This is a genomic window from Marinobacterium sp. MBR-111 (genome assembly GCF_040547585.1).
Classification (GTDB): Bacteria; Pseudomonadota; Gammaproteobacteria; order Pseudomonadales; family Balneatricaceae; genus Marinobacterium; species Marinobacterium iners.
The window spans coordinates 1-50,330 of sequence record NZ_JBEPQA010000026.1 but is presented as its reverse complement, the minus strand read 5'-3'; the positions used below and the strand labels follow the sequence as shown (position 1 = coordinate 50,330).

The 50,330-nt window shown below is 57.7% G+C and carries 47 protein-coding genes, 1 pseudogene and 1 riboswitch; of the genes and pseudogenes, 37 read left to right on the top strand and 11 right to left on the bottom strand.

What is annotated here, in order from left to right:
• Positions 1-362 precede the first annotated feature (362 nt).
• The 3 genes from cspE (at position 363) to ABIE61_RS15525 (ending at position 1,787) form a co-directional block, all read left to right on the top strand.
• The gene (cspE, locus tag ABIE61_RS15535) at positions 363-572 is read left to right on the top strand and encodes a transcription antiterminator/RNA stability regulator CspE (protein WP_091827726.1); all 210 of its coding nucleotides are present in this window, start codon (positions 363-365) and stop codon (positions 570-572) included.
• 288 nt (positions 573-860) lie between these two features.
• Positions 861-1,067 carry a cold-shock protein gene (locus tag ABIE61_RS15530; protein ID WP_091827725.1) on the top strand — a complete coding sequence of 69 codons (207 nt, stop codon included), beginning with the start codon at positions 861-863 and terminating at the stop codon, positions 1,065-1,067.
• Between the two features lie 96 nt (positions 1,068-1,163).
• Positions 1,164-1,787: a 2'-5' RNA ligase family protein gene (locus ABIE61_RS15525; RefSeq protein WP_354411132.1), complete on the top strand. Its 624-nt coding sequence runs from the start codon at positions 1,164-1,166 to the stop codon at positions 1,785-1,787.
• Positions 1,788-1,804: 17 nt separating this feature from the next.
• On the opposite strand, the gene ABIE61_RS15520 is transcribed toward ABIE61_RS15525, so the two are convergent.
• The 3 genes from ABIE61_RS15520 to ABIE61_RS15510 form a co-directional block, all read right to left on the bottom strand.
• Positions 1,805-2,458, bottom strand: coding sequence for a GGDEF domain-containing protein (locus tag ABIE61_RS15520; RefSeq protein WP_354411131.1), 654 nt, complete (start codon positions 2,456-2,458; stop codon positions 1,805-1,807).
• A 54-nt stretch (positions 2,459-2,512) separates the two neighbouring features.
• Entirely contained in the window at positions 2,513-3,991 is a 1,479-nt protein-coding gene (locus tag ABIE61_RS15515; protein WP_354411129.1) for a hypothetical protein, read from the bottom strand.
• Between the two features lie 125 nt (positions 3,992-4,116).
• On the bottom strand, positions 4,117-4,938 hold the full coding sequence (locus tag ABIE61_RS15510; RefSeq protein ID WP_354411127.1) for an NAD-dependent protein deacetylase: 822 nt from the start codon (positions 4,936-4,938) through the stop codon (positions 4,117-4,119).
• Between the two features lie 279 nt (positions 4,939-5,217).
• Here ABIE61_RS15510 and ABIE61_RS15505 point away from each other — a divergent pair, with 279 nt between their 5' ends.
• Together ABIE61_RS15505 and ABIE61_RS15500 are read left to right on the top strand one after the other, a co-directional pair.
• Positions 5,218-7,128: a TonB-dependent receptor plug domain-containing protein gene (locus ABIE61_RS15505; RefSeq protein ID WP_354411125.1), complete on the top strand. Its 1,911-nt coding sequence runs from the start codon at positions 5,218-5,220 to the stop codon at positions 7,126-7,128.
• A 65-nt stretch (positions 7,129-7,193) separates the two neighbouring features.
• Positions 7,194-8,789, top strand: coding sequence for an alpha/beta hydrolase-fold protein (locus tag ABIE61_RS15500; RefSeq protein WP_354411122.1), 1,596 nt, complete (start codon positions 7,194-7,196; stop codon positions 8,787-8,789).
• 23 nt (positions 8,790-8,812) lie between these two features.
• On the opposite strand, the gene ABIE61_RS15495 is transcribed toward ABIE61_RS15500, so the two are convergent.
• On the bottom strand, positions 8,813-9,709 hold the full coding sequence (locus tag ABIE61_RS15495; protein WP_354411119.1) for a LysR family transcriptional regulator: 897 nt from the start codon (positions 9,707-9,709) through the stop codon (positions 8,813-8,815).
• Between the two features lie 102 nt (positions 9,710-9,811).
• Between ABIE61_RS15495 and metE the strand changes: the two genes are divergently transcribed.
• Complete coding sequence (gene metE, locus ABIE61_RS15490; RefSeq protein ID WP_354411116.1) at positions 9,812-12,142, top strand: 5-methyltetrahydropteroyltriglutamate--homocysteine S-methyltransferase; 2,331 nt, start codon at positions 9,812-9,814, stop codon at positions 12,140-12,142.
• On the opposite strand, the gene ABIE61_RS15485 is transcribed toward metE, so the two are convergent.
• From ABIE61_RS15485 to ABIE61_RS15475, 3 genes are all read right to left on the bottom strand, one after another.
• Entirely contained in the window at positions 12,139-12,426 is a 288-nt protein-coding gene (locus ABIE61_RS15485; protein WP_354411113.1) for a type II toxin-antitoxin system RelE/ParE family toxin, read from the bottom strand. The genes metE and ABIE61_RS15485 overlap by 4 nt on opposite strands.
• On the bottom strand, positions 12,423-12,683 hold the full coding sequence (locus ABIE61_RS15480; RefSeq protein ID WP_354411111.1) for a type II toxin-antitoxin system prevent-host-death family antitoxin: 261 nt from the start codon (positions 12,681-12,683) through the stop codon (positions 12,423-12,425). The genes ABIE61_RS15485 and ABIE61_RS15480 overlap by 4 nt, the downstream gene beginning before the upstream one ends.
• Before the next feature lie 106 nt (positions 12,684-12,789).
• Positions 12,790-13,314, bottom strand: a complete 525-nt coding sequence (locus ABIE61_RS15475) for a lipocalin family protein (RefSeq protein WP_354411108.1) — start codon at positions 13,312-13,314, stop codon at positions 12,790-12,792.
• Between the two features lie 70 nt (positions 13,315-13,384).
• On the opposite strand from ABIE61_RS15475, the gene ABIE61_RS15470 reads away from it, so the two are divergent.
• The 9 genes from ABIE61_RS15470 (at position 13,385) to ABIE61_RS15430 (ending at position 22,876) form a co-directional block, all read left to right on the top strand.
• Positions 13,385-13,747 carry a gamma-glutamylcyclotransferase family protein gene (locus ABIE61_RS15470; RefSeq protein ID WP_354411106.1) on the top strand — a complete coding sequence of 121 codons (363 nt, stop codon included), beginning with the start codon at positions 13,385-13,387 and terminating at the stop codon, positions 13,745-13,747.
• 64 nt (positions 13,748-13,811) lie between these two features.
• A complete protein-coding gene (locus ABIE61_RS15465) occupies positions 13,812-14,213 on the top strand; it encodes a hypothetical protein (protein WP_354411104.1) in 402 nt (133 codons plus the stop codon).
• 22 nt (positions 14,214-14,235) lie between these two features.
• Positions 14,236-15,039: a DODA-type extradiol aromatic ring-opening family dioxygenase gene (locus tag ABIE61_RS15460; protein WP_354411101.1), complete on the top strand. Its 804-nt coding sequence runs from the start codon at positions 14,236-14,238 to the stop codon at positions 15,037-15,039.
• A gap of 187 nt (positions 15,040-15,226) precedes the next feature.
• Complete coding sequence (locus tag ABIE61_RS15455) at positions 15,227-17,398, top strand: TonB-dependent receptor family protein (protein ID WP_354411098.1); 2,172 nt, start codon at positions 15,227-15,229, stop codon at positions 17,396-17,398.
• A 271-nt stretch (positions 17,399-17,669) separates the two neighbouring features.
• Positions 17,670-17,900: riboswitch (cobalamin riboswitch) on the top strand.
• Positions 17,901-17,940: 40 nt separating this feature from the next.
• Complete coding sequence (locus ABIE61_RS15450) at positions 17,941-19,800, top strand: TonB-dependent receptor domain-containing protein (RefSeq protein ID WP_354411095.1); 1,860 nt, start codon at positions 17,941-17,943, stop codon at positions 19,798-19,800.
• 13 nt (positions 19,801-19,813) lie between these two features.
• Positions 19,814-20,611 carry an ABC transporter substrate-binding protein gene (locus tag ABIE61_RS15445; RefSeq protein ID WP_354411092.1) on the top strand — a complete coding sequence of 266 codons (798 nt, stop codon included), beginning with the start codon at positions 19,814-19,816 and terminating at the stop codon, positions 20,609-20,611.
• Complete coding sequence (locus tag ABIE61_RS15440) at positions 20,608-21,582, top strand: FecCD family ABC transporter permease (RefSeq protein ID WP_091827711.1); 975 nt, start codon at positions 20,608-20,610, stop codon at positions 21,580-21,582. Before ABIE61_RS15445 ends, ABIE61_RS15440 begins: the two co-directional genes overlap by 4 nt.
• The gene (locus ABIE61_RS15435; RefSeq protein WP_354411089.1) at positions 21,573-22,316 is read left to right on the top strand and encodes an ABC transporter ATP-binding protein; all 744 of its coding nucleotides are present in this window, start codon (positions 21,573-21,575) and stop codon (positions 22,314-22,316) included. The genes ABIE61_RS15440 and ABIE61_RS15435 overlap by 10 nt, the downstream gene beginning before the upstream one ends.
• A complete protein-coding gene (locus ABIE61_RS15430; protein ID WP_354411087.1) occupies positions 22,313-22,876 on the top strand; it encodes a cobalamin adenosyltransferase family protein in 564 nt (187 codons plus the stop codon). The genes ABIE61_RS15435 and ABIE61_RS15430 overlap by 4 nt, the downstream gene beginning before the upstream one ends.
• Here the strand turns inward: ABIE61_RS15430 and ABIE61_RS15425 are convergent.
• The gene (locus ABIE61_RS15425) at positions 22,868-23,413 is read right to left on the bottom strand and encodes a tetratricopeptide repeat protein (protein ID WP_354411084.1); all 546 of its coding nucleotides are present in this window, start codon (positions 23,411-23,413) and stop codon (positions 22,868-22,870) included. The two genes, ABIE61_RS15430 and ABIE61_RS15425, sit on opposite strands and share 9 nt — an antisense overlap.
• A gap of 163 nt (positions 23,414-23,576) precedes the next feature.
• Between ABIE61_RS15425 and ABIE61_RS15420 the strand changes: the two genes are divergently transcribed.
• The 7 genes from ABIE61_RS15420 to ABIE61_RS15390 are packed head-to-tail and all read left to right on the top strand — an operon-like array spanning position 23,577 to position 31,393.
• On the top strand, positions 23,577-24,563 hold the full coding sequence (locus ABIE61_RS15420; protein WP_354411081.1) for a patatin-like phospholipase family protein: 987 nt from the start codon (positions 23,577-23,579) through the stop codon (positions 24,561-24,563).
• 59 nt (positions 24,564-24,622) lie between these two features.
• On the top strand, positions 24,623-25,150 hold the full coding sequence (cobU, locus tag ABIE61_RS15415) for a bifunctional adenosylcobinamide kinase/adenosylcobinamide-phosphate guanylyltransferase (RefSeq protein WP_354411078.1): 528 nt from the start codon (positions 24,623-24,625) through the stop codon (positions 25,148-25,150).
• A complete protein-coding gene (cobT, locus tag ABIE61_RS15410; protein ID WP_354411076.1) occupies positions 25,147-26,196 on the top strand; it encodes a nicotinate-nucleotide--dimethylbenzimidazole phosphoribosyltransferase in 1,050 nt (349 codons plus the stop codon). Before cobU ends, cobT begins: the two co-directional genes overlap by 4 nt.
• Positions 26,193-26,747, top strand: coding sequence for a histidine phosphatase family protein (locus tag ABIE61_RS15405; RefSeq protein ID WP_354411073.1), 555 nt, complete (start codon positions 26,193-26,195; stop codon positions 26,745-26,747). The genes cobT and ABIE61_RS15405 overlap by 4 nt, the downstream gene beginning before the upstream one ends.
• Positions 26,744-27,493, top strand: coding sequence for an adenosylcobinamide-GDP ribazoletransferase (gene cobS / locus ABIE61_RS15400; protein ID WP_354411072.1), 750 nt, complete (start codon positions 26,744-26,746; stop codon positions 27,491-27,493). The genes ABIE61_RS15405 and cobS overlap by 4 nt, the downstream gene beginning before the upstream one ends.
• 56 nt (positions 27,494-27,549) lie before the next feature.
• The gene (locus ABIE61_RS15395) at positions 27,550-30,126 is read left to right on the top strand and encodes an EAL domain-containing protein (RefSeq protein ID WP_354411069.1); all 2,577 of its coding nucleotides are present in this window, start codon (positions 27,550-27,552) and stop codon (positions 30,124-30,126) included.
• Positions 30,113-31,393, top strand: a complete 1,281-nt coding sequence (locus ABIE61_RS15390) for a sensor domain-containing diguanylate cyclase (RefSeq protein WP_354411067.1) — start codon at positions 30,113-30,115, stop codon at positions 31,391-31,393. The genes ABIE61_RS15395 and ABIE61_RS15390 overlap by 14 nt, the downstream gene beginning before the upstream one ends.
• Positions 31,394-31,429: 36 nt before the next feature.
• Here ABIE61_RS15390 and ABIE61_RS15385 read toward each other — a convergent pair whose 3' ends face one another.
• Positions 31,430-32,023: a helix-turn-helix domain-containing protein gene (locus tag ABIE61_RS15385; protein WP_354411064.1), complete on the bottom strand. Its 594-nt coding sequence runs from the start codon at positions 32,021-32,023 to the stop codon at positions 31,430-31,432.
• 241 nt (positions 32,024-32,264) lie between these two features.
• Between ABIE61_RS15385 and purU the strand changes: the two genes are divergently transcribed.
• From purU to ABIE61_RS18865, 13 genes and pseudogenes are all read left to right on the top strand, one after another.
• Complete coding sequence (gene purU, locus ABIE61_RS15380; RefSeq protein WP_091827701.1) at positions 32,265-33,137, top strand: formyltetrahydrofolate deformylase; 873 nt, start codon at positions 32,265-32,267, stop codon at positions 33,135-33,137.
• Positions 33,138-33,146: 9 nt separating this feature from the next.
• Positions 33,147-34,388 (top strand): FAD-dependent oxidoreductase, encoded by a 1,242-nt coding sequence (locus ABIE61_RS15375; RefSeq protein WP_091827700.1) that lies wholly within the window; start codon positions 33,147-33,149, stop codon positions 34,386-34,388.
• A 10-nt stretch (positions 34,389-34,398) separates the two neighbouring features.
• The gene (locus ABIE61_RS15370; protein WP_091827699.1) at positions 34,399-34,665 is read left to right on the top strand and encodes a sarcosine oxidase subunit delta; all 267 of its coding nucleotides are present in this window, start codon (positions 34,399-34,401) and stop codon (positions 34,663-34,665) included.
• The gene (locus tag ABIE61_RS15365; protein ID WP_354411060.1) at positions 34,649-37,558 is read left to right on the top strand and encodes a 2Fe-2S iron-sulfur cluster-binding protein; all 2,910 of its coding nucleotides are present in this window, start codon (positions 34,649-34,651) and stop codon (positions 37,556-37,558) included. The genes ABIE61_RS15370 and ABIE61_RS15365 overlap by 17 nt, the downstream gene beginning before the upstream one ends.
• Positions 37,558-38,058, top strand: a complete 501-nt coding sequence (locus ABIE61_RS15360) for a hypothetical protein (RefSeq protein ID WP_354411058.1) — start codon at positions 37,558-37,560, stop codon at positions 38,056-38,058. Before ABIE61_RS15365 ends, ABIE61_RS15360 begins: the two co-directional genes overlap by 1 nt.
• Positions 38,055-39,389, top strand: coding sequence for a type III glutamate--ammonia ligase (gene glnT, locus ABIE61_RS15355; protein WP_091827696.1), 1,335 nt, complete (start codon positions 38,055-38,057; stop codon positions 39,387-39,389). The genes ABIE61_RS15360 and glnT overlap by 4 nt, the downstream gene beginning before the upstream one ends.
• Positions 39,390-39,416: 27 nt before the next feature.
• Positions 39,417-40,316 (top strand): class II glutamine amidotransferase, encoded by a 900-nt coding sequence (locus tag ABIE61_RS15350; protein ID WP_354411055.1) that lies wholly within the window; start codon positions 39,417-39,419, stop codon positions 40,314-40,316.
• Between the two features lie 24 nt (positions 40,317-40,340).
• A complete protein-coding gene (locus ABIE61_RS15345) occupies positions 40,341-41,024 on the top strand; it encodes a GXGXG domain-containing protein (RefSeq protein ID WP_354411052.1) in 684 nt (227 codons plus the stop codon).
• 63 nt (positions 41,025-41,087) lie between these two features.
• Complete coding sequence (locus ABIE61_RS15340; protein WP_354411049.1) at positions 41,088-42,416, top strand: FMN-binding glutamate synthase family protein; 1,329 nt, start codon at positions 41,088-41,090, stop codon at positions 42,414-42,416.
• 114 nt (positions 42,417-42,530) lie between these two features.
• On the top strand, positions 42,531-43,391 hold the full coding sequence (gene folD / locus ABIE61_RS15335) for a bifunctional methylenetetrahydrofolate dehydrogenase/methenyltetrahydrofolate cyclohydrolase FolD (protein ID WP_354411046.1): 861 nt from the start codon (positions 42,531-42,533) through the stop codon (positions 43,389-43,391).
• 124 nt (positions 43,392-43,515) lie between these two features.
• Positions 43,516-45,102, top strand: coding sequence for a sensor domain-containing diguanylate cyclase (locus tag ABIE61_RS15330; RefSeq protein WP_354411043.1), 1,587 nt, complete (start codon positions 43,516-43,518; stop codon positions 45,100-45,102).
• 27 nt (positions 45,103-45,129) lie between these two features.
• A pseudogene (locus ABIE61_RS15325) lies at positions 45,130-45,282 on the top strand (IS1380 family transposase); the annotation flags it as partial.
• 41 nt (positions 45,283-45,323) lie between these two features.
• The gene (locus tag ABIE61_RS18865; RefSeq protein ID WP_502915063.1) at positions 45,324-45,440 is read left to right on the top strand and encodes a hypothetical protein; all 117 of its coding nucleotides are present in this window, start codon (positions 45,324-45,326) and stop codon (positions 45,438-45,440) included.
• Between the two features lie 269 nt (positions 45,441-45,709).
• Here the strand turns inward: ABIE61_RS18865 and ABIE61_RS15315 are convergent, their stop codons facing one another.
• Positions 45,710-46,624 carry a LysR family transcriptional regulator gene (locus ABIE61_RS15315; protein WP_354411041.1) on the bottom strand — a complete coding sequence of 305 codons (915 nt, stop codon included), beginning with the start codon at positions 46,622-46,624 and terminating at the stop codon, positions 45,710-45,712.
• A 143-nt stretch (positions 46,625-46,767) separates the two neighbouring features.
• Here ABIE61_RS15315 and ABIE61_RS15310 point away from each other — a divergent pair, with 143 nt between their 5' ends.
• The gene (locus ABIE61_RS15310; RefSeq protein ID WP_354411038.1) at positions 46,768-47,511 is read left to right on the top strand and encodes an SDR family oxidoreductase; all 744 of its coding nucleotides are present in this window, start codon (positions 46,768-46,770) and stop codon (positions 47,509-47,511) included.
• A gap of 137 nt (positions 47,512-47,648) precedes the next feature.
• Entirely contained in the window at positions 47,649-48,638 is a 990-nt protein-coding gene (locus ABIE61_RS15305; protein WP_354411037.1) for a zinc-dependent alcohol dehydrogenase family protein, read from the top strand.
• A gap of 873 nt (positions 48,639-49,511) precedes the next feature.
• Here ABIE61_RS15305 and ABIE61_RS15300 read toward each other — a convergent pair.
• On the bottom strand, positions 49,512-50,330 hold an 819-nt coding region (locus ABIE61_RS15300; protein ID WP_354411034.1), incomplete at its 5' end, for an oxidoreductase.

Below are 50,330 nucleotides of genomic sequence, written 5' to 3'. Positions count from 1 at the left end.
TGAATCGAGAATGGCGTCCATATTACCGCCGCAGGCCGCGTGGTTACAGGTGTGTGGAGATGCGAAGCTGAGTTTTAAGTCACGGAATCAGGGTTAAGCGATTGAAAAGGCTGCAGTTAAATATAAGGCTGCAGTCTTTAATTGAAATAAGTTAAATAAAACTGTCATTGGCTCAATAATAGGCGTACTCTGAACTGGCTTGAGAGTAACACCTGCATTTATGCACCATTTCGACGTCCTGCCTAATCGTATGTACCTCGTTCTGTTTTCATAAGTCCTTGTATTATTAAAAGCATTACCCGAACCAGATCAGTATTTTGCTGGCTGTGTTTACACATTATATTTCGAACGAGAATACTATTATGTCTACTACTACTGGCACCGTTAAATGGTTCAACGAAACTAAAGGCTTTGGCTTCATCGAGCAGAAGAGCGGTGGACCGGACGTTTTCGCCCATTTCAGCGCCATTGCCGGTTCAGGCTTCAAAACCCTGACCGAAGGCCAGCAGGTACAGTTCAATGTTACTCAGGGCCAGAAAGGTCCTCAGGCAGAGAACATCGCCGCGATCTGAACCTTGAGTTCAGTCAGCGCAAAAAACGGGCCCTTGTGGCCCATTTTTTGTTCACTTCTTTTGGCAATGCCTGAAAATAGTTGAAATAATGCTTTGACTCCCTACCGAATCAGCGTAGACTGCAATGGCTTGAGAGTAACACCTGCATTTATGCACCATTTCGAAGTCCTGCCTAATCGTATGTACCTCGTTCTGTTTTCATAAGTACCAGCATTACCTAAAGCATTATCGGAGCATGACCAGCATTTGGTTACGCCCAAAAATTATATTTCGAACGAGAATACTATTATGTCTACTACTACTGGCACCGTTAAATGGTTCAACGAAACTAAAGGCTTCGGCTTCATCGAACAGCAGAATGGCCCGGACGTTTTCGCCCATTTCAGCGCCATCTCCGGTTCAGGCTTCAAAACTCTGACCGAAGGCCAGCAGGTTCAGTTCACAGTTACTCAGGGCCAGAAAGGTCCTCAGGCTGAGAACATCGTCGCTATCTGAACCTCGAGTTCGATACGCGTAAAAAACGGGCCCTTGTGGCCCGTTTTTGGTTTTGGGGGCTGAAGTTCAGGCTCTCACCCGTTAACATCCTGTACCATGCCTTATTCCTCCCCTCTCTTTACCATCCCCTGCGAATTGCGTGACTATCCCGAGTGGCATTTTGGCCGCCAGATGTACTGTGTCTGGACACTGCCGGTGCGTGACAGGCTTGTGCTTGAGCGTCTGCAAGCCGCGCAGCAGCACCTTTTGCCCTGGTTGCATCAAAACTACCGTCGGCAGGCCCATATCACTTTATTTGTCTGTGGGTTTGATGCGCTGGTGCAGCACAGGGATGATGATTTCACGCGGCAGGCGCAACAGTTGCAATGTGAGGCGCTGGAAATGCTGGCACAGGCATCCTTTTCATTACAGATCGGGGGGCTGGACAGCTTTGCCAGCGCACCCTATTTGCAGGTAAATGATCCCGAGGGTGTGTTGGCAGTGCTGCGTGAGCAGCTTGAGACAATCAACCCGGAAGTGCGGCAGGCCGACTATGTGCCGCATCTGACGGTTGGGCTGTTCCAACAAGCGTTGTCTTGGTCGCAGCTGCAGGCCAGGATCAATTCATTCAACCGAGCCGAGTCATTGACGTTGCGGGTGAGTGAGCTGGAGCTGAGTTGTTACCGTGCCAGTGAGCTGTTCGGGCCGCTGGCACGGATAGCATCCGTGCCACTGCTTTAGGCGTTTGGGTCAACAGGTTATGGCTGAAGCTCGGTATTAGCGCTGATGACACGGTTTCGTCCGCCAGCCTTGGCCTGATACAGCGCATTATCGGCCCGACGCAGCAGGTCATCAGCGGTATCACTTTCGGGGTTCAGAGCGCTGATTCCGGCTGAGAGGGTCACGGGGCCGATCATTTCGGTACCGTATGTGAATGTCTGGCTGGCCATGCTGGCGCGTAGCTGTTCAGCGCGATCCTGGCAGTCCTGCAGCGTTGCCGCAGGCATGACCACAACGAACTCCTCGCCACCAAAGCGACAGATAATGTCGGTTTCGCGGAAGTTTGTCCGCAACAATCGGGCAACGCTTTTCAGCACCTCATCACCGGCAGCATGCCCGTAGGTGTCGTTGAGTCGCTTGAAGTGGTCAATATCACAGATCATGACGGTCAACGGACTATGATTGCGATGTGCCAGGGCGACCTCGCGGGACAGCATCTCATCAAGGAAGCGCCGGTTATTGAGGCCGGTCAGCGCATCTTCGTAGGAGAAGCGACTCAACGCCTGTTGCAGTACCACTTTGGATAGGGTCAGGTTGATCCGATCGACAGCTCGCAGGAACAGGTTTTGGAGTGTTAACGGGTTCAGCTGCTCAAAATTGATATTGCGACTGTCGAGGTTAACCACCAGCATGCCGATCAGCTGGCTGCCGTTACGGGGGTCTTCATATTCGATGCGGAAGCTGTGCTATTCATCCCCTTCGGGCCGGGGCGTGTCAGTTAACGCATAGCGCGAAGGCAGGGTCTCCTGGCACCAGTGTAGCTCCAGCTCCCAGTAATGCTGAGTACTGCGATAAAGTCCGCCGGGCAGCGGTTCACACAGATCGGGAAGATGCGCCGCCATTCGTTTAATGGCGTGTTCAACAGTCTCGCTTTGCTCCATAGCGCTTATCATTTTATCCAGCAGTGCGCGCTTGCGATTGCCGAACTCCAGAGCACGCGCACGATCGGCTTCGCGCCGGGCCAGTATTTTCAACTCTGAGGTGCGCTCGACAACACGGTTTTCAAGTGTGGCATTCAGGTGTGCCAGTGCGTTCTGGGTGTGAATGAAGTGCCGTAACGATAGTGCCACGATGGCCAGTGAAAACATCAGTGAGCCCCAACCGACCGGGATTCGACTCCAAGCGATCCAGCCATGGGCAACCGCCATATCCACCAGGAGCAGCAGCGTCAGGGTGGTGGTGGCCAGCAGCATAATACGCTGGTCGCTGTTGGCTTGCGGCAATTGATACACAGTGCAAAGCAGCATAACCGGTACCAGCACCGCGAACAGCAAGTCGAACAGAGGGTAGGTGTTGGCGAGGCTCACCACACCCACGAGCGAGAGCCCCAGAGCGCCGATCAGATACAACAGAAACAGCCCCACCAGTGAGCGGTAAAGCCATCGCAGTCGCCCAAACCATGCCTGTAGCATCAGTGCGAGCGCGATGGGTAGCAGATAGTAGCTGCCGGCTCCAATGTATTCCCACATGAGGGCATGATTGAACAGTAACTGTTTGGCCTGGCTTGTACTCAGGGCAAGGCCTGCGCTGGCCAACGAGAACAGCCCCAGAGCAAACAGGATCAGACGGCCGGATTTGAAAAGTGCAAACAGCAGAGCCAGAGCGGCAATCAACAGGTTGAACAGGGTGATGATCAGGCTGTCGATCGACTCCTTTAGAATCTGCTGATAAAGCTCAAGCCGGTCCAAGATCTTGACCTCACCCCAAAGACCGATGTCCATGTAATTGGAGTAGACGCGAAAATGGATCGGCTTGCCTGCGGCATCCTTGGGCAGTGGGATCATGTGCCAGGGCCAACCCTCGAAACGGCCCTTGCCCTGGGCATCAAATTCGCCGTAGTGGTAGATGCGCTCACCCTCAAGGTATACCTCGACAATCAGATCAACACTGAAGATGTACAGTACCGGGTCGCGCCAGTCATCTTCAGGGATCTGGGTGCGATACCAGATGTTTTCGCGCCCATCCCGCCCGGGTGGGTTGGACGGAAAGCTGATGGGGTGCCACTGGGCCTTATCGGCCTCGATGGTCCAAACGGGAGTGTCATCCTTGAACGGTGAGTCGCCCCAGCGGTATTCCCAGTGCTGGTTCAGTGGCACGGTTTCGGCCTGTGCTCGTGTCAGGCCAAGTGCCAACAGGCAAAGCAGACACAGCCACAGGCATCGCATGAGGGCTGCTGATTGATCAGATCTGGCCGAACAAATAGCTGAGTTCATCAGCTGCGGCTCCGTCAACAGTGTTAATAGGGCCGATTATATAGGGAGAGTGGCTACTATATCACCTGTTGTGTATGTCATTTGATACTCAGTTGTTCCAGCGCAGCACTCAGAACCGGCCTGATGGGTTGGTTGATTTTCAGACTGAGCAGCTCATCCGCGCGAGTTTTGCCCAAGGTCAGTGCCGCGATCGGTTTGTCCCACTCATGGGCACGGCGGCAGAAGCGAAAGCCGGAGTAGACCATCAGCGATGAGCCGATCACCAGCAGACCATCGGCTTGCTGCAGGGCGTCCAGTGCATCCACTACCCGCTGTTTGGGTACATTATCGCCGAAGAACACCACGTCAGGCTTCAAAATTCCGCCACAGTGAGGGCAGTCGGGAATGCGGAAGTCACTGAAATCCACCTCCAGGTCCGCATCGCCGTCTGGGGCAGTCTCGGCGCTGAAGTGGGTGAAGGCTGGGTTCAGGTCGGCGCTTTGAAGGTGCACCTCGTCACGGCTGCAGCTGAAATCACAGCTCATGCAGATCACCCGATCAGATCGGCCGTGCAGGTCGATAACCCTCTCGCTGCCGGCCCGCTGATGCAGGCCGTCCACGTTCTGCGTTACCAGCAGGTTGATATGGCCCAGCTGTTCCAGTTGTGCCAAGGCATCATGTGCCGCGTTGGGCCGGGCATCACGCATCACCGGCCAGCCTATCAGGCTGCGACCCCAGTAACGCTTACGGGTGTGCTCGCAGCGCATGAACTCCGGGTGCTGTACCGGCTGCTTGCGCTTCCAGTCACCGTTGCTATCGCGGTAGTCGGGGATGCCAGAGTCGGTGCTGATACCGGCACCGGTCAACACCAGCAGGCGGGGGTGGCTGTGGATAAAATCACTCAATGCCTGGTAAGACATGATTGGATCTCAAGCGGAAAAAGAATCTTTCTAGGATACGTCATTGTGTGGGAAATGAATCGCCGGGGCTAGGCTGGGTGTTAGTACAGAGTATTCGGCTTGGGCAGCGCGCATTCAATACAATCTATTGATTACCTAAATGATAACAATTAGCATTAAGCTTAAGTGTTTGGTGCTCTGACCCCTTCCAGGGCGCCACACGCTCTCACTGTACTCAAGAAGCCCTCCGCCGCATGGCCAACAAGGGGCTCACACACATTCTTACAGGTATAAGACAAAATGTATCCTTCAAAGCCGATTCGGGCGTTTGCCCTTTCTACGCTTTCAGCCGGGTTGGTGCTAGCGCACCAATCTGCATTTGCTGCCACTCAGGAAATGGACACGGTCGTCATCAGTGCCTCGGGTACCGAACATACTCAGATGACCGCGCCGGCCTTTACCACCGTGATCGATGCCGATGCGCTGCGCGACAATCCGACCGAAAGCGTGGCTGATCTGGTCAGCCGTAGCGCCGGTGTGATCAACACCACCGATAGTGCGGGCCGTGATGAAGTGCGCATGCGTGGCCTGGATGCCGGCTATACCCTGATTCTGGTGGATGGCCGCCGCATTTCCTCCGGCAATGCCCTCTGGCGTGGCGGTGATTTCGACTTCAGCGCGGTTCCACGTGCCAGTATTGAGCGGATCGAAATTGTGCGTGGTCCCATGTCGTCGCTTTATGGTGCCGACGCCATGGGTGGTGTCATCAATATCATCACCAAGAAGGGTGCGCAGGACTGGGACACCAATGTGGACGTGGTCTACGAACACATCACCGAGGGTGAAGAGGGTGACCAGTTCCGTACCAACCTGTCCACCGCCGGCTCCCTGACAGACAATCTTTACCTGCGTCTCAGTGGTGAGTTCTACAACCGTGACGCCTGGTATATCAACGACGCCGATACGGTGCCGGAGCGTGAAGAGAAGAAAGCGCGTAACCTGTCCGGCTCGCTGAGCTGGGATCTGGATGAACGTCAGACGGTGAATGCGGATCTGATGATCAACCATGATGAGCGCCCTTATGACAATTACGCCAGTGGTTCATACCGCGAGCAGGAGATCGAGCGCACTACCTACGCTCTGAGCCACGAGGGTAACTGGGACTGGGGCCGTACCCTGCTCAGCGTCAACTATGAAGATGGCGAAATCGACGATTACAACAGCCGCTATCCGGACCCCAAGCAGCGCAACCTGGAAGAGACCAACCTGACGCTGTCCGGTAATGCCAGTATGAACTTGGGTATTCACGGCCTGAGCATGGGCTACGAATACCGCAATCAGGAAGTCAGCGACAAGGTCGCCTTTACCCAATCCGGCAGCAGCGACGCCAGCCAGCAGGCCCTGTTTATGCAGGATGAAATGCAGCTGACCGACAAGTTGCGCCTGACCCTGGGTGGCCGCTATGAGGACCATGATGACTTCGACGGTGAGTTCACCCCGCGTGGTTACCTGGTGTATGAGTTGAACAACGCCGTCTCCATCAAGGGTGGTGTCAGCAAGGCGTACAAGGCACCGCGGCCACACCAGATTATCGAGGAATACCAGATCGTCAGCTGTGGCGGTTCCTGCTTTATCCCGGGTAACCCGGACCTGACGCCGGAAACCAGCGTCAACTATGAGCTGGGTATTGAAACCCGTGCCACCAACTGGCGCATGAGTGCAGTGGTGTTCCGCAATGATGTGGAAGACATGATCACCGCCACCTACGATGCCGCGACCCAATCCCGTGCCTGGGTCAACCTGAATGAGGTTCAGGTCACCGGCCTGGAAGTGGAAGGTCAGGTTGATCTGAACCGCGTTCTGAGCCTGGATGCGGCCTACACTTACATGGATACCGAAGAAAACGGCGATGCCGAGCTGGCCTTCCGCCCACGCCACAAGCTGAATGCCGGCTTGAACTGGCAGGCCACTGCCGATACCGGCCTGCGTCTGGGTGTGGATTACTTTGGTGAGCAGAAAAACTGGGATAACGAGGCCCAGTCCGCCTATACCTTGGTGAGCCTGACAGCAAACTCCCGTGTGGCACCGGATCTGACCCTGCGTGGCGGTATCAACAACCTCACCGACGTGGACCTGAATGACGACGATGATGACTACTACAGTAATGTGGTGGGTCGCAGCGTCTACGTGGGTCTGAGCTACGACTTCTGAGTAATTGTCTCTCCCCGGGGCGGTGTTCCTGCTACCTGAGCACCGCCTTTTTTATGAGTGAACCTATGTTGAAAAGGATGAATACGCTGGCGCTGGCCGTGGCAAGCACCGCGCTGGTGACAACGGTTGCATGGGCGCTGCCGCTGCAGCAAACGCTGTCCCTGCCGGCCGGCGAAACACGGGTGGTGGACCTGGAGTTGGCACAGGGGGATTACCTGCGTGGGCAACTCAGTGGCAACGGCCCGGTCAAGGCACTGCTGGTCGATGCCGAAGGCGCGCCGGTGCGCCATCTGACCCGCGCCGGTGATGTGGATGCACGGGTGGCCTTTCGTGCGCCTCAGGGGCAAGCCTATCAGCTGGTATTGAGTGCCGGTGATACACCCGTGCAACTGTCGCTGGCGCTGGAAAAGGCACCTTTGTTGGCACCGGGTGAGGTGAATGCTCCCGAGATGGACAGCCCTCAGGTACGCCGGGCATTGGCTGCATTGAAAGCAGGGCAGAGTGTCGATGAGGTCTGGTCTGGATTGACGGCCTCAGGCACTCCCCTGATCGAATGGCCGCAGGATGTGCCTGAGGCAGAATTGGCTGCGGATGAACGTCTGGTCACCTTCCTGTGGCGCGGTGCCCGTGAGCGGGTGTTGATGCTGGGTGCGCCGGGTTATGAACATGATCCTCTGTTTCGCCTGGGGAATTCGGATATCTGGTTTCGCAGCTATCGCCTGCCCAGTGATACCCGTATGAGCTACAAGCTGGCGCCGGATGTGCCGCAGGTGGCGGGGACGGAACGTGAGCAACGGGTCGCCATTATGGCGACGGCACAAAGAGATCCGCTGAATCCGAACCAGTGGTCGCCGGATGGTCTGAATGATCGCTATAACCTCAACTCCATTCTGGAGCTGGATCAGGCACCTTCCGACCAGCTGCTCAAGGGGGATCGACCGCTGCCAAATGCCCGGCACTACCGCTTGAGCAGTGAGCGTTTGGGCAATACCCGTGATGTGGATATCTGGCTGCCCGAAGGCGTTGAAGCGGGGTCGGGTGATCAGGTGCCGCTGGCCATTTTCTTCGATGGTGCTGAATACCAGTCCCGTATCCCCACACCCCGTATTATGGCGAATTTGATCGAGTCAGGTCAGATACCGCCCACCGCAGCGGTTTTTGTCAGCAACCCCAGTCGTGCAGCACGGCGTACGGAGCTGCCCTGCAACGCAGACTTTGCCGACTTCATGGCAGAGGAGCTGCTGCCCTTTGTTGTGGATAAAACCGGTTTGCGTTTCTCTGGGGATAAAACCCTCTTGGCCGGTGCCAGTTTCGGTGGTTTGGCATCTGCCTGCACGGCCTATCGTTATCCACAACACTTTGGCCTGGTGCTGAGCCAGTCAGGGTCGTTCTGGTGGAGCCCGGCGGATGCGGAACGTCCGGAATGGCTGAATGCTCAACTGGCCAAGTCCAAACGCTTGCCCATCCGTTTCTACCTCAGTGCCGGCCGTTTCGAGACCGACTTTGGCGAAAGCGGTATTCTCAATGCCAACCGCCAGCTGGAGCAGATCCTGCAGATAAAAGGCTATCCGGTGAAACTGGAAGAGTTCAGCGCTGGCCATGACTACTTCCACTGGCGCGCAACCCTGGGACGGGGGTTGGTACATCTGCTGGGTGACTGAGCACCGGCCAGTTGTTTGCAGTATCAGGCTGGAGGCTGATTGTACTGGCGTGCCAGTTCGACAAAGGCGTTCAGGTAGTCAGTCTCCACATCCTCTTTACGCAGACCAAGGAAAATCTGTTTGGCGACGCCTGATTTTCCCAATTGCAGCGGGTGCAGCGGCAGCCTTTGTTGGTACTCACTGACCAGCCAGCGCGGCAGTGCTGCGACACCACGCCCGGCAGCTACCATTTGCAGCATGATGTCCGTGGTCTCGATCTGCTTGTGGCGGCGCGGTGCACAACCGGCCGGGGTCAGAAAGCTGTTGAAGATATCCAGCCGTTCCGGCTCAACTGGGTAGGTGATCAGAGTGTCGTTGAGCAGCTGTTTCGGTTCAACCTGAGGTTGCCCGTACAGTGGGTGCTCAGGACCCACCACCAGCACCTGTTCGTAATCGAAAACCGGCTCGAAGACGAGGCCACTACGGTGCAGCGGGTCCGGTGTAACCAGCAGGTCGATCTCGTGGCCATACAGGGCGCCCATGCCACCAAACTGAAACTTCTGCCGCACGTCCACATCCACATCGGGCCACTGCTGCAAGTAAGGGTTCACTATCTTCAATAGCCACTGGTAGCAAGGATGGCACTCCATGCCGATGCGCAGGGTGCCGCGCTCGCCACTGGCAAACTGCTGCATCACCGCTTCGGCGTGCTCGAACTGAGGCAGCAGCCGTTCCGCCAGTCGCAGCAGATAGCGGCCGGCCTGAGTCAGGCGCAGGCGACGGCCTTCCTTCTGCCACACGGGGGTACCCAACTGCTGCTCCAGCTTGCGCACTGAATGACTCAGGGCGGATTGGGTGAGGCACAGGGTATCGGCGGCGGCAGTCAGCGAACCTTGTTGGTCCACGGCACGCAGTATCATCAGGTGGTGGCGGTCAAGCATGTTAATCCATGATCATAATTAATGTGTTGATGAGATAATGCCATTATTTTTCATCATTCATAAGGGCTAGCATCGACTCCGAATTGAATTTTGGAGAGTGTTATGAGCCTTCAGCGACAAAACAAAAGCCTTCAGCCACAGACAAAAAGCCGTTTACACAACTTGGGTTTTCCGCGCATCGGCGCACGGCGCGAACTCAAATTTGCCCAGGAAGCCTTTTGGAAAGGCGAGAAAAGCGAATCCGAGCTGCTGCAGACCGCCTCAGAGCTGCGGGCGCAGAACTGGAAGCGTCAGGCGGGACTCGATTTGATCCCGGTGGGGGATTTTTCCCTCTACGATCAGGTACTGGATCTGAGCTTTACCCTCGGCAACCTGCCGGCCCGAGTGCAGGGGCTGCAAGGCTCGGAACTGGATCAGTATTTTCGTGTCGCCCGTGGCCGCTCCGCCAACGACAGCGGCTGCAACTGTGTGCATGCCGGTGAGATGACCAAGTGGTTCGATACCAACTACCACTACATCGTGCCGGAGTTCAGCGCCGAGACCCGCTTCAGCCTGAACCCGAGTCGCCTGCTGGCGCAGATTGAAGAAGCTCAGGCACTGGGTCACAACGCCAAGCCGGTGCTGATCGGCCCGGTTACCTACCTGTTACTGGGCAAGGCCAAGGACGCAACCGATCCATTGAGCCTGCTGGCACAGCTGTTGCCAGTCTATGCCGAACTGCTTGGGCTGCTGGCCGAGAAGGGCATCGAGTGGGTGCAGATCGATGAGCCGACGCTGGTCACTGAGCTGGTACCGCAATGGCAGGAGGCGTTCCGCACCGCCTATGGGGCGCTGACCAACACGGGCGTGAAGCTGCTGCTGACCACCTATTTCGGTCAATTGAAAGAAAATCTGGCGCTGGCCTGCAGCCTGCCGGTTGATGGATTGCACCTGGATGCGGTCAATGCCCGCGATGAAGTCGAGCCGGTGATCGAGCAGCTGAGCACGGATAAGGTGCTGTCATTGGGTGTGGTCAATGGTCGTAATATCTGGAAAACCGATCTGAGTGCATTGCTGGACTGGCTGGAACCTGTGGCGGCAAGGCTGGGGAGTCGCCTCTGGATCGCACCGTCCTGCTCGCTGTTGCATGTGCCGGTGGATCTTGCGAGTGAACAGAAGCTGGATGCCGAGATTCGTTCCTGGCTGGCCTTTGCGCAGCAGAAGCTGGATGAAATTTGGGTTATCCACAGCGCATTGAACAATAGTCGGGCATCTGTTGCCGCTGAGCTGGCCGAGAATCTCGCAGCGCTGAACAGCCGCCGTACCTCACCGCGGGTGCACAACCCCAAGGTACAGAATGCCGTTGCCGCCATCGATCCGGGCCTGGGCAAGCGCAAGAGTGCCTATCCGCAGCGGGCAGCGCTGCAGCGCCAGACGCTGAACCTGCCGCTGTACCCGACCACTACCATCGGTTCCTTCCCGCAAACGCAGGAGATCCGCCAGGCGCGGCTGGCGTTCAGGAAGGGTGAGCTGGATGCTGGAGACTATACAGCCCGTATGCAGCAGGAGATCAAATTTGCCGTCAAACAGCAGGAAGCTCTGGGGCTGGACGTGCTGGTACACGGTGAAGCTGAGCGCAATGACATGGTGGAGTACTTCGGTGAGCAGCTCGACGGCTATGCCTTCAGCCAGTTCGGCTGGGTGCAGTCCTACGGCTCCCGCTGCGTCAAGCCGCCGATTCTGTTCGGCGATATCAGCCGCCCGAAGGCAATGACCGTGGAGTGGATCAAATATGCCCAGTCGCTGACGGAGAAAAAGATGAAGGGCATGCTGACCGGCCCAGTCACCATTCTTAACTGGTCATTCGTGCGTGATGATCAACCGCGCTCACTCAGCTGTTACCAGCTGGCGCTGGCGATCCGCGAAGAGGTGCAGGATTTGGAGCGTGCCGGTATCGATATCATCCAGATCGATGAAGCCGCGTTGCGCGAAGGTTTGCCACTGCGCAGCAGCCAATGGGCCGAGTATCTGAACTGGGCGGTGGAATCGTTCCGCATCAGTGCCAACGGCGTGTCGGACAGCACTCAAATTCATACCCACATGTGCTATTCGGAGTTCAACGACATCATTGAGGCGATCGCGTACATGGATGCGGACGTGATCACCATTGAGACCTCCCGTTCCGACATGGAGCTGCTGGATGTGTTCGACGAATTCCACTACCCCAACGAGATCGGCCCGGGCGTGTACGATATCCACAGCCCCAATATCCCGTCGGTAGAACAGATGGTGAAACTGATGCGTCTCGCGGCGCAGCGCATCCCGGCAGAACACCTCTGGGTGAACCCCGACTGTGGCCTGAAAACCCGCCAGTGGAGTGAGGTAATCCCGGCACTACAGAACATGGTGGATGCCGCCAGAGTGCTGCGTGAGGATCGGGCGGCAGCGGCTTAAAGCCTTCCGCTTGGCTCCATGCTTTGGTGCAGGATGCGGATCACCTTGATGCCGTTGTCCTGTGCCAGATAGTAAATATTGTGACGACTGCAAGGCTGGCTCCTGATGCTGGGGGCCAGCTCAGAGCGTAACCGGCCTGCCGATGGCATGGTGGCCAGTGATTTCAGGGTGGACTCGAGTTGAAGCAGATAGGCCTGAGTCTGCAAACGGCCAAAATGTTTTAGACTGAAATCGGTGATGCTTTCGAGATCCTGCTTTGCTCGTTCCGTGAGCACATAGATCATGATTCATTCACCTTCTTGATCAGCGCCGCCATGACGTCGGCACCATCATGCAATTGACCCTTTTCAACGTCGGCCAGGCCGGCATCAATTTCCTGCTTTAATTTCATAAGCTTGTAGGCTTCGTACTGCTCAAACTCATCATTTGAGATGACGGCCGCGACCCTTTTGCCGTTTCTTACAATGTTAACGGGTTCTTTCTGTGCTTTAAGCAGCAGATCGCCGAACTCTCTTTTGGCTTCTGTCGCATTGAGTTCCATGTACATTCCTTAATCTGATCAAATTGGTTATTTTAATCATTATGGCATGAGGCTAAGCAATCTACCCAGCTTTCAAGCAAGAAGTTCTACAGGTTGGTGCAGCCGGTTAGCGGTCAGAACCTTGTTCCACATAAATCAGCTCATCCACCGGATAACCTGCCTTGCGGGCGATGGCAACCAGCCGCTCCAGCGTATCGGCATCCATCTTCGGCGTGCGCGACAGTATCCACAGATAGTCCCGGTCCGGGCCGCTGACCAGTGAGTACTGATAGCCCTTGTGGTCCAGTTCCATGATCACATAGGCACCATAGAAAGGACCAAAGAACGACACTTTCAGGTAGCCGGTGTTACTGTCCTCAACGAAATACGCCTTGCCCTCGGCCTCGCGCCACTCACCTCGGGCGGCGTCGAAACCCCGGTTGATCACTTTCACCCCGCCATCGTCTCTCAGACTGTACGCGGCCTGCACCTGGCTCAGGCCGCGCTCGAACGAATGATCCAGCCGGGCGATCTCATACCAGGTGCCCAGATAACGGTTCAACTCGAAGTTGCTCACCGGCTCGACTCGATCGGGCAGGCTGGTGCAGGCGGTCAGCGTCAGCAGTATCAGACCGAGAAAAAACGTGCGCATGGGATCTCCTTGCTCAATGGCCTTAAGGTATTTAAGAATAGGTGACCCGTTTATACGCAGAGGATTGGCAATGGAGCAGATTCGGGTCGCCGTATATGGCACTCTTAAACAGGGGCAAGGCAACCACCACTTTCTCAGCGGGGCTGAATATCTTGGCTCAACATGGCTGGATGGCTTCGTGCTCTATGACCTGGGCCCCTGGCCGGCGGTGAAGCGGGAGCCGGGCCAGACGCAGGTCGAGGTGTACCGTGTGAATGCGGCGACCTTTGCCGCTCTGGACGAGCTGGAAGAATACTGTGCCGATGCACCGCACACCGGACTGTATGACCGGATTCAGGTGGACACGCCCCATGGCCGTGCCTGGCTGTATCTATACAACTCAGAGGTCAGTACCGAGCAGAGGCTGAGCTCGGGCAATTGGCCTCAGCCGTAAAATGAAAAACGAGCATCCTGCTGGCGCTGTTATACTTTCGTCTCGCATAACCGAGGAGCGCTGAATGTTTGGCTCAATGTCTGAACCCTTGAACGAGCACAATCTGGCAGACCAGCTTGAAATGCTGGGCGGCCTGCTGGTTCAGCAAGGCGACGTGCTGCAGTTCTCACTGCTGGATCATCACTTTGCGCTCACGCGTATCGAGCAGCCGGGAGCGCTGGTCCGCTGGCTGGAAAAGGCCGCCGACACCGCACCCGATCTGCGAACCCTGTACATCGAGCTGCCGGCCGGCGAGCGTGCAAGCACAGCGCCGCCCACCCGCTTTGAGCACTGCCGAGTATCCGGCGTTGAGGCCGCCTTTGACCGCCACCGCATGGCGGCCGGAGCACTTGAATGTGACCGTGTTCTGATCAGTCTGGCGTTGCAGGACAGCTCTGCCACCCTGGTCTGTGAATATATCGTTTGAATCCGCAACAGGAGTGATCCCCATGTCATCCACTCAGCCCACCTTTTTTGTGCCGCACGGGGCAGGCCCCTGTTTTTTCATGGACTGGAATCCGCCCGATGCCTGGGATCGGATGGAAGCGTTTCTGCGCGGCATTCGCGAGACATTGCCGGAGCAGCCCAGGGCGATCCTGCTGGTATCGGCCCACTGGCTTGAGCCCACGTTCAGCACCACTTCGAGTGAGCAGCCGGATCTGATCTATGACTACTACAACTTTCCGCCGCATACCTATGAGCTGACCTACCCGGCTCCCGGCCAGCCGGCATTGGCACAGCGTGTGATTGAGCTGTTGCAGCAGGCCGTGCTGCCGGCTGCAACCGATGCTGGCCGGGGCTTCGACCATGGTATGTTCATTCCGCTCAAGCTGATGTTCCCTGAGGCGGACATCCCGGTGGTACAGCTGTCACTGCGTCGGGATCTGGATGCCGAGGCGCACCTGCAGGCGGGCCGGGCACTGCAATCGCTGCGGGATGAGGGCGTATTGATCGTAGGCAGCGGCATGAGTTTCCACAACATGCGTGGCTATCGCGACCCGCGTTTTGGCCCGATCTCGGATGAGTTTGATGCCTGGCTGGCGCAGACGGTCGAGGCCGACCCTGCCGTGCGCTGGCAGGCGCTGGCGCACTGGGATCAGGCTCCGAGGGCGCGTGAATGTCACCCGGAGCGGCAAGAGGAGCACTTGCTGCCACTGATGCTGGCGGCGGGTGCTGCCGGTGATGATCAGGGGCGGCACGTGTTTGTAGATCGGGTACTGGAGACAAGCCTGTCCGGGTACCGTTTCGGCTGATATTAACCGGGAATTTTTCCCGTCAGATACAGGATTTTTTCGCTCTGTTGCGGGCGTAGTACCAAAGTACGCCAGTACCGCTACCTGTTGCCGACGACAGCGTTTTGTTGCTCATCACATACTGCTGCAACAATTTTGCCAGCCCTCTCATTGGCAGAGGCTGTCCTCTCGGCAACAGGAGTGACCCATGTTTTTTCGCAAGAAACTGCTCAGCAGTGCCATCGCCTCTTCGCTGATGCTGGTCCCATTCGCCTTGCAGGCGGAGCAGGTGGACAGCATAAACACACTGACGGTTACCGGCATTTTGCCCGACCGACTGGAAGCGGTTCCCGGTTCGTTTGATATCGTGGACGAGCGTGACCTCGAACGCCGTCGGCCGTTTACCGTGAAGGAAGCGCTGAAGGCCGTCCCGGGCATCAACGCGGTTGATGAAGACAGCTATGGCCTGGCACTCAATATCGGGGTGCGTGGCCTCAACCCCCGCCGTACTTCCCGCACCCTGTTGATGGAAGATGGCATGCCGCTGTTTCTGGGCCCTTATGGCGACCCATCAGCACACTACTCGACCCCGCTGGACAGAGTTGAGCGCATCGAGGTGGTAAAAGGCTCGGGGCAGATACTGCACGGGCCACAAACCGTGGGTGGCATGATCAACTTCGTGACACGCCCGGTGCCGACCGATGGCTTTGAAGGCGCTGTCACTATGGACGCCGGTAATCAGGGGTTCCGAGGTGCGCATACGCGCCTGGGCTACGGAAATGACACCGGCGGTATCATGATTGATGCACTGCAGAAGCAGGGTGATGGCGTTCGTCGTGGGCATGACTTTGATGTCACCGAATTTTCCATCAAGGGGCAGCTCAACCTGACGGATCGGCAAACGCTGATTGCCAAGGTCAGTCGCTTTGAAGAAGATTCGGCCATTACCGAAACCGGCCTGGGGCAGCTGGAGTACGCGCAGGACAAATTTCAGGCACCCACCTCCGATCATGACCGTTTCGAGCATCAGCGCGACAGTGTGCAGCTGAAGCACATCTTTGATATCAACGACAGTGCCACGCTCAATACCCAAGCCTATTATGCGAATGCCTATCGCTCGTCTTTCCGGCAGGTCAATGAGCCGGGCGATGGCAGCTACATTATTGACGGTACTGCCTATTCAGAGTTGGATCGCTGTGGCACAGCGGCGACCGCTGCCAATGCAGACGCCTGTGGCGGACGTCACCGTCCCCGCGACTATGAATACTGGGGTATTGAATCCCGTTTGGACTTCAATCACACCCTGTTTGGCCTCGACAGTGATGCTGTAGTCGGCGTTCGGTACCACGAAGAGGACATTCGTCGTCGTCAGTTCCGTGATGGTGACCCGCGTGCTCGCGATCTAGACTGGCTCAAGTCCTTTGGCACGGACTATCTGCGTGAAGATATTCGCATCGATGTGGAAGCGATCTCCTACTTCGCCCAAAACACGTTCCACCTCGGTGACTGGTCCTTTACTCCCGGTGTTCGAATCGAGGATCTGAGCATCAAGACCGATGTGGTCTGGGCGGAAGGCGACCCGCAGGACATTCGTCAGACCAACCGTTCAACCGATGTTCTGCCAGGCTTCGGTATCGCCTGGAATGGCATCGACAACACAACCGTTTTTGCCGGTGTACACCGCGGTATCGCCCCTCCGCGCCCTGATCGTGATTTGGGAGAGGTGGGTGATGGTGTGGTGCTGTCCAAAACCAGCCCCGAAAAAAGCACCAACTGGGAATTGGGTTTGCGCAGTGACTACTTCGATGGTGTCTCCCTGGCGGGAACGCTGTTCTATACCGATTTCCAGGAGATCGTAATTCAGGACAGCGGCCGTTTCTTCAATGCCGGTGAGTCGGAGCAGGCAGGTATCGAGTTGGCGGGCCGAATCGATTTCGGCACCTTCTATGACAGTGCTCACAACGTCTATTTAACGGGTTCCTATACCAACCTGTTCAAGGCCGAGTTCAGCAAGGCCGTACCGTCGGAGAATATTGCAGCGGGTAACCGCATGCCGTATGCCCCCCGTCACATGGCCTCACTCAGCCTGGGTTACGAAAATCCCTACGGGTTGGATACCCGCATCGGTGTGGACTACATCAGCCGACAGTTTGTGGATGGCGAGAACACGCGTGTCGAAAGCGCCAATGGTCAAGAGGGCATGATTGACGGCTACAGCCTCTGGAACGCTTCCATCAACTACAGAAAGCCCGGCAGCGATATCACCCTGTTCGGCAGTGTGTACAACCTGACCGATCGCGAATATCTGGTCAGCCGGGTGGATGGCAAGGTGGCGGGGCGTCAGCGCCAGTTCTTTGCCGGTATTCGCTACGAGTTTTAACTCCCTGAGCCTTCAGCCGCCAACTCTGTTTCCCCGGGGTTGGCGGTTTTTTCATTATTGGCTTAATTTCTTGTTGCAAATAAGAATGATTATATTTAAGATTAATCTCGTTCATTGACAGGTCTAGCTCACTGTAGGCACTGCAGATGTGTGCCGAAGGTGATTGGCGCCGCTTCCTCCATCTCCCCGGGGGAAGCGGCATTTTTTTGTTCGTTTTCGTTCAACTTCACTTGAACAGCCTCCGTTTGACCTCTTCCTCCTGAGTGCCTATTATCCGCGGCTTGCTTCCGGTGTACTGAACAGCTGTTCAGGACTTAAACGGGAAGTTGGTGCGCATCGTTTTATGAAAGTCGATGCAATGCCAACGCTGCCCCCGCAACGGTAGAGGCGTGAGGCGATGACGACAGGCCACTGTATCGATCCGATATGGGAAGGTGTCATCCCTCCTGACTGCACAGTCTGACGCCTGAGCCCGGAGACCGGCCAGAAGTGATCATTCATCCATCAGTGTGCGGGTGGCACACATGAGAAAGGTCTTTCCCATGCCGAAACGTTCCACGTTGGCGCTGGCCATTACGCTCGCGCCCAGTATTGCCTTTGCTGCTGAAACCTCGCTTGATGAGCAGCTGAAACTCTCCACCATCGTGGTGACCTCTTCCCGCCAGCCACAGCTGCAGCAGGACACAACTGCCGCTACCCAAGTGTTCACTCGTGCGGACATTGAACGCCTGCAGCCTTCAACCGTTGTTGAGCTGCTTGATCGGGTACCCGGCGTACAGATGACCCAATCCGGCGGTCGCGGCAGTATGACCGGCTTGTACATCCGCGGCACAAAATCATCCCAGAGCCTGGTACTGATTGATGGTGTGCGTATCAACGGTGCCGACAGCGGCAGTGCCGCGCTGGAAGCACTGTCGGTTGATCAGATCGAGCGCATCGAAGTGTTGCGAGGGGCCCGTTCCGCCATTTACGGGGCAGATGCCATTGGCGGTGTGGTTCAGATATTCACCCGTCGTGGGGAAGGAGATGGCCTGCGTGCCCGTGTACATCTGGGCTACGGTACAGAGCAAACTTGGGAGCGCAGCCTCGGGCTGTCAGGTGGCAATGCTGATACGCGTTTCAACCTGAGCCTCAGCAATGACGAGACCAATGGCATTAACCGCACTTATGAAGCCACAGGACCGGACAGTGACCGTGATGCCTATCGTAATACGGCTGCCAGCTTCAACCTCAACCACCGTTTCAGCGACCGGTTTGACGCCGGCGTCAGTCTGCTGGATCAACGGGGCGAAAGCGAATTCGATCTGAGCTGGGGCGGTGACTATCCCTATAATGACTTCCAGCTGAGCACTGCATCCGTGTATGCCAATCTGCAGGTCAGTGAGCTGTGGCACAGCCGTCTGGAATTGGGCCATGCAGAAAACCGCAGCTGGACTCGATTTGACGATCACGCCGGCAGTGATGCCTTCAATACCTACCGTGACAGCCTGGCCTGGCTCAACACCCTGCAGCTGACCCCGGCACAGCAGTTATTGGTTGGTTTCGATGGATATAAGGAGCGTCTGAACGGCAATGACAGCTTCGCTGAAACCAGCCGCTGGAACCGGGCTGCGTTTGTTCAGCACCGTTATGATCATGCTCGTTTCAGCACCGAAGTTGGCCTGCGGCATGACGATAACGAACTGTACGGCAGTGAAAATACGCTGAGTGCGGCACTGACCTGGCGACTCAATCAAGACAACGATTTGATCGTCTCCTACGGCGAAGGCTTCAGGGCACCCACGTTCGTGGATCTGTACTACCCGGGCTATGACAATCCCGCCCTGCAGCCCGAAACCTCGAAGAGTTATGAGCTGCAGTGGCGCAGCCGACTGGGGCATAGCACCGAGCTGCAGGCGTCCATCTATCGTACCGATATCGATAATGCGATTACGCTGGATTCGACCTTCACACCGCAGAATATTGGTTCGGCACGTATCAATGGTTTCGAGGCACGCCTGCAGCACGAACTGTTCGGTTGGCAGACAGCACTGGCGCTTGAGCTGGTCGACCCTGTTGATCGGGATACCGACAAGACTCTGGCGCGGCGTGCCAAGCGCAGCCTGAGTCTGGATCTGGATCGCACGTTCGGAGACCTGTCTGTGGGCGGCAGCTGGCAGCTGGCCGACAGCCGCTGGGATGATGCCGCCAATACGCGTGAAATCGCCGGCTATGGTTTGGTAAATCTGCGTAGCCGCTGGCAGCTGAACCCTGAGCTGGCGCTCAAGCTGAAAGTTGATAACCTGTTCGATAAAGAGTACGCCACCGCGCTTTACGGTGTGGGCTGGCCTTCAACCTATCACCCCTATCGTGAAACAGGACGTACGGCATTGTTGTCACTGACATGGACACCTGCACTCTGATTCTGGAAGCGGCATGTCTGGCCTGATGCTCCGCTGCTTGCGGGGCTTCGGGCGGTCTCTGTTGCTGGGGCTGCTGCTCGCCAGCGCCAGTGCCCAGTCAGCCCCCCAGCGCATCCTGTCGCTGGATCTGTGCATGGACTGGTTGTTGGCGTTGCATGCTGAGCCCGAACAGGTTGCCGCTCTGTCGCCGATCCATCGGCGCTATCAATTGCCTTTTGATATGCCTGACTGGCCGCTGCACGATGGCTCGCTGGAGCAGATCTATCAATTGCAGCCAGACCTGATTCTGGTGGGTGAGTACAACGCATTGCTGTTGCGTCGCCGTCTTGAGGCGCTGTCCCTTCCGGTGGTGGACCTGTCCCTGCCGACCAGCCTTGCTGAAATCGAGGTCTATGAGCGTCAGTTTCTTGAGCTTATAGGCCAGCCGCCCTCGCGGGCACGACCGGCTCCAGCGCCTGCGCAGCCAGCGGGTGATGCGCCTCGGCTGTTGCTGCTGGGCGCCAACGGCATCGGTACGGGCGCAGGTACCTTTGAAGACCAGATTCTGCGTCAGGCGGGTTGGCACAACTATCTGCGTGATGCCGGTTATGTCCGCCTTGATCTAGAGCAGTTGGTAGCCGACCCGCCTGATGCGATCCTTTGGTCGGCTCCGGCGAGTCCATCGCTGGCGAGCCGGTTTGCCGAGCATCCGGCCCTGCAGCAGGTTGTCACACAGGAAGGGTGGTTGAGCACCGACTACTGGCGCTGGCAATGTCCCGGCCCTTGGACCTGGGAGCTGATCGAACAACTGAAACGGAAGCGAGTGCAATGAACGGGATACTGGCGTTGCTGGTGCTGCTGACGGCGCTGCTGTCACTGGCCACTGGCAGCACCGATATAGCCCCCTTGACGGGCCTGCTTGACTGGGCACGGGGAGAGCAGAGCATTGATGCCATTGTCAGCAGTGAAATTCGCCTGCCACGCACCCTGTTGGCACTGTTGGTGGGGGCGTCTCTGGGCCTCAGTGGTGCTGCGCTGCAGGGCCTGCTGCGCAACCCGCTGGCAGATCCGGGGCTGACCGGTGCCAGTCAGGGAGCGGCACTGGGCGCGGCCTGCGTGTTCTATTTTGGTCTGTTTCCGGCCCTGGGTGTGGCAGCACCGGCACTGGCGGGGCTGGTGGGTGCAGGGCTGGCGCTGCTGATCATGCTGCTGCTGGCAGGCCCCGCCGGGCAGGCGATGGTGATCATGGCGGGGCTGGCCATCTCGACGCTGACCGGCGCGCTGCTGGCTGCGGTACTCAACTTTGCCCCCAATCCCTTCGCCATGCAGGAACTGGTGTTCTGGCTGCTGGGCTCGGTGTCCGAGCGCGGGCTGGATCATCTCTGGTTGCTGCTGCCCGCATTGCTGGTCGGTGGCGGTCTGATCTGCAGTCAGCGGCGTCTGCTGCTGGGACTCAGTCTGGGCGAACAGGTGGCACAGAGCATGGGGTTGTCCCCCCGGCGCGGAAGCCGCCTGATTGTGCTGGGCGCTGCGTTGTTGGTGGGCACCTCGGTAGCCGTGGCGGGCGCCATCGGTTTTGTCGGCTTGATTGTGCCGCATCTGGTGCGGCCTTGGGTGCAACACCGGCCCGACAGAGTGCTGTTGCCCTCGGCCCTGCTGGGGGCGGTGCTGGTGTGTCTGGCGGATATCGTGGTGCGTCTGCTGCCGCCGGGGCAGGAGCTGAAACTGGGGGTGCTGACCTCTCTGATCGGCGCCCCCCTGTTCATCTGGCTGGTATGGAAGGAGCGCCGACGATGGATCTGATTCGGGTGGAAGCTCTGTCGCTGGCACAGCGTCTGGTATCGGTCAGTCTGGATCTGCAACCGGGCGAGCTGCTGGGCATTATTGGCCCCAATGGTGCCGGCAAATCCTCTCTGCTGGAGTCACTGGCCGGCATCCAGCCCTGTTCCGGCGTGATCAGTTTCGAAGGCAATAACCTGAGCACGTTTGAACCGCTGGAACGGGCGCGCAAGATCGCGTTTCTGCCACAGCGATCCATGGCGGCCTGGACCTTGAGTGTGCGTGATGTGATCGCGCTGGGGCGTCTGCCTTGGGGGGATGAGTCAGCGCAGATTATTGATCAGGCGGCACGCAGTACCGGCGTAGACGAATGGCTAAACGTACCGGTGGATCAGCTCTCCGGCGGCGAGCAGGCACGGGTCTGGCTGGCACGACTGCTGGCAGGGGAGCCGCGCGTGATTCTGGCCGACGAGCCGCTGGCCAGCCTGGATCTGTATTATCAGCAGCAGGTTCTGAAACTTTTGCGCCGCTACACCAGCAGGGAGCGCGCGGTGATCCTGTCACTGCATGATCTGTCACTGGCGGCGGCCTGGTGTGACCGGCTGGTAATGATGGATGCTGGTCGTGTCATTGCCGTGGGTGCGCCACAGGCGGTACTGACAACGGAAAACCTGCGTCAGGTGTTCCGCGTTGAGGCCGAAATTGATTTCAGCGCCGCAGTGCCACTGCTGCGCATGCAGGGGAGAGAACCCATATGAGCATTGCCAACAGCCGCGATCTGGATGAGCTCTGCTATCCCTTTATCCATGAAACCTCATGGCTGTGTGATTATGAACTGCTGACCGACGAACTTTGTGCCCAGATTGGGGCGGTGCTGGCGGCGCTGCCGAATGAGTGGGATGACCTGCGCCAGGATCTTGAACAGCTGCAGCCGCTGGTGTTGCACGCCAACGGCTCAATTCGTGGCCGGCTGGCCCTAAAGGAGGCTGATCTCGTCTGGCTCAAGTCGAGACTGCAGCACTTTCGCCAACAGCTGGTTACGCCACCACAGGGGTTTGTGTTGCCTCGGGGCTCAGCACCGGTGCCTCAACTGCATATCGTGCGCTCCAACTGTAAAAAGGCGATTCGGGCGCTCGTGCGCGTTAGTGAAGAGGGGCGGGAGGTGGCGGATATTCTGCCGCGCTTTCTGAATCTGTTGTGCAACTTCAGTTTCACCCTGACGCTGGTGATCAACCAGCGCCGGGGCGAAGCGGAGACAGCGTTTGTCAGCCTCAGTTACGGGCCGGTGAAACCGGCATCCGGTCAGGTATCAGGGTAATCGCAGAAACTGCTGCGCGGCGACCTGTCCCTGACTGGCGGCCCGCTCGGCCCAGAGCCGTGCCGCGTCGGCGTCACCTTCTGCCATCAGATGGCGAGCAAGCTGCCACTGAGCATCGGGCTCGCCGGCGTTTGCGGCCTGTCGAAACCAGTGCAGCGCCCTGGCTTCATCGGCCTTGACGCCCTGACCGTGACGGTAGGCCTGAGCCAGCTCCAGCATGCTGATGGCATCACCGGCCTCGGCTGAGCGCTGATACCAGACGAACGCCAACGACGGGTTCTGCTCAACTCCAAGCCCTTTGGCGTACATGTTGGCCACATTGAGCATGCCTTGCTGATTGCCGGCTTCGGCCAGCACCTTGTATCGGCTGAAGGCCTCTTCATACTGTCCCATCTTGTATACGGCATAAGCGTTGAGCACCTGAATCATCTCGCGGGCGATGCGCTGCTGTTCCCGCTCAATATCGTCGTTTGCCACCGCCGTCGTGACCAGCATAAGGCTCAACAGCAGGATTTTCAGGGGTGATAAGCGGTTCATGGCGGCACTCCACGCAACAGGACAGTTCACGCTAACAACTCTGCGAAAGGCCGTCTTTACTACCTGAGTACCGATTTCGCGTACGCGAGGCCTGCCGATCCGCATTGACACCAGAACAGTCTGAACCGATGCTTGTTGCAGTGCACAATAAAAGGGGCTGCGCATGTCTGAAGTGAAACTGAATCTGGCGTTGCAGGGGGGAGGGGCTCACGGTGCCTTCACCTGGGGGATGCTGGATCGTCTGTTGCAGGAAGATGACATCCGCTTTGACGGCATCAGCGGTACCAGTGCAGGCGCCATGAACGCCGTAATGCTGACGGCAGGTTGGCAGCAGGGTGGCGCGGCGGGTGCGCGAGCACTGCTGTCGGAGTTCTGGCATCGATTGATGCTGCCCGACAGCTTTGACCCGGCGGGATGGAGCCGTCACTGGCCAACCTGGTGGAGTGGGGTGACCCGGCACCTCTCACCCTATGACCTGAACCCGTTTGATATCAATCCACTGCGAGACCTGCTGAATGATCTGGTTGACTTTGAGCGGCTGAGGCGTGATGCGCCCTTTCAGTTGTTCATTGCCGCCACCGAGGTCGAAACCGCCAAACTGAAACTGTTTCGTGAATACGAACTGAGCACTGAACACCTGCTGGCGTCTGCCTGCCTGCCAGCGCTGTATCAGGCGGTGGAGATTGAGGGGGCGCATTACTGGGATGGTGGCTTTGCCGGCAATCCGGTGGTGTACCCGCTGCTGTTCGACTGCAAGGCACGCGATCTGCTTCTGCTGTTGCTGCACCCGCAGCAGCCGGCTGCACCGCCGGTCAGTGCCCAGGCCATTGCCGACCGCGTGGCTGAACTGGGGTTTCAGACCACCTTCATGCGCGAGATGCGGGCGCTGGCGGCCATGCATCAGCGGGCGCGCCGCTCGCCCTGGCGGCTGGGGCGGCCTGAGCGCCGGATACGGCAGATGCGGCTGCACGTGCTGGGGCCTGATGAGGGCTTGAGTCAGCTGCACCGAAGCAGCAAGCTGGATGTGCGGCCTGATTTTCTGCTTGAGCTGATGCAGCGTGGTCAGGCTCAGATGGAGCGTTGGCTGCAGCAAAACCGCTCGGCGCTGGGGCGCAGAAGCAGCTGCGATATTGAAGCCGAATTTCTCTGACGCCCGCTGCGGCAGGTACAATCTCTTTTTTATCGGCAATACAGGCAGATACAAGGCAGATGATCAGACTGATTCTCGGAGGCGCTCGTTCCGGCAAAAGTCGGCAGGCGGAGCAGTTGGCACAGGCCTCGGGCCTTGAGGTGATCTATATTGCTACCGCACAGGCGCAAGACCGCGAGATGCAAGAACGCATCAACCGTCACCGGGATGATCGTCCCCGTCACTGGACAACTATTGAGGAGCCGTTGCAGCTGGCGGACGCAATTCTGTCGCACCAGGCGCCCCACCGCTGTCTATTGATCGACTGTCTGACCCTTTGGGTTACCAACCAGTTGCTGGCCAAGGCTGATATGTACGCCGAGCGGGAAGCGCTCTGTGCGGCCCTGCGCAATGCCCGTGGCGACATCATTCTGGTCAGCAATGAAACCGGCATGGGTATTGTCCCCACGGGAGAGTTGAACCGCCGCTTTACTGACGAGGCGGGGTGGCTCAACCAGTCTGCAGCGGCCCTGGCTGATCAGGCCCTGTTGATGGTGGCGGGGATACCGATGCGACTGAAGGGACCGGGACTGGAGGTGTCTGCATGAGCTGGATAACCCATGCGATCAAGCCGATTGACACCCAGGCTGTTGCGGCGGCACAGGCACGCCAGCAACAGCTGACCAAACCAGCCGGCTCGCTGGGCCAGCTGGAACAGCTGGCGATTCGATTGGCCGGGATGCAGGGCAAAGCCTGTCCGCAACTGCAACGGGTCAGCATCGCCGTATTTGCGGCCGACCATGGTGTTGCAGTCGAAGGCGTATCCGCTTATCCACAGGCGGTCACCGCTGAGATGATTCGCAATTTCTCCCGCGGCGGAGCCGCCATTAGTGTGGCGGCCCGGGTACTGGGGGCCGAGCTGCGGGTCTGGAATCTGGGCACTGTGGTGGAGCTTGAGCCTTTGCCGGCGGTTGAGCCCCGCGTGATTGCAGCGCAGAGCTGCAATCTGCTGCATGAGCCTGCGATGACGACAGTGCAGTTGCAGCAGGCGCTGGCGGCAGGGCGAGAAGCGGTGTTGCACACCCCGGCCGAGCTTTTCATTGGCGGCGAAATGGGCATTGGCAATACAACGGCGGCCACGGCACTGGCTGCGGTGCTGCTGGAAAAACCGGTGGCGGAGCTGGTGGGCCCCGGCACCGGGCTTGATTCGATGGGCATGGCGCACAAATGCCGAGTCATAGAACAGGCTCTGCTGCGTCATGGCCGCAACAACGGAGACACGCAAGAGCCAATGGCCCTGTTGGCCTCGCTGGGCGGGTTTGAAATTGCAGCACTGACGGGGGCTTACGTTGCCTGCGCTCAGGAAGGTCTGGCAGCACTGGTGGACGGATTCATCTGTACCGTTGCGGCGCTTTTGGCCTGCCGGATCAACCCGGCTGTTGCTGACTGGCTGATCTTTTCCCATCATTCGGCAGAGCCGGGATACAGACATTTGAGGTCTGCATTGCCATCACCGCCCCTGCTGGATCTGGGGCTGCGCCTGGGTGAGGGCAGTGGTGCCGCTGCGGCTGTGCCCCTGTTGCGCATGTCCTGTGAGCTGCATGCCGGTATGGCCACCTTCGCAGAAGCGGCAGTGTCGGAGAAACCGAGTTGAGCGTATTCAGAATAGATCTGCTGCGTCATGGTGAAACCGATGCCGGTCAGTGCTTTCTGGGCCGTACGGATGCGGCCCTGACCGATAGGGGCTGGCAGCAGATGCACGCAGGTTTGGAAGGGGTCAGGCCTGAGGATTATGAGGGGGTATTCAGCTCACCTCTGCAACGCTGTTCTGCTTTTACCGAGCAGTGGGCCGGCTCTGAAGGCTTTGTGACCGACGCTCGCTTGAGAGAATACGATTTTGGCCAATGGGACGGGCAGACTGCAGCCCACATCCACGCAACCGATCCGGCTGCACTGGGTCGCTTCTGGCAGGATCCCTGGCACTGTCCACCGCCACAGGCCGAATCACTGGCCGATTTTTTTGTTCGTCTTGAAGCTCTGGTGGATCAACTTCAGCAGGAACATTCCAGTGCCGTGCTGCTGATCTGTCACGGCGGTGTCATTCGTGCCTTGCACTGTATTCTGAACGGGCTTCCGGTCAGTGAAATGTTCAGTTTTCCGGTAGCGCATGGCAGTTTGCATCGGCTGCAGGATGCACGCCAATGAAAACTGGGTGGCAGGCGTTTCTCTGTGCGTTGCAGTTTCTTACCCTGATCCCGGTGCGTTTGGCTGCATCGCCCGATAAGCGAACTCAGGCGCGGGCTCTATTGTATTACCCGCTGGTCGGTGGGTTGATCGGATTGGTGTTGCTGCTGCTGGGCACCGTTCTGCAGGGGTTACCGACCGGGCTGAGTGCGGCACTACTATTGCTTGTCTGGGCCGGGCTGACCGGAGGGCTGCATCTGGATGGGCTGGCTGACAGCGCCGATGGCTGGATGGGTGGGCTGGGCAGTCGGGAGCGTACCCTTGAGATTATGAAAGACTCGCACTTGGGGGCCAGTGGGGCACTGGTGTTGATGCTGGTGTTGCTGCTGAAGTGGAGCGCGCTCTCAGCCCTGTTAAGTGCGGCAACGCTGTGGCCTCTGCTGCTGGCCCCTGTAGCGGGTCGTGGTGCTGCGCTGTTGCTGCTGGTCACCACCCCCTATGCCCGACCCGACGGTATCGCGTGTGAAATGCTGCCACTGTTGCAGCGTCGGCATGCATTTTGGGTGTGTGCTGTCGTAATACTGCTGTTGGGCCTGTTCAGCCTGTGGTTGCCACTATACCTGTTGCTTGTCGGTGCGGGGCTGAGATGGCTGATGCTGCGCCGTCTGGGTGGCACCACCGGTGACACCGCCGGAGCCTCGATCGAGTTGATCGAAACCCTGTTGCTGGTGCTGGCCGTGATTATCCAGAGCGACACTGGTGGTTAATTAATGCTCTGGCGTATAGTCTTGTAGAGGTCCCCCAAGTAAGCAGGGAAGATGCAGTGAGAAAACCCTTGTCCACTCCGATGCTGCGGTACGTGATGCTGTTGGCTGTGACGCTGTCCAGCGCCTGTATGGCGACACCCGACAGAGTCGTGCGGGTCGGCGTGTATGAAAATGAACCCAAAATCATGCCGGCAGCCGATGGTCGGCCCAGTGGGCTGTTGGGCGACTTGCTGCAGGCAATAGCTGAACGTGAAGGTTGGCAACTGGAACCGGTACAGTGTGAATGGCAGCGTTGCCTGAGCTTGTTGTCACAGGGCGATATTGACCTGATGCCGGATGTGGCCAGCAGCCCGGCGCGGCAGGAGCTTTACGACTTTCATCAGGTACCGGCGTTGCACAGCTGGTCTCAGCTGTTCAGCCGGCCCGGCAGCAATATCCATTCGCCACTGGATCTGGATCGGAAACGGGTCGCGATTCTGGCCGATGGTGTCCAGCATGAATACCTGCAGCAGTTGATGGACGGATTTGATATCAGTCCTCGCATCATGCCGGTGAGCACCCTGCAGGAAACGTTACAGGAGTTGCAGCAGGGCTATGTGGACTTGGCGGTCAGCAACCATCTGTACGGCAACTATCACGCAGCTGAATACGGCATCATCCCGACCTCTATCGTGTTTCAGCCCAGTCGGCTTTACTACGCGGCTCCACTCGGGAAAGGGTATGAGTTGCAGTCACGAATCGACTACTGGCTGCAACGTTGGCGTGATGATGCGAACTCCCCCTACTACAACTTGATGAAACGCTGGGGTGGCGAAACCCCAGCGGCACTGGTGCCTCCTGCTCTGGTGTGGGGACTGTCGGTTTCTGCCCTGCTGCTGTTGCTGGCGCTGGCCTTTGTCTGGCTGCTGCAGCGACAGGTACGGGCACGTACCCGTGCCCTTGAGGCAAACGAAGCGCACTTGAATGACATCCTGTCCAATATTCAGGCATTTATTTACCACAAGGGCAGGGACTACCGTTACGAGTATGTAAATGCTGCGCTGTGCCGTTTCCTGGGTCGCACTGAAGAGCAGTTAACCGGGGCCAGCGACGCCGATTTCTTCGACCAGGACACCTTGCAGGATATCCGCCAGGCCGATCGACAGGTGATTGAACAGGGCAAGCGAGTGGTGGTTGAGGAAGTGATCACGCCGGTCAACTCAACCGAGCCCCGTGTGCTGATGACGGTCAAAATGCCGCTGTGTGATGCCAAGGGAAGGGTGCGCGGGTTGTGTGGCGTATCCACCGATATCACTGAACAGCGCAAGCATCAGCAGCAGTTGCACCAGTTGTCTCATTTTGACCCGCTGACCGGGTTGCCCAACCGGCGCCAGCTGCAGGAGCGGCTCAAGGTGGCACTCATGGCGGCAGAGCCCAATGGTCAGGAAGGGGCGATCCTGTTTATCGACCTGGATAACTTCCGTGACCTGAACGATGATCAGGGCCATGAGGTGGGTGACCAGTTGTTGCAGGCTGTGGCGGCACGGCTGAATCAGTTGCCGCTGGAACATTTCATGCAGGCCCGTTTCGGCGGAGATGAATTCATTCTGCTGCTGGAAGGGCTCAGCCCCTTCCGTGATCGTGCTTTGATGCAGGTGGAACAGCATGTAAACACGACATTGCTGGCGCTGAGTGAACCTTTTGAGCTGAGTGATGGCAACACCCATACCGGAACCGCAAGTATCGGCGTGGCCATGTTCTCCGATGCGCCCGGTGATATTCGTGAACTGATCAAAAAGGCAGAGTTGGCCATGTATGCCGCCAAAAGTGCCGGGCGCAGTGGATTCAGCTTTTTCGATCCTTCCATGCAGGCGCAGGTGCGGCTCAGAGCCGAGCTGGAAGCCGGCCTGCGCCGGGGGCTGGAACAGGATGAATTCCGACTCTGGTATCAGCCCCAGTTCAACTTGGAGGGCAAGTTGATTGGAATGGAAGCGCTTGTCCGCTGGCAGCATCCCGAGCAGGGCATGGTTTCGCCGGCCGACTTCATTCCGGTTGCCGAAACCAGCGGTTTAATTTTGCCACTGGGGCGTTGGATCCTGCGAACCGCCTGTGAACAGCTTGTCGCCTGGCAACAGCATCCTGTACTTGCGAACGTTCGTATCGCCGTGAATATCAGTGCCCGTCAGATGCAGGATGAGGGGTTTGTCTCCGAAGTATGTTCGATTCTGGATCAAACCGGGGCCGATGCATGTGCGCTTGAGTTGGAGCTGACCGAAAGCATGCTGGTGCAGAGCATAGAGCAGACCATCGACAAAATGCAGGTACTTCGCCAGCGAGGCGTTCATTTCGCCCTGGATGATTTTGGCACCGGCTATTCCTCCATGAGTTATCTCAAGCGCCTGCCTCTGGATAAATTGAAAATTGATCAAAGCTTTGTGCGTGATCTGATGACGGATCCCAACGATGCCGCCATTATCCGTACCATTGTGGCGCTGGGCCAAAGCCTGGATCTGTCTGTTGTGGCAGAAGGGGTCGAAACGAATGAACAAAGACAGGCACTTGTGATGTCGGGTTGCCAAGGTTTTCAGGGCTACCTGTACAGCCGACCGGGCTCGGCACAGGAGCTGGAGCGCAGTATACATGGACAGAGGTAACCCGTTGCAGGATGCATTTTTCACACGTCTGTTTCATGGTGTGAGTGATGCGATTTATGTGATTGACCCCGACAGCTCATCGATACTTGCGGCCAATGAGGCGGGCTGTCGAGCGTTGGGCATGAGCCCAGAGGAGCTGATTGACCAGAGCGTACTGAGTCTGAATCAGGATGTGACCGGCCCCAACCAGTGGCGTGAAATATCGGCTGCCATTATCGCTGCGGGCAATTACACCTTCATGGGGCGGCATGTGCGCAAGGATGGCACCGATTTCCCGGTTGAGGTGGTCACAGACTATCTGGAATATAAGGGACGTGGCTATCTGGTCTCGGTGGCACGTGACCTGAGCGAGCACCACCGACATCGCGAACACCTGACGGATGATGAGCTGATTCGTGCGCTGTTGCTGAATGAGTCCAGTGACGGCCTGTGGGACTGGAACCTGCAGGACCATAGCCTCTTTCTGAGTCCGCAGTGGTTCCGCATGCTGGGCTATGGTCCGAACGAGATCAGCTCACCCACTCTGGATACATGGCGCAACTCAGTACATCAGGAAGACCTGGAGCGCGTTATCACGCTGCTGCAGGATCATCTGCAGGGCAAGTCGTCGCGCTATGAGGCCAAATACCGCCTGCGCAGCCGTGACGGACACTATCTCTGGGTACATGACCGAGGGATGGTGGCACAGCGCGATCTGGACGGTCGTCCGCAACGCATGATCGGCCTTGTGCTGGATATCACAGAGTCCGAGCATTATGCCGCCGAGCTGCTCGAACGATCCCAGCGAGATGAACTGACAGGGCTCTATAATCGGCGCACGGGGTATGAGCTGTTTGAACGTTTTTTGCGTGACTGCCGACGCGACAATCAGCCCCTGCAAGTGGTGATGCTCGACATCGACCACTTCAAGCCGCTCAATGACGATTATGGTCATCTGGAAGGTGATCGGGCCATTCGTCATGTGGCCGATGAACTGCGCCGCTGCCTGCGCGCCGATGAGTGGCTGTTCCGCTGGGGAGGTGAAGAGTTTCTGCTGCTGTTCCCGGGAATGGATCGCAACTCCGCTCACGGCATGATGCAACGCCTGCTGAAACACTTCAACGTTACCCCCTTTGTCACCCAAGGAGGGGAGTCGCTGGAACTGACTTTCAGCGCCGGCATCAGCGGTTTTCCGGAAAATGGTAACAGTATCCGTCAGCTGGTAGGTGCCGCAGACCGCGCCATGTATCGTGCCAAATCATCCGGGCGAAACCGGGTAGAAGGATAGGCTGAGAGTCTTGATCGGAAAACGGCAGGCTCACATCTACTGGTCATCATAATGAATGATCGACAACAACTGGATCGGAACCTCCAGCAACTCTTCAGGCCCGTGGGGAATCTCTGCATCAAATGAAAGTGCATCCCCGGGCCCCATGTCGTACAGATGGTTGCCGTGTCGGTAGCGAATCTGTCCCTGCAGCAGGTAGATGAACTCCTGACCGGGGTGAGAAAAGGTTGGGAACACCTCGCTGGCATCGTCCATGGTGATCAGAAAAGGCTCGTAGCTTTTCTTCTTGCCGCGGTGGTAGCTGAGCAGCTGGTAAGTATGGCCTTTCTCGGTCCCGCGGCGCACTACCTCCATCCCTTCACCTGCCTTGGTCAGCTGTGCCGTGCCCTCGGGGCGGTCATAGTCGGTAAACAGCTGTGAAATCGGCAGCCCAATGGCATCACACAATCGACTCAGCGTATCCAGGCTGGTAGAAACCTGCGCGTTCTCGATCTTACTCACCATACCCTGACTAAGCCCTGCGATGCGGGCAACATCGGTGATCTTCAGGCTCTGCTCGGTACGTTTGCTTTTCACGCGCATGGCGATGTACTGCTCAAGCTTCAGTTTCGGGTTATCGGCATCGCTCATGGGCGTCATGCTCCTTTCTTGTGCGTTCTGTTCACCAATGGTGCGTTTTTCTGCGTGCAACCATGAGTGAGGCTTGAACAGCTTAATATTCCTGACAGTATATTTATTTTCACATAATAAGCTAAAACAATGCCTTAGCCTTGCTGTGAGCAATTTTTTTGCCTGAAGAGCAAAGTTGGCAAAGAGATTGCTTTTACCTTAAGGAAATAAACTTTCCTTTAAAGAAATATGGGACAAGGTCATGGCAATCGAAACCCAACATGCACGCAAATTCCGTCTGACCGTCTCCTGCCCTGATCGGGTCGGGATTGTAGCAGCCGTTACCCAGTTCTTCGCCTCTCACAGTGGCTGGATCAGCGAGGCACATCAGTTCGCTGATACAGAGAACTGCCAGTTCTTCATGCGGTACGAAGTACTGGCCGATTCGCTTCCATTTGGGCTGGAAGAACTGAAAGCCAAATTCGCTCCGCTGGGCGAGACGTTCGGCATGCACTGGCAGATCACTGACTCCTCCCAGCGCAAGCGCGTGGTCCTGATGGTATCAAAGGAAGCGCATGCATTGTCGGATCTGCTGTACCGCTGGCGTTCGGGGGAGATGAACATCGATATTCCCTGTGTCATCTCCAACCATGACGACCTGCGCTCCTATGTCGAGTGGCACGGTATTCCCTATGTACACGTCCCGGTCGATATGAGCAACAAGGAACCGCATTTCCGTGCCGTGCGTGAACAGATCGCGGCGGCGGAAGCCGATGCCATTGTGCTGGCTAAATACATGCAGATCATTCCCGAAGAACTGTGTGAGCTGTATCCGGGTCGGATCATCAATATCCACCACAGCTTCCTGCCCTCCTTCATTGGCGCACGCCCATACCATCAGGCCGCCGCGCGCGGCGTGAAGCAGATCGGTGCCACCTGTCACTACGTCACCTCGGAGCTTGATGCCGGGCCGATCATTGAGCAGGACGTGCATCGCGTTACCCACCACAACACCACTGCGGATATGGTCCGGTTGGGCAAGGACGTGGAGAAGTCGGTGTTGGCACGCGGCCTGCGCTACCACATCGAAGACCGTGTACTGGTACACGGCAATAAAACCGTTGTCTTTGCCTAGGAGAATATTATGCCCTGGCGCCTGCTTAAACATGGCTTCACGTCGTCTCACAATGAGCCCCGGTTCTTTCCGGAAACCCGGCCACTGAAATCACATTATGACGTGGTGATCATCGGTGGTGGTGGTCACGGCATGGCCTGTGCGTACTACCTCGCCAAGGAGCACGGCATCACGGATGTGGCGGTGCTGGAACAAGGGTACATCGGTGGCGGCAATACCGGCCGCAACACCACCATCGTGCGTTCCAACTACCTCACGCCTGAAGGGGTGAAGTTTTACGACACCAGCCTGAAGTTGTTTGAGGATCTGTCTGACGATTTTGACCTCAACATCTTCTACTCAACACGAGGCCACTTCACGCTGGCGCACACTGACAGTGCTCTGCGCACCATGCGCTGGCGTGCCGAGGTGAACAAGCATCACGGTATCGATTCCGAAGTGGTGGATCGCGATTTCATCGCCAAAGAAGTGCCCTACATGGACCTCGACTGTGCCGGCCACAACCCGGTGATGGGCGCGCTCTATCATGCGCCGGGCGCGGTTGCACGTCATGATGCCGTTGCCTGGGGCTACGCCCGGGGCGCCTACAACCGCGGTGTGGAGATTCATCAGAAAACCCGTGTCACTGCCATCCGTACCCAGGGCGACAGGGTGACCGGTGTTGAAACCGACCGCGGCTTTGTCAGCTGTAACAAGGTGGTATCCATGGTGGCCGGTTCCACCCCGCGAATCACCTCCATGCTGGGGTTGCAGACCCCGATCGAGATCTACCCGCTGCAGGCCTGTGTGTCCGAGCCGGTGAAGCCGTTCATGGACACCATCGTCGTGTCCGGCAGCCTGCATGTCTATGTCAGCCAGTCCTCGCGTGGCGAAATGGTGATGGGGGCTTCGGTCGATCCATCGGTGTTGCACTCCACCCGCTCCAGCTTTGATTTCGTTGAAGGGCTGACCGACAAAATGATCGACCTGTTCCCGTTCATGAGCCGCATGAAAGTGATGCGCCAGTGGGCCGGAATGAGTGATATCACCCCCGACTTTGCCCCGATCATGGGTAAGACCCCGATTGAGGGTTTCTACCTTGATGCCGGCTGGGGGACATGGGGCTTCAAGGCCACTCCCGTCAGCGGCAAAACAATGGCCTGGACGCTGGCCAACGACCGCAACCATGAACTGATTGAACCCTTCCGACTGTCCCGTTTCGCCGACTTCGATCTGGTCGGCGAGAAGGGTGCAGCATCGGTCGGGCACTGAGGAGAGGGCGATGAAAGTATTTGATTGTCCCGTAATAGGCCGTCGGCCGATCAGCGAGTTCGACTATGTCGGAGAGGTTCGCAAGCCACCGATGGACGCGGATGAGATCACCTGGGCCGAGTATGTATTCAACAGAAACGGTGCACCGGGCCTGCTGCGCGAATGGTGGTACCACCGTCCGACCGGGCGCTGGTATGTGATGGAGCGCGACACCCTGAAGGATGAAGTGCTTCGGTTTATCGACCTGGAGGAGGTGCGCTATGACATCCCGGCTTGATCAGCAGCCGCTGGAGTGGATCGACCGCTCGGCGCTCTGTGACTTTGAATTTGAAGGCCGTCGTTATACCGGTTACCGCGGCGACAGCATCACCTCCGCACTGCTGGCGGCGGGCCAGACCCTGCTGGGGCGCAGCTTCAAGTACCACCGCCCGCGTGGGGCCGTAACACTGGCCAACCATGACGTTAACGCGCTGTTCCAGAGCAGTGAAGAGCCCAATATCCGCGGCGATGTAACGCCTTTGATCGAGGGTATGGTGCTGAGCGCCTGCAACGTGAACGGCAGCCTTGAGAACGACCGGGACCGGATTATCGAGAAGCTGTCGGGCTTTCTGCCGGTGGGCTTCTACTACAAGGCATTTCACAAACCGAAAAAACTGTTCCCGATGTGGGAGCGCCTGATTCGCGAAAAAGCGGGCCTGGGGCGTATTGATACCGGCTGGAGTGTGCGCCGTCAGCCCAAATCCTACGGTTTCTGCGATCTGTTGGTGATCGGTGCCGGTGCATCCGGCATGCAGGCTGCGCTGAGCGCAGCCGAACAGGGGCTGGATGTGGTGCTGGTGGATGAAAACCCGCAGATCGGCGGCAGCCTGGACTATCAGCTGGTGAACGAGGTAGAAGCGGAGCCGGTGCGGTCCAGTCTTAAACAGAAGGTCCAGTCTCACGCCAATATACGGGTGTTGCCGGCGCACTTGGCCTGCGGCTGGTACACCGATCACTACGTGCCGCTTGTGGGCCCGAATGGCATCGTCAAGATGCGTGCACGCGCCGTAATCAGCGCCACTGGTGTGATGGAGCAGCCAGCGGTCTTTCGCAACAACGACCTGCCCGGTGTGATGATGGCGTCGGGTGCCCAGCGCTTGATCGCGCGTTACGCGGTCAAGCCGGGGCAGCGTGCGGCGGTACTGACCGCCAACAGCGAGGGCTACCGCGCTGCGCTCGATCTGATCAAGGCCGGCGTTCAGGTGTCGGCGGTGATCGACATGGGCTCCGCCAGCGGTCGCGGTGCCTGGGCAGACGAGCTGGCGGCGCTCAAGGTACCGGTGCTGGAACGGCATGCGGTCCATGAGGCGCAGGGCAAGGGCCAGCTTAAGCGTGTTGTGGTGGCGCCTTTTGATGGCGAGCAGTGTGATGCCACGCAGGCGCGAGAGTTTGACGTTGACCTGCTGTTGATGAGCGTCGGCTGGGCACCGGCTTCACAGTTGTTGTATCAGGCCGGTGGCCGTCTGGCCTATGACTTTACCCTGGAGCAGCTCCTGCCACAGGAGCTGCCGAACGGGATCTTCGCCTGCGGTCGCCTGAACGGTGCGTTTACGCTGCAGCAGCGCCTGGCCGATGGAGAGCGTGCAGCAACCGAGGCGGCTGCCTGGCTCAAAGGCCAGCCGGTTACGGCGGCGTTGAGTGCCTTCCGCGACAGCGTGGCGCACTCCCACCCCTGGCCGATCGTGAAGCACCCGAAAGGCAAGAACTTCGTGGATTTCGACGAAGATCTGCAGCTCAAGGATCTGATCAACGCGGCGAAGGAAGGCTTCGACAACATCGAGCTGATGAAGCGTTTCTCCACGGTAGGCATGGGCCCGAGTCAGGGCAAGCATGCCAACATGAACGGCATTCGTGTGCTGGCCGCCGTTACGGGTCGCAGCATCGATCAGACCGGCTCCACCACGGCGCGTCCCATGTTCCATCCGGTGCCGGTACAGGCACTGGCCGGTCGTCGCTTCCGTCCCGAGCGTCTGACGGCGCTGCACCAGTGGCATTTGGACAATGGCGCTCAGATGATGGAAGCGGGGGTATGGATGCGGCCTGAATTCTATGGCCGCCCCGAGGAGCGTGCCCAGGCGATTCTGCGCGAAGTGCAGGCGGTGCGCACGGCTCTGGGCCTGATCGACGTGTCCACACTGGGCAAGATCGAAGTGATGGGCCCGGACGCTGGCAAACTGCTGGATGGCACTTACACCATGCGCATGTCCAACATCAAACTGGGCATGACCCGTTATGCCCTGATGGTGGATGACAGCGGCGTCATCGTTGACGACGGCATTGTAGGACGCATCGCCGAAGATCGCTTCTATGTTACCGCCACCACCAGCCATGCCGATGCCACGTTCCGTACGCTGTCACGCCATGTGATCGAGTGGGGGCTGGATGTTCGTCTGGTGAATCGCACCGGAACGCTGGCGGCGATGAACCTGGCCGGCCCCCATGCTCGCACGCTGATTAAGCCGCTGACCGATATCGATCTGAGCGAAGAGCACTTTCCCTATCTGGGCTGCCGAGAAGGCACGCTGTGCGGTGTGCCTGTGCGCCTGATTCGGGTCGGCTTTGTCGGTGAGCTGGGTTACGAGATCCACCTGCCGGTGGATGCCGCCGAACGGATCTGGAACACCCTGATGGAAAAGGGCACCGAGTACGGTATTCGTCCATTCGGTGTTGAAGCACAGCGTGTACTGCGACTGGAAAAGGGACACATCATCGTCGGTCAGGACACCGATGGCCTGACCAACCCTTTCGAAGCCAACATGCCCTGGGCTGTGCCGCTGAAGACCAAGCCCTGGTTTACCGGCAAGCCTTCACTGGCGCTGTTGAAAGAGCGCTGCAACCGACATCTGTGCGGCTTCATGCTGCCCAAGGGGTACAGCGGAGAGCGGCCGAAAGAGTGCCACTTGCTGATCGAAAACGGTGATATCGCCGGTCGCATTACCAGTATCGCCTACAGTCCCTCCCTGGGTCGCTATATCGGTCTGGCCATGGTGGACATGCCGCTGGCTGCAACTGAAGGCGATTTCAAGGTGCGTGTCGACAGCGGTGAACTGGTATCGCTTGAACCCTGTGCAACTCCCTTCTATGACGCCGAAGGTGCGCGTCAGACCGTTGATCTGACGGAGGTGGCCTGATGAACACACAACAACCGAACACGCTGCAGATCGGTGTACGTGAACTGAGCAGCTATCTGCTGACAGGACCTGACAGCAAGGCAGTGCTGGCAGCGGCAGGCTTGCCGTTGCCTGAGGCGGTCTTGAGTGCCGAAGAGCGCCCCGGCGCTCTGGTGGCCCGAACCGGACGTGACGAGTACATGGCGATGCTTGCTGGCACCCTTCCTGTGCCACAGGGAGAGTGGTGCTTCCGCCGCTACGACTGCGTGTTCGAATTGACCGGGGGTAACTGGATCGCATTCATGGCACACCTGTGTCAGTACGATTTCCGCCAGCTTCAGCGCGGCAACTGGCTAATGACCTCAGTAGCTGGCGTCAGCTGCTGGCTCTATCACGAAGTTGAAAGCGGCAACCTGCTGATCGGTGCGGATCCGAGTTACCGACACTATCTCAGCGAAATATTCAGCGCGGTCCTTGATGACCTCAGCGCAACCCGAAAAACGACAGGAGGTGCATCATGATGCCCGCAGAGATCGAACGCATTATCAGCCAGAACAACATCAAGTACGTGCTGGCGCAGTTTGTTGATATCCACGGCGTGGCCAAGACCAAGTCGGTGCCGGCTAGCTGCCTTATGGATGTGGTCGAAAAAGGTGCCGGTTTTGCCGGGTTTGCCGTCTGGGGACTGGGGATGGAGCCACATGGCCCTGACTTCATGGCCCGCGGTGACCTGGAAACCTTCAGCATCGTACCCTGGCAGCCGGGTTATGCCCGCATCGCCTGTGACGGTTATGTGAGCAATGCGCCTCATCCCTATTGCAGCCGTGTGGTGCTGAAACAGCAGTTGGCGCGTCTGGCCGACAGGGGCTGGACGCTGAACACCGGTGTGGAGCCCGAGTTTTCGCTGTTCACCCGTGATGACAAGGGTGTCCTGATGCCAGTGGATGAAAGTGATGTACTGGACAAGCCCTGCTATGACTACAAGGGTCTGTCACGTTCCCGTGCGTTTCTGGAAAAACTGGTTGAATCGCTGCAGCAGGTTGATTTCGATGTGTATCAGATCGACCACGAAGACGCCAACGGCCAGTTCGAGATCAACTACACCTACAGCGATGCACTGACATCGGCTGACCGTTTCACCTTTGTACGCATGGCGGCGGGCGAGATCGCCAACGAGCTGGATATGGTGTGTTCCTTCATGCCCAAGCCGTCTTCCGATCGCACCGGTAACGGCATGCACTTCCACCTGTCGATCACAGACAAGGATGGCCGCAATCTGTTCCATGACCCGGACGATGTGAGTGGCATGGGGCTGTCCAAAATGGCCTATCACTTTACGGCGGGCCTGCTGGCGCACGCACCGGCACTCTGTGCCTTCGCTGCACCGACGGTCAACTCTTACAAGCGTCTGGTCGTGGGTGGCAACGCCTCCGGTGCCACCTGGGCGCCGGCTTACATTTGCTTCGGCGACAACAACCGCTCGGCCATGGTGCGAGTCCCTTATGGCCGACTGGAATTCCGACTGCCGGACTCCGGTTGTAACCCCTACCTGGTCACCGCAGCGATCATAGCCGCAGGCATGGATGGTATCGAACGCGAGCTGGACCCGGGTGAGCCGATGAACCTCAACCTGTACAGCCTGACTCTGGATCAGATCAAGGAGAAAGGCGTCGAGATCCTGCCCCAGAACCTGAACGAGGCGCTGGATGCGCTGGAAGCGGACACCGTTTTCACCGAAGCGTTGGGACAGGAAATCGTGTCCGAGTTCCTCAAGGTGAAACGGACCGAGTGGGTTGAATACAGCCGTCATGTATCGGACTGGGAAGTCAGTCACTACGCCGAATTTTTCTGATCCGGATTTGTTACGAGGAATGTGATTATGTGTGGAATTGTCGGGCTTTATCTGAAAAATCCTGAGCTGGAAAGCCGGATTGGTGAACTGTTCAAACCGATGCTGATCGCAATGACCGATCGTGGTCCGGACAGCGCAGGCTTCGCCATCTACGGTGATGAAGTGGGCGAAGGCTGGGTCAAGCTGACCCTGCGTCACCCGGACGCAGAATATGACTGGGAGGCACTTGCCACCCGTCTGAAAACCGAACTCCAGCTGGAATTGAGCTGGTTCCAGAACGCCAGTGTGGCGGTGTTCAAGGTGCATGCCGAGGAAGCGACACTGCGCGAGTGGCTGTCTGAAGAAGCGTCGGATGTGCTGATTTTGAGCGTTGGCCAGTCGATCGAAATCCTGAAGGAAGTGGGTCTGCCGGAGAAGATCGCTGAGACCTTTAACCTGGAAGGCATGAAAGGCAGCCATATCATCGGCCATACCCGCATGGCGACTGAGTCCGCTGTCACCATGGAAGGCAGCCACCCGTTCTCTACCGGCATGGACCTGTGCCTGGTGCATAACGGCTCCCTGTCTAACCACAATCGCCTGCGTGAGAACCTCAAGCGTGAAGGGATCACATTTGAAACCCAGAACGATTCTGAAGTCGCCGCGGGTTACCTGACCTGGCGGCTGCAGGAAGGCGACAGTCTGAAGCAGGCGCTGGAACATGCACTGGAAGACTTGGACGGCTTCTTCACCTTCACCATCGGCACCCGTAACGGTTTTGCGGTCATGCGTGACCCGATTGCCTGTAAGCCCGCCGTACTGGCTGAAACCGATGACTACGTTGCCATGGCATCCGAGTATCAGGCCCTGACCACCCTGCCGGGCATAGAGAATGCCACGGTATGGGAGCCGGAGCCGGCCACTTTCTATGTTTGGGAACGCAGCTAAGCGCCTGTTTGAGGAGTATTGAATATGAAAACGATTGATCTGGCTGAATCCAGCATCCGTGAATTGAATCAGGCGCTGCATGATCAGGCACAGGAGTGCCTGGAGCGTGAATTTGAAGTACTGAATCCCAAGGGCCAGCACAACATTGCCTGCGGCATAGATCAGAACCTGTCCGTGGATATTCGTGGTCATGCGGGCTACTTCTGTGCCGGCATGAACAAGAAGGCGCATGTGGTCATTCACGGCAATGCCGGCCAGGGCGTGGCGGAAAACATGATGTCCGGCACGGTTCGCGTCAAGGGTGATGCCTCTCAGGCGGCAGGTGCCACGGCACAGGGCGGACTGCTGGTGATCGAAGGCAACGCCGGTGCCCGTTGCGGCATCTCCATGAAAGGCGTTGATATCGTCGTCAAGGGCAGCGTTGGCCACATGAGCTGCTTTATGGGGCAGTCCGGCTCGCTGGTCGTCTGCGGAGATGCCGGTGAAGCGCTGGGGGACTCCCTCTACGAGGTGCACATCTACGTCAAGGGCGAAGTGAAATCCCTGGGTGCCGACTGTGTCGAGAAGGAGATGCGTCCCGAGCACATCGAGGAGCTGACCGAGCTGCTCAACCGTGCCGGTGTGGACGAAGATCCTGCCAGCTTCAAACGCTATGGCTCGGCGCGTCAGTTGTACAACTTCAAGGTCGACAACGCTTCTGCGTACTGATCAAAAGCGGCCCGGTCTCGACAACGCTTCCCGGGCCGCAACATGAATCAAGAGGATTCCATCATGAGCAACGATATCAACGTCAACCCGGGCCTGCGTGAATCCGCGACCTTTGACCGCACCACCATGGCCGAGATCCGCCGTGCGGCGGACACCGGCATCTATGACATTCGCGGCTTTGGCGCCAAGCGCAAGTTGCCACATTTTGATGATCTGCTGTTTTTGGGTGCGTCCATGTCGCGCTACCCGCTGGAAGGCTATCGCGAGAAGTGCAACACCCAGGTGACCCTGGGCACCCGCTTTGCCAAGAAGCCGATCGTGATCGAAACCCCGGTGACCATCGCCGGCATGAGCTTCGGTGCCCTGTCGGCCAACGCCAAGGAAGCGCTGGGACGTGGTGCCTCCATCGTGGGCACCTCCACCACCACCGGTGATGGCGGTATGACCCCGGAAGAGCGTGGCCAGTCCAGCAAGCTGGTCTATCAGTACCTGCCGTCTCGCTACGGCATGAACCCGGACGACCTGCGCAAGGCGGACGCCATCGAGGTGGTGTTGGGCCAGGGTGCCAAACCCGGTGGCGGCGGCATGCTGCTGGGCCAGAAAATCACCGACCGTGTTGCCCAGATGCGTAACCTGCCCAAGGGCATCGACCAGCGCTCGGCCTGCCGTCACCCGGACTGGACCGGCCCGGACGATCTGGCGATCAAGATTCAGGAACTGCGTGAGATCACCGACTGGCAGGTGCCGATTTACATCAAGGTCGGTGCAACCCGTACCTATTATGACGTGAAGCTGGCGGTCAAGGCCGGTGCTGACGTGATTGTTGTGGACGGCATGCAGGGCGGTACCGCCGCGACTCAGGACGTGTTCATCGAACATGTCGGCATCCCCACAATGGCGGCCATTCCGCAGGCGGTACAGGCACTGCAGGAGATGGGCATGCATCGCAAGGTGCAGTTGATCGTATCCGGTGGTATCCGTAACGGCGCCGATGTGGCCAAGTGCATGGCACTGGGCGCCGATGCCGTTGCCATCGGCACGGCTGCTCTGGTGGCATTGGGCTGCAACGACCCGAAATGGAGTGCAGAGTACGAGAAGATCGGCTCTGCGGCCGGCTTCTACGATGACTACCAGGAAGGCAAGGACCCGGCAGGCATTTCCACTCAGGACCCAGACCTGATGCAGCGACTGGATCCGGTCGAAGGTGGGCGTCGTCTGGCCAACTACCTGCGCGTCCTGACACTGGAGGCTCAGACGTTGGCCCGTGCCTGCGGCAAAAACGATCTGCGTAACCTGGAACCGGAAGATCTGGTCGCTCTGACCGTTGAATCCGCCGCCATGGCCCGTGTGCCGCTGGCGGGCACCAGCTGGATTCCCGGTCAGGGATTCTGAGCACCCATGGCCTGCTGACTCGCAAGCGAGTCCGCAGGCCACAGTAAGCCCTGCACCTGATGATAGGGTAGCGGGGGTATCGCCCTTTTAAAAAACCTGATTCAGGAGACGATCTTGGACACTCAACTGATCGATGGCAAGGCCGTAGCGGCAGGGCTGCGGATGGAGATTGCAGGCAAGGTTGCCGAGCGTGTATCCGCCAACAAGCCTCGGCCCGGACTTGCCGTGGTACTGGTCGGGCAGGACCCGGCGTCACAGGTCTATGTGCGCAGCAAAGTCAGAGCCTGCGAAGAAGTGGGCTTTCTGTCACGCAATCACAGCCTGCCGATGGATACAACGCAGGCACAGCTGCTTGAGTTGATTGATACTCTGAACGCCGATGATCAGATCCACGGTATTCTGGTACAGCTGCCACTGCCGAGGCAGATCGACGTGCAGGCGGTCATTGAGCGTATTCACCCCTCCAAGGATGTGGATGGATTCCACCCCTATAATCTGGGGCGTCTGGCGGGCAAGGCTCCAACCCTTCGCCCCTGCACACCCTATGGCTGCATGCGTCTGCTGGCGGCCTATGGCATCAACCCGGAAGGGAAAAAGGCCGTTGTGGTGGGAGCCTCCAACATCGTGGGCCGCCCGGTGGCGCTGGAGCTTTTGATGGCCCGAGCCACCGTCACGGTCTGTCACTCCAAAACCCAAGACCTCCCCGGTGAACTGGCCACGGCCGATATCGTGATAGCCGGCGTGGGCATTCCCGAGTTCATCAAGGGCGAGTGGCTCAAGCCCGGTGCCGTGGTGATCGATGTGGGCATCAACCGTCTGGACGATGGCCGTCTGGTGGGGGACGTTGAATTCGCCAGTGCATCTGAAAAGGCGTCTGCCATCACACCGGTACCCGGTGGCGTGGGCCCCATGACCATTGCCTGTCTGCTGCAGAACACGCTGGAAGCCTGTGAGGCGATGGAAAATACTGATTGATCACACTCAAACATCTGTATAATGAGCCGTACATTGCGTGATCAAATGTACGGCTTTTTTATGTGCTGTATATGGTCCGAGCACCTGCAAAAGGAAGTGGGATGCACACTCCCACGTGATGAACATGGTATCTGCACCCAGCATTCCTGCTGACGATGTCAGTCGTCTGTGTGGGCTAAAACCGGGACCTGGCGGTGGTTCGTGTGGCAATGCCGTTCATGGCAATGCCCCCGTTTTCGTATACAACACCTTTACAGACCCTCACTGGAGCGATCTGCGCAACTTGGCTCGCGATTTCAATCTGTGTTCTTGCTGGTCTTTTCCAGTGCGCAATGAGCAGGGAGAGGCGATTGGCTCCTTTGCCCTGTCTTCATTTGAACATCGCACACCCTCGGACTTTCATAAACGACTGCTGGATGTTGGCGCGGCGTTGATAGCCATCGTCCTGTTGCGACATGCTCAGCAACAGCAGTTGCAGCAGCAACGAGAGCAGCTGATATACAGCCTCGAACATGACGCCCTGACGGGGCTGCCAAATTCGCAGAGTCTTCTGCGGGCTCTGAAGGCAGCGCCCGGCAGCGCGGCACTTGTACTGATCAATCTCAATAATCTGGGCTATATCAACACGGCCTATGGCTTGGGAGTGGGTGACAAACTGTTGCGTACATTGGCTGTAGAGCTGAATCGGGTTGTGTTGTCAGGGTGTGTCTATCGAGGCAGTGCGGACGAGTTTGCGGTGTTGTACGACCAGCTGAATGATCCGGTGAAAGAAGTGGAGCGGCTCCGACAGCATTTTTTTGCCGAGCCGGTTCAGCTGGATGGCTTGAATTTTTATCTCACCTTTAACGCAGGGGTGGCCTGTGGTGGCGAGGATTTGTTGCGCCGCGCCATGGTTGCGCTCAAGCAGGCCAATCAAAAGGGCAAAAGCGCTACGCACCTGTTCGATCCCGATCAGGAGATGTCTGCACGGCGAAAAAAGGAAGACTATTTGGGCTGGAATGCACGTTTGCATGAAGCCATGCACAATCATGGAATAAAAGCCTGGTTCCAGGGTATACGAGATAACCACAGCGGACATATTCAGAAGTGGGAGGCGCTGGTACGTCTGGAGCACAATGGTGAAGTGTACAGCCCCGGACATTTTCTGGAAGTCGCAGCCCTGTCTGGACTGCTGCCGTCAATCACGCGCTCGGTGGTCGAGCAGGGGATTGCACTGTTGGCACGTGTTGAAGGTGAGCTGGCCGTTAACATCACCGAAACCGATATCGAGCTGGGCTACTTGCCCGACTATCTTGATCAACTGACACGGCGGTATGGTGTTGCGCGAGAGCGGATTATTCTGGAGATTCTGGAAGGTACCAGCAGTGCAGGCAAGCAGACCCATTTGCCGCAGCTACAGTTGCTGAAGCAGCGAGGCTATCGGCTGGCAATTGATGACTTTGGTACCGAGTATTCCAACTTCGAGCGCATTCTGGAGCTTGAGGTGGATATCATAAAAATTGACGCCAAATATATCCGCAATATCCATCTGGACCCGACCAGCTATGAAATTGTACGGGCCATCGTTTACTTCGCCCGCAATGCAGGCATTCGTACGGTTGCCGAGTTTGTTCACTGTGAAGAAGTACAGGCAGTGGTCATGGAGCTGGGTATTGACGAGTCCCAGGGCTACCTGTTCAGCGAGCCTGGGCCGTTAAGCTCACCGCTGTGATTACATCTGCTCCATGAGGTAATATCCGCTACTCATGACCCCTTCTTTAAAGCGGCCATGGGCATCAAGCAATCACCTTCATCCGCTCGGCTGCGTCAGCGTTTCGATGAAGATGCCAAGGCACTGATCCCGTTGTTGGATGAAGCCAGTGTCGAGTTTCTGTGCAAGGCATCGTGCCCGGCGACCGCATCATCGGTGTTGATGGCAAGGTGACGGACGATGTGGCTAAGCTGCTCGCGCGGCTAGACGACAGGAAGGTCGGCGATGTGGTGGTTTTGTCGGTGGAGCGGGCCGGCAAATCGCGAGAGGTGCAGGTGGAGTTGCAGCCCGGGATTTGACTCAGTTGAATCTCTGGTGCATGCGGCTTCGCGCAGGGTTTAGATGGCCCCGAGGTTCCACGCAGTATCGGTTCCCGCGCCGATTTCCGACATTCGCTGCGCGCCACTCCACCTTGGACACTCCTTTGCACCAGGTCTATGCCCAGGCCTTTGTTTCTACCAAGGTGTCCGGTTTAATTGGGGGCTACTACAGCTTCTGGCCGGGAGGCGCCTGTTGCAACTGGCAGGATCCGGCCAAAAGCGGACGATTGGCTGGCAGGTATGCATAGCTATGCTTCTGGGCCTTGGGGAAATAACTCGGGGTTTGAGAAGGCCTGCTTAAGATGGTCGTACACCAATCGAACCCGCTTCGATACAGGGCCCTGCTGCGGGCGGTATATGAACAGATCCCATGGCGCTGGAGCGAGATCAGCCAAAACAGAAACCAGCTTGCCTGACCGCAGATGGGGCTCAGCCAGATAGCCAGGAATTTGGCCAAAGCACATACCTGCCAGGGTGGCTTCCAATTCCGTGTCAGGATCATCACAGATAAGAGCTGGCTGCCTGGGCGTAAATGTTTGCCCGTCGGCAAACAGCCAAGGCCAAGGGCGGCCATTTTTCTGGTCGATCAGGACCGAAAGTGGCAGCTGAGCCAAGGCATCCAGAGATCTGGGTGTTGTTTTTTGCTCTATTAGCGCCGGGCTTGCAACAACGTAAAACGGCACGGGAGCTAAGGCCCGTGCGACGTAGCGCCGGTCGCGAATTATACCCACCCTGATACCAATATCGATATGCGCCTCAACGGCATCGGTCATCTGATCTTCCAGGCGGAGATCGAATTGCAGGTCTGGATGTGCTGCGGCCAAGGGCTGAAGAAACGGTATTAAGAAGCGCCTGCCTATAGCATGTGGAGCCGTGATTCCCACCCTCCCTGACAGCTCTGGTTCCATCCTGTGCGACCGGAATAGCGTGTCGAAATGCTCCAGAGCTGATCTGGCATCTTTGGCGTAATCCTGACCGAAAGCAGTGATGCTCACCTGGCGGGTATTACGGTGAAACAGCGATTCGCCAAGCTCCGTTTCCAGGGCTTGAATGGCTCGGGTAACCCCTTGCGGGGAGATACCTAATCGGGTTGCTGCTTCGCGGAAGCTACCAGCCTCTGCTGCTGTGCAAAAAATCCTGACCATCTCCATGCGGTTAAGCATGTTGCCCTCCTATTTGTTCCATATTCAGGAATAGCTTAATCCAATCATTTCCATTTATTGAGATCAATCATGGGACTAAGATTTGTTCACTGCCAGGTTAATCAGCCATGGCGAAATACAAACCCGCCGATGAGGTTCTCAACATGAGCAATAACATTTCTGGAAGAGTTGTCGTTATCACCGGCGCCAGCAGTGGCTTGGGTGAAGCGACTGCACGCCACCTTGCTGCGCTTGGCGCGCGCGTAGTGCTGGCCGCACGCCGCAAAGATAAACTCGACGCATTGGTGACTGAGCTGACCAATGCAGGTGGTCAGGCAATCGCGTATCAGACCGATGTCACTTCTCAGGAAGAAGTCAAAGCGCTCATTCAAGGTGCCGTGGACACCTACGGGCGCATTGATGTACTGGTCAACAATGCCGGGCTGATGGCGATTGCACCGCTCAGTGATACTCGCACTGACGAGTGGGATCGCATGATCGACATCAACATCAAGGGGCTGCTGTACGGAGTCGCGGCTGCATTGCCGGTCTTCCAGAAACAAAACAGTGGCCACTTCATCAACATCGCATCGGTTGCAGGCCTGAAGGTATTCAGCCCTGGCGGCACGGTGTACAGCGGCACCAAGTTTGCTGTGCGGGCCATCTCCGAAGGACTGCGTCACGAAGTCGGTGGCAGCATTCGCACCACGACTATCGAACCGGGTGCCGTGGACTCCGAGTTGAAATTCGGCAGCACCCACCAACAGAGCCGCGATTTCGTGGTGGACTTCTACAAGCATGCAATTCCCGCTCAATCCGTCGCTCGGGCTATCGCCTTCGCAATTGAGCAGCCTGCTGACGTGGATATTAACGAGATCGTTCTGCGCCCAACCGTGCAGGAATTCTAATGAGTTGGGGGCTTGTCGCTTCGGCGTCAGGCCCCGCTTATATCGAGTGAAAAAATGATTACATTTTATTCACTCTTCGATTAGCCGCAGACCTTTCCTGTGCACTTCGAAGCACATTCAAAAACGAGGTATCCGCAATGGCACGCATTGTCAGAATCCATGAATACGGTGACGCCAGTGTTCTGAAGCTGGAAAATTTGGACGTACCGGCACCGGCTGCAAACGAGGTGCAGATTAGCGTCAAAGCGATTGGCTTGAACCGAGCCGAGGTGATGTTTCGCAATCACGCATACCTACAGGAAGCCGAGTTCCCTAGCCGCCTGGGCTACGAGGCCGCAGGCATCGTGGTTGCAGTGGGTGGCGACGTAGCCGAGATCAAGGTGGGTGATGCAGTCGCTCTAATCCCGCCTCTGGACATCGCCCGTTGGGGCACCTACGGAGAGCTGGCCAATGTACCTGCTCATCTGGTGGTGAAGAGCCCCGAGAGTTTGTCCTTTGAGAAGGCTGCTGCGTCCTGGATGCAGTACGTCACCGCCTGGGGCGCACTCATCGAGCAGGCCAAACTCGGGCAACACGATTTTGTCCTTGTCACCGCTGCATCAAGCAGTGTTGGTCTGGCTGCCTTCCAGGTTGCTCGCATGGTCGGCGCCACACCAATTGCAATCACGCGAACCCGCGCGAAGAAACAGGCCCTTCTGGATGCTGGTGCCGCGTATGTGATCGTGAGTGACGAAGAGGATATCGTCGAGCGCGTGATGGCGATAACGGCAGGACAAGGCGCTCGCGTTGTGTTCGACCCGGTTGGCGGGCCGTCCTTCGAGCCCCTCACGCAGAGCATGGCCCGAGGCGGTATTCTGCTGCAATACGGTGCACTCAGCTCGGAACCGACGCCATTCCCGCTGTTTACCGTGCTGGGCAAAAGCCTAACCATCAAAGGTTATATCTATGCAGAAATTGTGGCCGATCCAGAAGCCCTTGAACGTGCCAAGGCGTTTATTCTGCAGGGGCTGGAGTCTGGAGCACTGAGCCCGATAATCGCCAAGACCTTCCCTCTGAGTGACATCCAGGAAGCCCATCGTTTCCTTGAGGCCAATCAGCAGATTGGAAAGATCGTGGTTACAGTCTAATCGCCATTTCTGGGGCTGAGAGCAGAATCTTTCGGTTCCAGTTCAACCCGTCCAACTGACCGCTTTTGGCTGTCTCCAGCCGGATACAACAGGCTGGTTCCGGCCAGGAACGGACGTTCAGGGACAACCTGATCATCAAGCCTGGAGGTTTCTACGAAACCCGGTGTGATTCACCCTGATCGTTCAGTAAGTCCTGTATGGTACGGCTACCTGCGGAGCTGCGGCTTTTGTTGAACACCTCTCAATGGCGAATATTGTCGCCTAGCTGGTGTCCGGTTTCATTAAGCTACTACATAGCCTGCTTGATCTTTGTCTCTGTGAGTCGGGTTACGCGGGGGCATGTAGGGTCTACAAGCACATTTGATGTGCACCAAGGAGTACCATCATTCGTCGTGGTGAACGTCTGTGGACACCCTTAGATGTGAATTTGGTGGAGATGGGGGGATTGTACTCGGCACATCCATGTGCCTCGCCCTGCGGGCTGCTGCGCAGTTCCAAACGGCTATCCTGCCGTTTGGTGCCAAAAACGCAGGGAGCGTTTTTGCATGAGCGCAGCGAGCCTTGGGTGAAAACCAGGGAAGGTTTTCATAGCCCAACTGAACGAGTCCGGAATTCCCGCCACGCGGTCAATAAAAAACCCCGGCATTTTCATGCCGGGGTTTTGTGTTTGGTGGTGGGGTGGTACCCCGCACCTGGAAGCACGCCAGAGACCACCACTGTGTACGGCATGCCGGCCGACCGGGCCGCAGCCGTGGACGAAGTGCAAGCGTGCCAGCACGTTGATGACGTGTTCGCAGCTCACAGCTTCGCAAGATCGAAGGGCAGAGCCTTGGGTAAAAGTGGCTCGTTTCTTCGGTCTTCTGGGGCGGTGATTTACGTGATCTGCAGTGTCGGATAGTCTGTATAGCCCTTGGCGCCACCTGCATAGAACGTGTTGGAGTCAGGCGCGTTCAGCGGTGCCTTGGCCCTGATGCGTGCGGGCAGGTCCGGGTTAGCCAGGAAGGCGGTGCCAAAGGCCACAGCGTCAAGCTTACCTTCGGCAATAGCTGCCTCTGCCTCATCAGCGCTGTAACCCATATTGCCCACCAACACACCCTTGTACTTTTCACGCGCTACGGGCATGACATCGGCCTTCTGCACGCCGAGGAAATCGGCGCGCATCACGTGCAGGTAGGCTAGCTTGAAGGCATTGAGCCTATCGGCCAGGAAGCCGATGAGGGCCAGCGGGTCGCTGTCTTTCATGCTGTTGAAGCTGTTGAGGGGCGACAGGCGCAGGCCCACACGTTCGGAACCGATCGCCTGGGTCACGGCAGTGAGTACCTCGAACAGCAAACGTGCACGGTTTTCCAGCGATCCGCCGTAAGCATCGGTGCGCTGGTTGGGCGTGTCGCGCAGAAACTGGTCAATCAGGTAGCCGTTGGCGCCGTGTACTTCCACACCATCAAAGCCGGCGGCAATGGCGTTGCGCGCGCCTTGAGCAAACGCAGCGACGATGCCGGGAATCTCGTCGACGGTCAGGGGGCGGGGCACCGCGTGCGGCACCTTGCCTTGTGGCGTGTGGATCTCACCCTCAATAGCGGTGGCGCTGCTGGAGACAATGGGGGCGCCATCGGCAGCGCCAGGGTAGGCTTCGATGCCATCGTGCCAGATCTGCATGATGATGCGTCCTCGCTTGGCGTTCAACGCGTCGGT

Excerpts from the sequence above, each read along its gene's own strand:
- cspE (WP_091827726.1), top strand. The coding sequence starts at position 363 with ATGTCTACTACTACTGGCACCGTTAAATGGTTCAACGAAACTAAAGGC.
- ABIE61_RS15530 (WP_091827725.1), top strand. The coding sequence starts at position 861 with ATGTCTACTACTACTGGCACCGTTAAATGGTTCAACGAAACTAAAGGC.
- ABIE61_RS15525 (WP_354411132.1), top strand. The coding sequence starts at position 1,164 with ATGCCTTATTCCTCCCCTCTCTTTACCATCCCCTGCGAATTGCGTGAC.
- ABIE61_RS15520 (WP_354411131.1), bottom strand. The coding sequence starts at position 2,458 with ATGCTGGTGGTTAACCTCGACAGTCGCAATATCAATTTTGAGCAGCTG.
- ABIE61_RS15515 (WP_354411129.1), bottom strand. The coding sequence starts at position 3,991 with ATGCGATGCCTGTGGCTGTGTCTGCTTTGCCTGTTGGCACTTGGCCTG.
- ABIE61_RS15510 (WP_354411127.1), bottom strand. The coding sequence starts at position 4,938 with ATGTCTTACCAGGCATTGAGTGATTTTATCCACAGCCACCCCCGCCTG.
- ABIE61_RS15505 (WP_354411125.1), top strand. The coding sequence starts at position 5,218 with ATGTATCCTTCAAAGCCGATTCGGGCGTTTGCCCTTTCTACGCTTTCA.
- ABIE61_RS15500 (WP_354411122.1), top strand. The coding sequence starts at position 7,194 with ATGTTGAAAAGGATGAATACGCTGGCGCTGGCCGTGGCAAGCACCGCG.
- ABIE61_RS15495 (WP_354411119.1), bottom strand. The coding sequence starts at position 9,709 with ATGCTTGACCGCCACCACCTGATGATACTGCGTGCCGTGGACCAACAA.
- metE (WP_354411116.1), top strand. The coding sequence starts at position 9,812 with ATGAGCCTTCAGCGACAAAACAAAAGCCTTCAGCCACAGACAAAAAGC.
- ABIE61_RS15485 (WP_354411113.1), bottom strand. The coding sequence starts at position 12,426 with ATGATCTATGTGCTCACGGAACGAGCAAAGCAGGATCTCGAAAGCATC.
- ABIE61_RS15480 (WP_354411111.1), bottom strand. The coding sequence starts at position 12,683 with ATGGAACTCAATGCGACAGAAGCCAAAAGAGAGTTCGGCGATCTGCTG.
- ABIE61_RS15475 (WP_354411108.1), bottom strand. The coding sequence starts at position 13,314 with ATGCGCACGTTTTTTCTCGGTCTGATACTGCTGACGCTGACCGCCTGC.
- ABIE61_RS15470 (WP_354411106.1), top strand. The coding sequence starts at position 13,385 with ATGGAGCAGATTCGGGTCGCCGTATATGGCACTCTTAAACAGGGGCAA.
- ABIE61_RS15465 (WP_354411104.1), top strand. The coding sequence starts at position 13,812 with ATGTTTGGCTCAATGTCTGAACCCTTGAACGAGCACAATCTGGCAGAC.
- ABIE61_RS15460 (WP_354411101.1), top strand. The coding sequence starts at position 14,236 with ATGTCATCCACTCAGCCCACCTTTTTTGTGCCGCACGGGGCAGGCCCC.
- ABIE61_RS15455 (WP_354411098.1), top strand. The coding sequence starts at position 15,227 with ATGTTTTTTCGCAAGAAACTGCTCAGCAGTGCCATCGCCTCTTCGCTG.
- ABIE61_RS15450 (WP_354411095.1), top strand. The coding sequence starts at position 17,941 with ATGCCGAAACGTTCCACGTTGGCGCTGGCCATTACGCTCGCGCCCAGT.
- ABIE61_RS15445 (WP_354411092.1), top strand. The coding sequence starts at position 19,814 with ATGTCTGGCCTGATGCTCCGCTGCTTGCGGGGCTTCGGGCGGTCTCTG.
- ABIE61_RS15440 (WP_091827711.1), top strand. The coding sequence starts at position 20,608 with ATGAACGGGATACTGGCGTTGCTGGTGCTGCTGACGGCGCTGCTGTCA.
- ABIE61_RS15435 (WP_354411089.1), top strand. The coding sequence starts at position 21,573 with ATGGATCTGATTCGGGTGGAAGCTCTGTCGCTGGCACAGCGTCTGGTA.
- ABIE61_RS15430 (WP_354411087.1), top strand. The coding sequence starts at position 22,313 with ATGAGCATTGCCAACAGCCGCGATCTGGATGAGCTCTGCTATCCCTTT.
- ABIE61_RS15425 (WP_354411084.1), bottom strand. The coding sequence starts at position 23,413 with ATGAACCGCTTATCACCCCTGAAAATCCTGCTGTTGAGCCTTATGCTG.
- ABIE61_RS15420 (WP_354411081.1), top strand. The coding sequence starts at position 23,577 with ATGTCTGAAGTGAAACTGAATCTGGCGTTGCAGGGGGGAGGGGCTCAC.
- cobU (WP_354411078.1), top strand. The coding sequence starts at position 24,623 with ATGATCAGACTGATTCTCGGAGGCGCTCGTTCCGGCAAAAGTCGGCAG.
- cobT (WP_354411076.1), top strand. The coding sequence starts at position 25,147 with ATGAGCTGGATAACCCATGCGATCAAGCCGATTGACACCCAGGCTGTT.
- cobS (WP_354411072.1), top strand. The coding sequence starts at position 26,744 with ATGAAAACTGGGTGGCAGGCGTTTCTCTGTGCGTTGCAGTTTCTTACC.
- ABIE61_RS15390 (WP_354411067.1), top strand. The coding sequence starts at position 30,113 with ATGGACAGAGGTAACCCGTTGCAGGATGCATTTTTCACACGTCTGTTT.
- ABIE61_RS15385 (WP_354411064.1), bottom strand. The coding sequence starts at position 32,023 with ATGAGCGATGCCGATAACCCGAAACTGAAGCTTGAGCAGTACATCGCC.
- purU (WP_091827701.1), top strand. The coding sequence starts at position 32,265 with ATGGCAATCGAAACCCAACATGCACGCAAATTCCGTCTGACCGTCTCC.
- ABIE61_RS15375 (WP_091827700.1), top strand. The coding sequence starts at position 33,147 with ATGCCCTGGCGCCTGCTTAAACATGGCTTCACGTCGTCTCACAATGAG.
- ABIE61_RS15370 (WP_091827699.1), top strand. The coding sequence starts at position 34,399 with ATGAAAGTATTTGATTGTCCCGTAATAGGCCGTCGGCCGATCAGCGAG.
- ABIE61_RS15365 (WP_354411060.1), top strand. The coding sequence starts at position 34,649 with ATGACATCCCGGCTTGATCAGCAGCCGCTGGAGTGGATCGACCGCTCG.
- ABIE61_RS15360 (WP_354411058.1), top strand. The coding sequence starts at position 37,558 with ATGAACACACAACAACCGAACACGCTGCAGATCGGTGTACGTGAACTG.
- glnT (WP_091827696.1), top strand. The coding sequence starts at position 38,055 with ATGATGCCCGCAGAGATCGAACGCATTATCAGCCAGAACAACATCAAG.
- ABIE61_RS15350 (WP_354411055.1), top strand. The coding sequence starts at position 39,417 with ATGTGTGGAATTGTCGGGCTTTATCTGAAAAATCCTGAGCTGGAAAGC.
- ABIE61_RS15345 (WP_354411052.1), top strand. The coding sequence starts at position 40,341 with ATGAAAACGATTGATCTGGCTGAATCCAGCATCCGTGAATTGAATCAG.
- ABIE61_RS15340 (WP_354411049.1), top strand. The coding sequence starts at position 41,088 with ATGAGCAACGATATCAACGTCAACCCGGGCCTGCGTGAATCCGCGACC.
- ABIE61_RS15330 (WP_354411043.1), top strand. The coding sequence starts at position 43,516 with ATGGTATCTGCACCCAGCATTCCTGCTGACGATGTCAGTCGTCTGTGT.
- ABIE61_RS15315 (WP_354411041.1), bottom strand. The coding sequence starts at position 46,624 with ATGCTTAACCGCATGGAGATGGTCAGGATTTTTTGCACAGCAGCAGAG.
- ABIE61_RS15310 (WP_354411038.1), top strand. The coding sequence starts at position 46,768 with ATGAGCAATAACATTTCTGGAAGAGTTGTCGTTATCACCGGCGCCAGC.
- ABIE61_RS15305 (WP_354411037.1), top strand. The coding sequence starts at position 47,649 with ATGGCACGCATTGTCAGAATCCATGAATACGGTGACGCCAGTGTTCTG.